The sequence below is a fragment of the Mycolicibacterium hippocampi genome (assembly GCF_010723735.1).
Lineage (GTDB): Bacteria > Actinomycetota > Actinomycetes > Mycobacteriales > Mycobacteriaceae > Mycobacterium > Mycobacterium hippocampi.
On the sequence record NZ_BLLB01000002.1, the window covers coordinates 1,421,847 to 1,477,392 of the forward strand.

Sequence of the window (55,546 nt, forward strand, 5' to 3'; positions counted from 1 at the left end):
CACGTAGACCAGCAGGGCGATCCCCAACGCGAGCGGGATGGCACGGGGGATGGTTCTGGCGGGATCACGCACCTCCTCGCCGAGGGTGGCGATGCGGGCGTAGCCCGCGAACGCGAAGAACAGCAGTCCCGCCGCCTGGAGCACGCCGTAGCCGGTGACGTCGGGTCCGACGGCCAGCCTGGCAGGGTCTGCGCCGCCGAAACCGAGGACGACGACCACCACCGTGGCCAGCACCGCCAGCACGACAGCCACGATGACCCGGGTGAGCAGGGCGGAACGCTGGATGCCGGCGTACCCGAACGCCGTCAGCGCGACCACCGAGGCGACCGCCACCGCGGGTGCGTACGCCGGCCACACGTAGTACCCCACGGTCAACGCCATCGCCGCACAGGACGCGGTCTTGCCCACCACGAAGCTCCACCCCGCGGTGTGACCCCAGAACGGGCCGAGACGCTCGCGGCCGTAGACGTAGGTGCCCCCGGACTCCGGGTAGCGCGCCGCCAGCCGGGCCGAGGACATCGCGTTGCAGAACGCCACCACCGCGGCGATCGCCAGCCCGACCAGCAGGCCGGTCCCTGCCGAGGCGGCGGCTGGTGCGAGCGCGACGAAGATCCCCGCTCCGATCATCGACCCGAGGCCGAGGATCACGGTGTCGAACGTCCCGAGTCGCCGCTGCAGTTGCGGCCCGTGCGACGAGGTCACCGGGCAAGGTTAGTCGCCCTCCCCTAAGTGAACGGCGATTCCCGGGCGGGCCGCGGACTCCGATATCGTGAGCGCCATGGCGCGCACCGCCGGTGATCACGGCATCCGACGTCGGCCGAAGGATCGTAAGGCGCAGATCGCGCGCGCGTCGGCCGAGGCGTTCAGCGAACTGGGTTATCACGGCGTCAGCATGGAGACAATCGCCTCACGGGTCGGGATCTCGGCCGCGGCGCTGTATCGCCACTACTCGAGCAAGTACGAGCTCTTTCGCGGTGCGGTGCTGAACCTGGGTCAGCAACTGGTGGACGGCACCGCGGAGATCGACGTCGACGGCGCGCCACCGCAGCAGGTGCTCGACGGTCTGGTGTCGGCGCTGATCGAGACGGCGATGGCGAACCGGGCTGCCGGGGGTCTGTATCGGTGGGAGGCCCGCTACCTGCACGACGACGACCAGGCCCTGCTGCTCGACCAGCTCCGCACGGTGCATCACCGGATCCACCGACCGCTGGCGGCGCTTCGTCCAGAGCTGACGCCCCGCCAGCTCTCGACACTGTCGACGGCGGTGCTCTCGGTGATCGGCAGCATCGTCGACCACCGGGCCAAGCTGCCGGCGGCCCAGGTGCAGGTTCTGCTGACACAGCTCGTCGGGAAGCTGCTCGCCACAGACCTTCCCGACGCAGGGGCACAGCACGAACCCCATCCGTCGTTGAGCCGCGGCACGTCTTCACCGGCCAAATACGAAGCGCTGCTGACCGAGTCGATGAGGCTGTTCAACCTCAGAGGCTATCGCGACACCAGCATGGACGACATAGCCTCAGCGGTGGGCATCCCGACTTCCGGCATCTACAAGTACTTTTCGGGCAAGAGCGACATCCTCGCCGCCGCCTTCCGTCGCGCCTCGGACCGGTTGTCCGCTGAGCTGGCGGAGATCGTGGCCACCGTCGGCGACCCCGAGGAAGCGCTCGCGACGGTGATCGATGCGTACGTGACGCGGTCGTTCAGCCAACCCGAACTCGAAACTGTCTACTACAGCGAGCGGCTCAACTTGACGGCAGCCGACCAGCGGATCCTGCGGGATCTTCAGCGGTCGACAGTGCAGACATGGGTCGAGCTGGTGGTCGCCGTGCGGCCGGAATGGACTGCGGGCCAGGCGCGTTTCGCGGTGCACGCCGCCATGTCGCTGGTGATCGACCTCGGCCGGCTGGTGCGCTACTCGAACTCGACCGAAGTCAGGACGACGGTGCAACGGCTGGTGGACATGACGCTGCTGGGCCGTTACCGGTTGCGAACGACGTTGCCTGCCATGTAGAGCAGGTAACCGATCATGGCGGCGACGGCGAACTTGCGGGTCTGTGGTGCCGCCAGACCCAGTCCGACAGCGGTCTCGATGCCACCGTCGATGTACACGTGCCGACGGGTGTCGGTGGGGAACGCCGACTCGGTGAGCCCCTCGAAGAGCTGCGGAGCGACGAAGTGCGCCAGTCCGGTGACAGCCAGCGCCAGCCCGCCAATGGTCGCCACACGCGAATTCTCTTTCGGCACTGTTACTCCTAGTTGATCTGGTAGTCGGTCAGCGGGAATTCGCCGGCCTCTTTGATCGCCCTGCGGGTGGACATCGGCCGCAGCAGGCTGGGCTCACCGCTGGGGTTGAAGTAGTACGACCGTGCCGATGCGCAGTCGGCGTTGAGGAACATCGACTCGCCGAGCAGCTCGGTCATCCGATTCAGGTACCGGCTGTTGGCTTCCTCGGTCACCTCGAACGTGCTGGCGCCGCGGTGCTGCATCTCTGCGAACAGCCGCTCCATGTGCCGCATCTGGTACTCCATCGTGTTGAAGAAGTTCAACCCGAGGAAGGCGTACGGACTGGCCAGCGACAGGTAGTTGGGGAACAGCGGCATCGAGATGCCCTGGTAGGCCTGGAATCTGGTGTCGCGCCACCACTTCCCGAGGTTACGCCCGTTGCGTCCGATGACCTCGATGGCCGGGAAGTTGGCCTCCCACAGGTCGAAGCCGGTGGCCAGCACCAGGGTGTCGACAACGGTCTTGGTGCCGTCGTTGGCGACGATGCCGTCCGCTTCCATCCTGGCGATCCCGGTGTCCTGCAGGTGCACGTGGGGTTTGGTGAAGGTGCGGTAGTAGCTGTTGGAGAACGTGGGCCGCTTGCAGCCGAAGTCGTAATCCGGGGTGAGCTTGGCCCGGAGCTTCTTGTCGCGGATCGTCGCCCACCGCATCGTCTTGGAAAGGTCAGCGGCGGCGACGTTGAACCGCCCCCGTGTCCGCCAGTAGTGCACGACACCCACCGAGACCACCCATTCGTAGATGGAGTCGGTCACGGCCCGGATGATGCGCTGGGTCAGCGGCACCCGGGAGAAGAGTCGCTTGGCGCGCTCGGAGAAGTGCAGGTCGAACTTGGGCACCACGAAGATCGGGGTTCGCTGGTAGACCGTGAGGTCGGCGGCCTTCTTCGCCAACTCCGGGATGAGCTGCACGGCGGTGGCGCCGGTGCCGATGATCCCGATGCGATCCCCGGCCGGGTCGTAGGAGTCATCCCACGCGGTGGTGTGGATGATGCGGCCGTCGAACTCCGTGATCCCCGGGATGTCGGGGACGTGCGGCTGCGACAGGAAGCCGGTGGCGGTGATCAGGTAGCGGGTGGACAGTGTCTGGCCGTCGGCCAGGGCCACCCGCCAGAGCGTGGCCTCCTCGTCCCACCGCGCGCCCTCGACGGTGGTCCTGAACCGCATGTGGCGGCGCACGTCGTACTTGTCGGCGACGTCGTCCGCGTACTGCTTGATCTCGTTTCCGGTTGCGAACAGCCGCGACCAGTTCGGATTCGGCTCGAAAAAGTACGAGTACGTGGTGGTGGGAACGTCGACGGCCAGGCCCGGGTAGTGGTTGACGTACCACGTCCCGCCCAGGTCGTCCTCGCGGTCCAGGATCACGAAGTTCTCGTAGCCCATCCGCTTCAGCTGAATCGCGGCACCGATGCCGGCAAAGCCGGCACCCACGATGACCGCGTCAAAGCGCTCCGAAGTCATGGATAAACGGTACCCGAGGTATCAGCCCTTCAACGAACCGGTCCGCGGCGGGTCGAGGGTTGCAATGCAGGTCACAGCCCGATCGCCGTCCTCCCAGGTCTCGGCCGAAGGGTAGAGCACGTAGAGCTGCACTCCGTCGTCGGTCGTCGACGTGGGTGCGTACACGGCCAGCTCGGGGGCACATTTCTCGGCGTAGGTGTCGATGGCCTCCGTGCCGGGGAAGTCCCCGCCGGGCACCGTCAGCAGAGCAAACACCTCGCCGGCATGCGGCTGGTCGCAGCCGACGGTCTGGAGCCGGGTCACGTTGTCACCCTGGGGTATCTCGGCCAGGCACTCACCGACCTCCAGGTCGGTGGCCGTCACGTTGCCCTCACTGGTCACCACCATGAAGATCACGGCGCCGGTCCCGATGATCATCACCAGCGCGAGCACGATGCCGCCCAGCACCCACCATTTCGTATTCTTCCGGCGCGGGGGTGGCGGAGGTGGATACCAGCCGGGCTGGCCGCCCTGATAGGGCAGGGGCGGAGGGGGCGGCGCGGTCACCGTCTGACGATAGCTCAGCCGAGCAGGCCCAGTGCGGCATCGACGGCCAGAGCAGGCACATCGAGCTTCTTGGAACCGAGGTCGTGCCGGGCGCCGGTGATCTCGAGGATCCGGGTCTCGGCGGCGACCAGCGCGGCGGCCGGGCGTAGTTCGGTGATGCTGCCGAACGGGTCCGCGGTGCCGTGGGTGAACACCGTCGGCACGGCGATCCGCGGCAGGTGCTCGGTACGCGCGCGTTCCGGCTTTCCGGGCGGATGCAGAGGGTACGAGAACAGGGTGAGCACGTCGAGGTCGAGGCCGTCGTCGGCGACGGCCATCGAGGTGAGGCGTCCGCCGTAGGAGTGCCCGCCGGCGATCACCGGTCCGTCCACGAAATCGCGCACCGCGGCCACCGCATCGAGGATTCCCGCGCGGTCGGCGGCCGACGAGCCCGACGGGGGACCTTTCGGGCGGCGCCGCCGGTAGGGCAGGTTGTAGCGCACCGCCAGCCAGCCTCGGCGTGCCCATTGCTCGCAGATCGCCTGCAGAAGAGGTGACTCCCTGCTACCCCCGGCGCCGTGTGTCAGGGCGACCGCGCCCACGGCAGTGCCGGCGGGCTCGTGCACGATGCCGGCGATCTGGTCCATCAGCCGAGCCGGAAGAGTGCGGAGACCGGTCCGTGGCCGTGGCCCAGCGGGTATGCGGCGCGAAGACATTCGGTCACCCAGCGCTTCCCGAACGCGACCGCGTCGGGAACCGGGTAACCGTGCGCGAGGGCGCTGGCGGTCGCGGCCGCCAATGTGTCGCCGGCGCCATGGTCGTGTCCGGTGTCGATCCGGGGAGAATCGAACTCGTGGAAGTCGGTGCCGTCGAACAACAGGTCGGGGCTGTGGGCCGAGGACCGCATGTGGCCACCCTTGACCAGCGCCCACTGCGGGCCGAGGGCGTGCAGTTCCCGGGCCGCTGCGCGCTGGCTGTCGTCGTCGACGACCTCGATGCCGGTGAGCAGGCGCACCTCGTCGAGGTTGGGAGTGACCAGCGTGGCGATCGGAAAAAGCTTGTCCTTCAATGAGTTCAGCGCACTCGGATGGAGCAACGGGTCACCGTGCATGGAGGCACACACCGGGTCCACGACCAGCGGTGCGCCTGTGTCGAGTGACCGCCAGGTCTCGGCGACGGTGTCGATGATCTCTGAGGACGCCAGCATGCCGGTCTTGGCGGCCTGGACGCCGATGTCGGTGGCCACCTCGGTGATCTGGCCGGCGATGACGTCGACAGGTATCTCGTGGAAGCCCTTGACGCCCAACGAGTTCTGCACCGTCACCGCCGTGACCGCCACCAGGCCGTGGATGCCGAGAAGCGCGAAGGTCCGCATGTCGGCCTGGATGCCCGCGCCGCCGCCGGAGTCCGAACCGGCGATCGTCATGACGCGCAGTGGCGTCTGACCCGGGGGGCTCAGCGGCAGGAACGTCACGTCGTCACCACCGGCAGGTAGACCCTGCCTCCCGCCTCGGTGAACTCCCGCGACTTGTCGGCCATCGCGTCCCGCACGTCCTGGGTGATCCGCATCGAGCAGAACTTGGGGCCGCACATCGAGCAGAAGTGGGCGGTCTTGGCCGGCGCCGCGGGCAGCGTCTCGTCGTGGAACTCACGCGCGGTGTCGGGATCCAGCGACAGCGCGAACTGGTCCTGCCAACGGAATTCGAACCGGGCGTGGGAGAGCGCGTCGTCGCGAAGCTGCGCGTGCGGGTGCCCCTTGGCCAGGTCGGCCGAATGGGCGGCGATCTTGTAGGCGATCACCCCGTCCTTGACGTCCTTGCGGTTCGGCAGGCCCAGATGTTCCTTGGGCGTGACGTAGCACAGCATCGCGGTGCCCGCCTGGGCGATGATCGCGGCACCGATGGCCGAGGTGATGTGGTCGTATCCCGGTGCGATGTCGGTGGCCAGCGGCCCGAGGGTGTAGAAGGGCGCTTCCTCGCACAGCTCTTCCTCGAGCCGGACGTTCTCGACGATCTTGTGCATCGGGACATGCCCCGGGCCTTCGATCATCACCTGGACGCCGCGGGATTTCGCGATCTTGGTCAGCTCGCCGAGGGTCTCGAGCTCGGCGAACTGGGCGGCGTCGTTGGCGTCGGCGATCGAACCGGGGCGCAGCCCGTCGCCGAGGGAGAACGTCACGTCGTAGCGGGCCAGGATGTCGCAGAGCTCTTCGAAGTTGGTGTACAGGAACGACTCCTGGTGATGCGCCAGGCACCACGCCGCCATGATCGAGCCGCCGCGTGACACGATCCCGGTGACCCGGTCGACGGTGAGCGGGATGTGGCGCATCAGCACCCCCGCGTGCACGGTCATGTAGTCCACGCCCTGCTCACACTGTTCGATCACCGTGTCGCGGTACAACTCCCACGTCAGCTCGGCGGGGTCGCCGTTGGTCTTCTCCAGCGTCTGGTAGAGCGGAACCGTGCCGACGGGCACCGGCGAGTTGCGCAGTATCCACTCCCGCGTGAGGTGGATGTCGCGACCGGTGGACAGATCCATGATGGTGTCGGCGCCCCACCGGGTGGCCCACACCATCTTGTCGACCTCCTCGGCGACAGAAGAGGAGACGGCCGAATTACCGATGTTGGCATTGATTTTCACGGCGAACGCCTTGCCGATGATCATCGGTTCGGCTTCGGGATGGTTGTGGTTGGCCGGGATGACGGCACGCCCCCGGGCCACCTCGTCACGCACGAGTTCGACCGGCACCCCCTCCCGCTCGGCGATGAAGGCCATCTCGGCGGTGACCTCGCCGGCCCGGGCCCGCTGAAGCTGCGTGCCGCGGTCGCGCACCACGCCGGGCCGGGCGGGCAGGCCGGCTGTCAGGTCGATGACCGCGCTGTCGTCGGTGTAGGGACCCGAGGTGTCGTAGAGGTCCAGATGCTCACCGTTGGTGAGGTTGACCCTGCGAAACGGCACCCTGGCCGAGGGCAGTCCGTCGGGGGACCGGTAGATCTTCGTGCTGTCCGCGATGGGACCGGTGGTGACGGACGGATCGACAGAAATATCAGGCATGAGCGCTTCTCCCTACGCCGGCATTACCCGGTCAGGTTCGTACGGTCGACGGGCCTACCCGTCCTCTCAGCGCGCTTGTGTGCGTGCTCCCGCGTGTGGACGGTGCCACGCTAGCGCAGCGACCGCGCTTAGGGAACCCTGCGGTGTCATCCCGCCGATCTCCCTGGGGCGATCGGGCCGCTAACGCAACAGCGCGCCGCGTAGAAAGAAGCGCTCCAGCTGCCGGGTGATGATGGCGCCGACGGGAAGCTGCGCGGCAATCACCAGATTGTCGTCAGCGACTTCCTCGGCCCATGCCGGCGGCCACCCACCGTCGCTGAGGCTGGTGTGGAAGGCCAGGACGACGTCGTCGCGGGTCATCTCCGACTCCACGACCATCGCCGTCGTCGTCGCCCGATGCGATGCCGCGCCGGCGAATCCGCGTCCACAGCCGCAGGGGCTGTCCGGGTTGCGACGGTCCCGATCGCACGGTTCCTGAATCCACACCAACTCGTGCTCCACGCAGTGGTGATAGTCGTCGGGATCGGTGCCCTGCGTAAGGCCGGTAGCCACAAGAATTTTCATTGTGCTCCTAGAACGGTGGAGGTTCGTCAGGGTCGGTGTTGGTTTGTGGTGGCGGTTGCCAATCGGGCGGAAGTTCTTCGGGTTCGATGGGGTCGTTGACCCACCGGCAGAACGGACTGGTGCTGGGTTTGTCGCGGGTGGTGTAGCCGTGGAACAGAACCCTGGTTCGACGGAAACGATTGCGGAACCGACGGCCGTCGATTTCTCTTGCGGCCGCCCGGTTGCGGTGGCGGTGGTAGGCGTCGACCGGGCGCTGCTCAGCTAGCCGCTTCCGGGCCGCGGCTACACGCTTGCGGTCTCTTTCGGAACGCGGTCTGCTTTGGCGGAATTGGGGAAATACCTCGGCACTGCCGGGAGCGGTGCGGTAGATCTGCCCCGCCGGGGAGGTCCACACGATGGTCCCGTCGGGTAGCTGTTTGTCCTTCCAGCCGTCGAAGGTCTTGCGCCGGTGATGTTCTCGGCAGTAGCAGGCCAGGTTCCACGGCACCGTCAACCCGCCAGCGCCAGGATCGGCGTGGTTGAACGGTTCGGTGTGGTCGACGTCGCAGCGCTGAGCGGGCACCGTGCACCCCGGGAAACGGCACGTCAGATCCCGACACCGGACCCAGCGCTCCAGCGCCGCTGACGGGCGGTACCGCAATGCTTCGCGGGCACTGACCTCGGGCTGGGTCAGGATGCGACGAGCCGCGTCGCGGGCCAGCTCACGGACCATCTCCGCGTCGATCACCCCGAAACCGGCCAGATACCCCGGCGCCTCACTGTTCCCGGCCACGGTGGCTTCGGTCGCGATCACATTGATCACCGGCTTGACCCTCGCCGCCGGCTGGGCGGGTGCATCCTCGGCGCGGGAGGGGCAGTCGGGGCTGTCACATCGACAGGTCAGCCCCACCCCGTCCACCAGGGCATCTACCGCATCGGCGCGGCGCTGCTCGAGAGTTCGTGGATCACCCGTGCACACCTGCTTGGCGACCTCGGAGAGCCGTCGGTCGAATGCTGCTGCCGCCGCGGCGGGCAGCTTGGCGCGGACCTGCGCCGTTCCATCCGGGCCGGCGGTCACGTGGACGTGCCGTTGATCGAAGGCCACCACCCGACGCTGCTTGGCCGCCTCTGCGTCGATGGTGTTGATCTTGGCGTCGACGGCGTTTATCACCCGCACGCGCGACCAGCACTGCCAATCGGATATCTGCTCGGCCAGCACGGCATCGAGCACCGCGCACTTGTCCTCGTCAACGAGCGCGGTACGGGCGAGGATGATCTCCACGATGTGCCAGTCCACGTGACCGGCCGCCAACAGCGCCCCGACCGCGGGAAGCCGGCAATCCAGCGTCTCGGCTTGCCCGACCAGATGGCGCGCCCTGGCAGCCGACATGTTCATCGCTGCCGACACTTCGGCGGTGGTACGGGCGAATCCGGCGATCATCGATGCGGCGTCAGCATCGATCTGCAACGCTTCTTCGATGCGCTGACCCAGCAACTGCGCCACTGCCGCGAGCTTGCGGGCCATCTGCATCGACTCCTGCCGATGCGCATCACCGACCACCGCGAGGAGCTCCGCCGGAGATCGATCATCGAACATGCATTCGATTCTAGGTCGGTGCACTGACAGGACGGCCACGCCGACCCGGTGCCGGCGTCGTGGGTTCAGGGGTCGACGAGGTCCACCAGGACGGGGGCGTGATCGCTGGGCTGTTTGCCTTTGCGTTCGGCGCGCACGATCTCGGCATGGGTGACCCGCTCGGCCAGCGTGGGCGAGCCCAGGATGAAGTCGATGCGCATGCCGCGGTTCTTCGGGAACCGCAGCTGGGTGTAGTCCCAGTAGGTGAATACGGCGGGCCCCGGCGTGAACGGCCGCACCACGTCGCTGAACCCGGCGTCGACGATCGCACCGAAGGCCGCACGCTCGGCCTCGGTGATGTGGGTGCTGCCCCGGTAGAACTCGACGTCCCAGACGTCGTCGTCGGTCGGGGCGATGTTCCAGTCACCGACCAGGGCGATCGGCGCCGACGGATCGTCGGCCAGCCACGATGCCGCCGTTTCCCGAAGTGCGGCAAGCCATTGCAGCTTGTAGACGTAGTGCGCGGAGTCGACGGTGCGACCGTTGGGGATGTAGAGACTCCAGACCCGCACCCCGCCGCAGGTGGCGCCCAGTGCCCTGGCCTCGGCGGCGGCTTCCACGTCGGGCTTGTCACTCCACGTCGGCTGGCCGTCGAAGCCCACCGCGACGTCGTCGATACCGATCCGGGAGGCGATGGCCACGCCGTTCCACTGGTTGAAGCCGCAGTGCACCACGTCGTAGCCCAGCGCGGCGAACGGCATGGTGGGGAACTGCTCGTCGGAGCACTTGGTCTCCTGCATCGCCAGCACGTCGACATCGGCACGGGCCAGCCAGTCGGTGACCCGATCGACCCGGGTGCGGATGGAGTTGACGTTCCAGGTGGCCAGGCGCATGGGTGAACCCTACGAGGGCGGTCTTTCCAGAAGATCCTCGGCGCGGACATAACGCGAACGGTGGTGCACCACGAATCCCATCGACTCGTAGAGCGCCCGCGCCGCGGTGTTGTCGGCGACCACCTGGACGTACGCCCGGGTCGCGCCGTGGTCACGGCCCCAACCCAGCAGACCCGCGCACAGCGTTCGGGCCAGGCCCTGCCGCCGGGCCTCGTCGGCCACGTGCACTGCCGACACCCCGACCCACCGGGTGCCGTCCGGCGCCTCGGTCACCACCGCGCGCCCCACCGCCGCGTCGGCGAGTTCGCCGAAAACCACCACCCCGTCGACGACTGCGGTGAGCACCTCGTCTGGGACGTCGCGCTGGTTGATCCGTCGCCAACTCCCGCTGGGACGGGCAGTAAGCGTCATCTCCGGCACGGCAACGGCATCGTCGAGATCACCTGCCATCACCAGGTTCTCGGCATCGACCGGCACTGCGTCGGGCACTCTGAACAGCCGGTCCGGTGCGGAGATCAGGGCCGGCACGCCCCGGGCGGCGTACCAGTCCGCCGCAGCGACGACCTCGGCATGCGAGGTGAAGCGCAGCGGCACGGCGGAATTAGCTCGCCGGGTGTTGCCGAGCCCGTACCGCAACAGCCACCCGCCCAGCCAGTGCTGTTCGACGCCGGGCCAGCCGAGCGCCGCGGCGTGCTCGAGATTGCGGATCCCGCCGGTGCGCACCGGGATCTCCGGCACCACCCGGACGGCCAGAACGTCGGCGGCCGCGACGTCGACGACGTCGCCGTGTCGGTTTCGCACCCGCACGGTCGTGCCGACGTCCATCAGATGGCCGACCACATCGGTGTGCGGCGGCACCGCTCCGTCCGGCAGCCGGTACCGCAGGCTGACGCGGGTGCCGGGAGCGGGCAGGTCCACCACCGCTCAGTGGCCGAACGGGTCGGGGTCTTCGCCGGGCATCCAGGACAGCCCGGGCACGCCCCAGCCGTGGGACTTCACCGCCCGTTTTGCGCTGCGGGCGTTGCGCCCGACCAGGCGGTCGAGGTAGAGGAAACCGTCGAGGTGGCCGGTCTCGTGCTGCAGCATCCGGGCGAACAGGTCCGTCCCCTCGAGCGTGATCGGCGTGCCGTCGGCATCCAGGCCCGTCACCCGGGCCCACGTCGCCCGGCCCGTCGGGAAGGATTCGCCGGGCACCGACAGGCAGCCTTCGTCGTCGTCTTCGGGGTCCGGCATCGTCTCGGGTACCTCGGAGGTCTCCAGGACCGGGTTGACGATCACCCCGCGGCGCCGCGTCACCCTGCCGCGGGCGTCCGCGCAGTCGAAGACGAAGACCCGCTTGGCGACTCCGATCTGGTTGGCTGCCAGCCCGACTCCGTTGGCAGCGTCCATGGTGTCGTACAGATCGGTGATGAGGTCGGCCAGATCGGCCGGCAACGAACCGTCGTCGGCGATGGGAACGGGTTCGGTCGCGGTGTGCAGGACGGGATCTCCCACGATGCGGATGGGTACTACGGCCATGCGGAGAGCTTAAGCGGCGACCTTGGTCCGCCGACTCGCGGCGATTGATGACGGCTTCTGTGACCAAGCCGTGATTGAATACGGGCCGAACCACAGCGATGTAATTTTCGAGCGTCGGAAGGGCCCAGAAAGCGAATGGACGGCGCGATCGCGCGGACTGAGAAGTCGGGGGACTCTGCAGACGGCACCGCCCCCGCCGATGGGCTGACCCGCCGCGAGCACGACATCCTGGCCTTCGAGCGGCAGTGGTGGAAGTACGCGGGGTCCAAAGAGGACGCCATCAAGGAACTGTTCTCGATGTCGGCCACCAGGTACTACCAGGTGCTCAACGCGCTCGTCGACCGTCCTGAAGCGTTGGCTGCGGACCCGATGCTGGTCAAAAGGCTGCGACGGCTGCGCGCCAGCCGGCAGAAGGCCCGAGCCGCCCGCCGGCTCGGGTTCGATGTCACCTGAGCTCTGTCCGGCCGGCCGGCCGGGCTGGATACAGTAGGGCCCAATGAACCAGCGAGAATCCTCGGGCCTGCCCCTGCGCGCCATGGTGATGGTGCTGCTGTTCCTCGGCGTGGTCTTCCTGCTCGTCGCGTTCCAGGCGCTGCGCAGCGACTCCGACGGTGCCGACGACTCCTCGGTCGCCACGACGACGGTCAGCACCACGCCCACCACCACACCGCCGCCCGCCGAACCCGCCAGGCCCGATGTGCGGGTGTTCAACATCTCCGAGGCCCCCGGCGTCGCCGAGGACACGGCCAACCGGCTGCGGGATGAGGGCTGGAACGTCACCGAGACCGGCAACCTGACGTTGCCGGAGACCACCGTCACCACGGTGTTCTTCAGTGATGCCCCGGGCGAGCAGCAGGCCGCCGAAGATCTCGGCCGACTGCTGGAGGCGCCGGTGGCCCCCCGGGTCCCGGAACTGATCGAGCAACCGCCAGGAGTGGTCGTGGCGGTCACCGGCTAGGCTCTTGCACATGTTCAGGACCGTCGCCGCCGTCGCCTTGTTCGCCGTGCCCGCTCTCGCGTTGACCGCCTGCAGTCCCAACGAACCCATCGCCGACACGCCCGGAACCACGCCGTCGGTCTGGACCGGTTCGCCGTCGCCGTCGGCCTCGCCCGGCGAGCAGGGCGGGGGCGCGCAGGAGGGTTCCAGCGGTGAGACGCTGACCGCCGACCTGAATCTGCCCGACGGCACCACCATCGCCACCGCCGACATCGAGTTCTCCGATGGGTACGCCACGGTCACCGTGCAGACCACTGTCGCCGGCGAGCTCGCCCCCGGCTTCCACGGACTGCACATCCATTCGATCGGCACGTGTGAGGCCGACTCCGTCGCGCCGACCGGCGGTGCTCCCGCCGACTTCGCCTCCGCCGGGGGCCATCTGCAGGTGCCGGGCCACAGCGGACACCCCGCAAGCGGAGACCTGTCCTCGCTGCAGGTACGCGAAGACGGTTCGGCGATGCTGGTGACCACCACCGACGCGTTCACCGCCGAGGAACTGCTCGGCGGCGCCGGAACCGCGATCATCATCCACGAGGACGCCGACAACTTCGCCAACATCCCGCCAGAGCGTTACCAGCAGGTCAACGGTGATCCGCCGCCGGATCAGACCACCCTGGCGACCGGCGACGCCGGAGCACGGGTGGCCTGCGGTGTCATCACGGGGTCCTGACCGCGAGGCGAGTAGCCGCATCGATTTTGTCGGGTCGGCCCGGCCGACCCTGGGCGTCGAATGGGAGTTCGCGCTCGTCGACGCCGAGACCCGTGACCTGAGCAACGAAGCCGCCACCGTGATCGCCGAGCTGGGCGAGAACCCGCATGTGCACAAGGAACTGCTGCGCAACACCGTCGAGATCGTCACGGGCATCTGTGACAACGTCGGCGAGGCGATGGACGATCTGGCCTCGACGCTGCGTCCGGTGCGCACCGTCGTCCGGGAACGCGGCATGGAGTTGTTCTGCGCGGGCACCCACCCGTTCGCGAACTGGTCGGCGCAGAAGCTCACCGACAACCCACGCTACGCAGAGCTGATCAAACGCACCCAGTGGTGGGGTCGGCAGATGCTGATCTGGGGTGTGCACGTCCACGTGGGGGTGTCCTCGGCGCACAAGGTGATGCCGATAGTCACCTCGATGCTCAACCACTATCCGCACCTGCTCGCACTGTCGGCGTCGTCTCCGTTCTGGGAGGGCGAGGACACCGGTTATGCAAGCAACCGCGCCATGATGTTCCAGCAGCTGCCGACCGCCGGTCTGCCCTTCCACTTCCAGGAGTGGCGCGAGTTCGAACGTTTCGTCGGTGACCAGAAGAAGACCGGCATCATCGACCACATGAACGAGATCCGTTGGGATGTGCGGCCTTCCCCACATCTGGGGACCATCGAGGTCCGGATCTTCGACGGGGTGTCGAACCTTCGCGAGCTTTCGGCGTTGGTCGCATTGACGCACTGCCTGATCGTCGACCTGGACCGGCGCCTCGACGCCGGGGAGGCGCTGCCGGTGATGCCCCCGTGGCATGTCCAGGAGAACAAGTGGCGAGCGGCCCGCTATGGGCTCGACGCCATCATCATCCGCGACGCCGACAGCAACGAGCGGCTCGTCACCGAGGATCTGGACAACCTGCTGGAACGGCTTGTGCCGGTGGCGGAATCGCTGTCGTGCGGCGACGAGCTCGCCCGGGTCGCCGACATCTACCGCGTCGGTGCGTCCTATCAGCGGCAGCGCCGGGTGGCCGAGGAACACGACGGTGACCTGCGTACCGTCGTGGACGCGCTGGTCGCCGAACTGGTGGTGTGACGTGCCGACGCTGCCGATGTTCCCGCTCGAGGTGGCGATGCTGCCCGGCGAGGAGCTGCCGCTGCGGATCTTCGAGCCGAGGTACGCGGCACTGGTGCAAACCTGCCTGGCTGCAGACGCTCCCGCGTTCGGGGTGGTGCTGATCGAAGCAGGCCGGGAGGTCGGCGGCGGGGACAGCAGAAGCGACGTCGGTGCGCTGGCCCACATCACCGAGCACGCCGACCTGGGTGCGGGCCGCTACCGACTGAAATGTGTCATCGGGGAGCGGTTTCGGGTGCTGGAGTGGCAGCCCGACAATCCGTACCCCCAGGCGGCGGTCGAGTTGTGGCCGGACGCGCCCGGCGATCCCGTCGACGTGGCCGCGATCCGCGACATCGAGGACCGGATGGTGGGATTGTTCGAGCGCATCGCCGCGGTGCGCGGCGTACAGGTCAATGCGCGCGACATCGTGCTCGGCGCCGACGAATCCGGTGACGCCGCGAAGTGGTTGTACGCCTTGGCCACCCGGCTCCCGATCGGTCAGGCCGACAAGTACGCGGTGCTTGCGGCCCCGACTGCCGCCGAGCGGGTGGTGGCACTTTCCGAGGCGGTGGACACCGTCATCGCGATGGTGGAGTTCCAGCTGTCGGAGTGAGGGTTTCTCAACCCAGCCGGCCCTCGATGAAGCCGCCCGCGGTGGAGGGCAACCGGCCGCTGTGGCCGGTTTCGCGGTGATAGCGCCTCGTCAGCGCGCGGGCGTCGAAGGCGGTGATCTCCCATCCGCGGCAACACAGCGCGTTGCCGATGTCGTCCACAGTCGGCTCGCCGGCGTCCACGGCGATCCGGCTGCCCCGCGTGCTGAGCAGCGAGATCTGGTCGAACAACGGGTTCCACGCGCCGTCGGGCAGCGCGGGCAGCACTCCCTCCACCGCCCACACCGTCGGCTCGCGAGGGTCGAAACCGCCCGCGCGCAACGACTCCGACCAGTCCACATCCGCGGCCACCGGGACCGGAACGTATTCGATCCCGGTCTTCTCGCCCGCCGCACGCATGGTCTCGCTCTTGTACGCCAGCACGTGCGGCCGGTCGACCTCGTAGATGACCGTGTCGGCCAGCCAGGGCAGGCGCCACGGCCGGGTGTCCAGACCCGCCGCGAGGATCACGACCTGCGTCAGGCCCCCGGCGCCGGCGGCGACGAGGAACTCGTCGAACCACTTCGTGCGCGCGGCGAGCGCCGCCGACAACTCCGGATCACAGTCCGCGTCGCGCCCGGCGACACCCAGTCCGGCCAACAGCGCCTCGGCGTAAGGGTCGGCGATCAACGGACGGCGGGAAGCCGACTCCGTTGCCCTGACCTTCGCGGCGTCCACCGCATCCAGACACGGGCCTTCGCGGACGGGTGCGTCACTGCCTCGGGGAATCACTGTCGCCGGGTTCCCCGTCGGGGCCGAAATCATGCAGTTCGTCGGCGGTCATCAGATCATCGCGGATGTTCTGCTCTCGGTAGGCCAGTTGGCCGACCCGGTTGGCGATCACCGGCGCGGTGATCAGCGTGAACATCCCGGTCAGGATCAACATGCCGACGTCGGGGTGGCCCCGCAGCCGGATCGCCGCACCCGCGAGCACCAGCAGCAGGCCGAGAACCTGGGGCTTGGTCGCCGCATGCATCCTCGACAAGGTGTCCGGGAACCGCAGCACTCCGATCGCGGCCGTCAGCGCCAACGCCGACCCGCTGAGGATCAGCACCGCGGTGAGGACGTCGAGCACGTTCATCGTGGTGCTCGACTCTTCGCGCAAGCGCTCATCGTGAAGGCCCCTTGTCGGCCGGGTTCGCCACGTCCGGTACCCGGAACCTCGCCACGCTGACCGAGCCGACGAACGTGATCAGCGCCAGCGCGGTCAGGCTGTAGGTGGCGGTGGTGTCCAGGCTGAAAGCCGCCCAGGTGCCGATCGCGCAGAGCGTGACCGCCACAAGCGCGTCCAGCGCCACCAGCCGGTCCAAGGTGGTCGGACCCAGCAGCATCCGGAACATCGTCAGGAAAGCTGCGGCCGTCAGCATTGCCGCGGCGATCACCCAGACTGTGCTCATGGGCTGTCCACCTCCTTCTGCGGCGACGGCCGCCAATCGGCATCGCGTTCGAACGTCGCCACCAGCATCTTCTGCAGATCGTCGACCTGTCTGTGGAACCGCTGCACCTCACGATCCGATCCCACGTCGAGGACGTGGACGTAGATCATCCGGCGCGCCTGGTCGATCTCCAGCACGATGTTGCCGGGCGTGAGGTTCAGGATGTTCACCGCCAACGCCAGCACCAGATCTGACTTGACCGCCAGGTGGGCCCGCAACACCGCCGACAGCGGCGGTTTGGGGCTGAGCGCCAGCACCGCGACCTGTATCGACGAAACCAGCAGCGAGTACGCGACCGACCCGATCAGCCGCACCAGCGACAGCGGGTGCAGCCGTCCTTCCACGGGGACCGGCGGCAACGGCAGCCACAGTGTGATGATCAGCGCGATCGCCAGCCCCGACAGGATGTTGGCCGCAGAGATGTTGCCCCACAGCAGGACCCACACCAGGATCAGCCAGACCATCAGCCAGAGCCGCAGCGCGAGCCACCTCGTCTGCCGACCGCTCTTCGCGCTGACACTCATCGCGGCTCTCCCAGCACCGCAGTGATGTACTGGCTGCGATCGAGAACCTGGTCGGCGGCGCGCTCGCTGTAGGCGAAGATCGGGCCGGCCAGCACGGTGAGTGCCAGACCCACCGCGATCAATGCCCCGGTCGGCACCAGCATGCCGACGGGCATCCGGCCGACGTCGTCACGGTCGGCGAGTTCGATGTCCATCGCTTCATCGGTGTTGTCCACCAGCGCCGTCGGCCTGGCCGCCGAGAGGTGCCCCTCGGGCGCGTCCTCACGGGACCGCCAGAACGCCTTGGTCCACACCCGGGTCACCACGTACAGCGTCAGCAGGCTGGTGATGACGCTGCCGGCCACCAGGACCCAGGCGAGCACCGACCCCACCTGCGCGCCCGCCTCCAACAGGGCCACCTTTCCGATGAAGCCCGAGAACGGCGGGATACCACCGAGATTGAGCGCGGGCACGACGAAGACGAAGGCCAGCAGGGGGCTGGCCGCTGCCAGACCGCCGAGACGTTCCAGGGCCGACGCGCCCGCCTGCCGCTCGATCAAACCGACCACCAGGAACAGTGTCGTCTGCACCAGGATGTGGTGCGCCACGTAGTAGATGGCGCCCGACATCCCCAGCTCGGTGGACAGCGCAATGCCGAAGATCATGTAGCCGATGTGGCTTACCAGCGTGAACGACAGCAACCGCTTGATGTCGCTCTGGGCGATGGCGCCGAAGATGCCGACCACCATCGTCAGCAGTCCCGCCACCAGTAGTACCCGGTCCATCCCGCCGCCCGGGAACAGCAGCGAATGCGCGCGGATGATGGCGTAGATACCGACTTTGGTGAGCAGGCCGGCGAACACGGCGGTGACCGGGGCGGGCGCGGTGGGGTAGGAGTCCGGCAGCCACGCAGACAGCGGGAACACCGCCGCCTTGATGCCGAACGCGACCAGCAGCACCGCGAACAACGCGGTGCGGGTGCCGTCCGAGACATCGGCCAGCCGCACCGACAGCTCCGCCAGGTTGAGGGTTCCGGTGGCGGCGTAGACGAGCGCGATGCCGAGCAGGAAGATCATCGAGGAGACCATCGACACCATCACGTAGGTGATGCCGGCCCGCACCCGCTCCCTGCTGCCGCCGATCGTCAGCAGCACATAACTCGCGGCGAGCAGCACCTCGAATCCGACGAAGAGGTTGAACAGGTCGCCGGCCAGGAAGGCCATGCACACACCGGCCGAGAGCACGAGGTAGGTGGGCAGGAAGATCGACACCGGTTGACGGTCGTCACCGTCACGGATGCCCTGTCCGATGGCGTAGACCACCACGGCGAGCAGCACGATCGACGACACGACCAGCATCAGCGCCGACAGCCGGTCGACGACCAGCGTGATCCCGAGCGGGCCCATGCCGGGTTCGGTCGGGCCCCAGCCTCCGACCTGCAACGCGATCGTTCCGTCCCGGTCGGCGAGGCGCAGCAGCGCAGTCGACGCAACGAGCACCACCGACAGCGCGAACACCGCGATGACCCGCTGGAGTCGGGGCTTGCGGCCGGCGAACAGCGTCATCGCCGCGGCGAGCATCGGCACCAGCACGGGCAACGGGGTGAGCATCGGGGCCAGGTCGCTGTGCAACGCAACGGCGATCATCGCGACCCCTCGTAACCCGGAAGTGCGTCGAGTTCGTCCGGCAGGTCGGTGTCGCGGCTGCGATCGGGCTCGAACCGTCGCTCCAGCTCGTCGGCCGACTCGTTGCCGGACCGCTGCGACACCCTGGTGTCCTCCGGGTCGTTGGTCACTTCCTCGGCGGTGTTGAGGCGGAACGAACGGTACGTCAACGCCAGCACGAACGCCGCGACGCCCATCGTGATCACGATCGCGGTCAGGATCAGGGCCTGCGCCAGCGGATCCGCGGTCGTCGTCTCCCCCGAGCCCGCACTCGTGCGGTCGCGGATCGGCGGGTTACCCGACCGGCCGCCTGCCGACAGGATCAGCAGGTTGACCGCGTTGCTGATCAGCAGCAGCCCCAGCAGCATCCGGGTCAGGTGCCGTTCCAGCAGCAGGTACACGCCTGCGCTGGTCAGTCCCCCGATGATGATCAGCGGGATGAGGTAGGCGGTCATCGCGAGCGCACCGCCGCTCGTTGATTTTCGGCGATCTCCTCGTCGATGCGCGCCCCGAGGCTGCGCAGCACGTCGAGCACCAGACCGACCACGATCAGATACACCCCTAGGTCGAAGAACAGCGCGGTGACGAACTTGACGGTGCCCAGCACCGGCACGTCGATCTCGATCAGCGCCGACGACAACGCCGGCGCCCCGAACAGCAGCGAGGCGGTCGCGGTGCCGGCGGCCAGCGTCAGCCCCGCCCCGAGGATCTTCCCCGCGTCGAGCGGCAGCGTCTCGCCGAGCTCGTAGCGGCCACCGGCGAGGTAGCGCAGCACCAGCGCCAACCCGGCCATCAGCCCACCGGCGAAGCCGCCGCCCGGGGTGTTGTGGCCGGCGAAGAAGAAGTACGCCGACAGCACCATCATCACCGGGAAGATGAGCCGCGTCGCGACCTCGAGAACCAGCGAGCGGTTGCGCGGGTCACGCAGGCCGCTGCCGCGCAGCCAGGTGATCTCCCCGGCAGCCGGGCTGTTTCTCGAGACCGCCGCGAACTGGCCGATGTCGGGCTGACCGGCGTCGGCCACCCGGGGCGCGGCGCCGAAGCGCCGGTTGCGGAACACCAGCGATGCGACGCCCGTCGCGGCGACCAGCAGCACCGCGATCTCGCCCATGGTGTCCCAGGCACGGATGTCGACGAGCAGCACGTTGACGGTGTTGGAACCGTGACCGCGCAGGTAGGCGGCGTCGGGCAGGAGTTCGGCGATCGGTCTGCCGGAACGGGCCGCCATGGCGAACGCCGCCAGACAGGTGACCGTCGCCCCCACCGACAGCGCAAGAACCGCACGCGGCAGGCGGAATCGTTTGATGTCGGCGCCGCCCGTCTCGGCGGGCAGGTTGCGCAGCACCAGCACGAACACCACCAGGGTCAGCGTCTCCACCAGGAACTGCGTCAGCGCCAGGTCGGGGGCGCCGTGAAACGCGAAGATCGCCCCGCACCCGTATCCGGTCACACCCACCAGCAGCACCGCTGCCAGGCGGTTGCGCATCACGGTCGCGGCCAGCGCGGCGGCCAGCATCAGCAGTCCCACCACCACCTGCGGCGGGGAGTCCCACAGTTGCAGATCCGGCCGGTCACGGGCGCCCAGCGCCAGCACGGTGATCGGTACCAGGACGAGCGTCGCCAGGATCACCGACTGCGTCGCCGGGATGGAGCCCCGCTGGGTGACCGCCGTCAGCCGGACCGACATCACGTCGGCGGCCCGCAGGACCCGGTCGTAGACGCGGTCGGCGTTGACCAGCGGGAGGAACTCCAGCCGGGTCCGGCGCCACCGGCCGCGGCCGACGTAGAGCACGGTGCCGGCCGTCAGCACCAACACCGACAGCGCGAGCGGGATTCCGAAGCCGTGCCACAGCGCCAGGTGGTAATCGGCGACGTAGCCGGTTGGGTTGGGGACGGTGTTGGCGTAACCCTCCAGCGCGTGGCCCAGTCCGGCCGGCCACAGACCGAAGAGCAGGCCGGCGAAGGCCAGCACGCCCGGCGGGATCATGAACGCGATCTCGGGCCGGTGCATCTCCGCCACCCGGACACTCGGCTTCGGCAGCCCCTTGCGGCCGAACGCGCCGAACAGGAACCGCAGACTGTAGGCGGTGGTCAGGACCGAGCCGACGACGATGCCCGCGAGCACGAACGGCGCCGCGCCACCCAGCGTCGGGCTGTGCAGCACCGTCTCCAGGTCGGCTTCCTTGGCGACGAACCCGAAGAAGGGCGGTATCGCCGCCATGCTGGCGGTGGCGCCGGTGGCGATGATCAGCAGCGGTCTGGAGCGGTCGCCGAGCCAGGCGAGCCTGCGGATGTCACGGGTGCCGGTGGCGTGGTCGATGATGCCCACCACCATGAACAAAGACGCCTTGAACATGGCGTGGGCGCACAGCATCGCCAGACCGGCCAGCATCATCTCGCTGCCGCCGGCCCCGACCATGACGACGATCAGCCCGAGTTGGCTGACGGTGCCGAACGCCAGGACCAGCTTCAGGTCGTATTCGCGGATGGCGCGCCAGCCGGCCACCAGCATCGTCAGCAGGCCCAGCGTGAGGATGGTCGGTCGCCAGACCGGGGCGTCGGCGAATCCCGGCGTCATCCTTGCGATCAGGTAGGCGCCCGCCTTCACCATCGCGGCCGCGTGCAGGTACGCGCTGACCGGTGTGGGGGCGGCCATGGCGCCAGGCAGCCAGAAGTGCATCGGCACGATCGCCGACTTCGACAGCGCACCGACGAGGATCAGCACCAACGCCACCGACGCGGCCGTCCCGGTCGGCGGGTCGGCGATCAGCTCGGACAACAGGTAGGTGCCCGTCATGTTGCCGAGCACGATGATGCCGACGAGCATCGCCAGCCCGCCGAACGTCGTCACCAGAAGTGCCTGCGTCGCGGCCCGACGGCTGGTCGCCCGTTCGGCGTAGTGGCCGACCAGCAGGAACGACAGCACCGTCGTGATTTCCCAGAACACGTAGAGCACAAGCATGTTGTCGCTGGTGACCAGGCCGAACATGGCGCCGGAGAACGCGACGAGCTCGGCGGCGAAACTGGGGAGCCGCTTCTCGTTCTTGCCGTCGTGGTGCTGGAAGTAGTCGGCGCAGTAGAACAGGACCAGCGCACCGATGCCGAGCACCAGCACGCTCATGATCGCGGCGAGCGCGTCGAACCGCAGCGTGATGTCCATGGACAACTCGGGCACCCACGACACGTTCACGGTGCGTCCCGGACCGGGGGCGGGCCAGTTCAGCGCCACCCAGACCAGCGAACCGAGCGGCACCAGCGCCAGCGGATAGAAGGCCGCCCGTCCCCAACGGTGCACCAGCAACGGCGCCAACAGAGTGGCGACCGCGTGGGCGGCGAGGATGGCGAGCATGGCTCCGTCTCGTCGGGTTCGGCAACGCTGTCGGGCGGTCGGTGCCGTCGGGCAGGTGGACAGGCAGTGGGCGACGAAGGCCGTCGGCCGGACTGACTCTGGAGTCGCCCCAGTCTACTGGCTCGTGCCGGCCGTCCCGGCCGCGTCAGTCCCCGGACGTCGCGGTGCCCTGCACCATTGCCCTGATGCGTCCCTCGACGGCCGCCCCGGAGATGAACAGCAGCTCGTCGCCGGCCCGCAGCACGTCGTCGGGTTTCGGCACGATCAGGCGGTTGCCCCGCATCAGCGTGACGAGTGCGCTGTCGTTCGGCAACGCGAGATCGCGCACCCGCTGACCCACCAGACCGCTGTCGGTAGGCAGCGTCAGCTTCGCGACGTTCGCCGGACCCTGCCCCACGCCGGTCCGGGTGCCTTTACCCAGATCCATCAGACGGACCAGATGGCCGACGTCGATCGCGCCCTCCACCGCGGCGACCAACGCCATCGGGGTGGACACCGCCACGTCCACACCCCACGCCTCGGTGAACAGCCAGTCGTTGCGGGACTCGTTGATCCGCGCGACCACCCTGTCGATCCCGAACTCGGACTTGGCGAGCAACGCCATCGCGAGGTTGGACTTGTCGTCACCGGTGGCGGCGATGGCGACGTCGCAGATGTGGATCTCGGCCTCCTCCAGCGACGACAGCTCGCACGCATCGGCAAGGAACCACTCGGCGTCCGGTACCAGTGCCGGGGTGTAGCGGGTGAACTCCTTCTCGATGAGCAGCACCCGGTGGCCGTAATCGATGAGTTCGCGCGCCACGGATCGTCCGACCGCGCCGGCGCCGGCAATCGCGATCCGCAACGGCGTCTCCTCACCACCGCAACCGAACAGGTGCGGTCCTGATTTACTTGCACCGACCACCACCCCAGCTCGGCAAGTGAGGTTCGGTTGAGCCTGCACCAGCTCTACGTGGCGCTGTTCGTCGGTGGCCTCGTGCTGCTGGCGAGCATCGTCGCGACGAGGCTTGCCAGCGGTGTCGGCCTGCCCAGCCTATTGCTGTTCCTCGGGTTCGGTGTGCTCCTCGGTGAGGGCGGGCTCGGCCTGCAGTTCGACAGCGCGCAACTCGCCCAGGATCTCGGGACCGCCGCACTGGGCATCATCCTGGTGGAAGGTGGCCTGACCACTCGGTTCAGCGACATCCGCAGGGTGCTCGCTCCCGCCGGGGTGCTCGCGACGGTCGGTGTCGGGGTGAGCAGCCTGGTGACCGCAGCGGCGGTGCACTGGCTTCTCGGCATGGACTGGCAGCTGGCGCTGCTGCTCGGGGCGATCGTCTCCAGCACCGATGCCGCGGCGGTGTTCTCGGTGCTGCGCGTGGTCCCGCTGCCGCGACGGGTGGGCGGCCTGCTCGAGGCCGAGTCGGGGTTCAACGACGCGCCCGCCGTCATCCTGGTGTTGCTGTTCAGCACCATCCCGCTGGACCTGGACCCGGTCGTGATCGCGGCGACCCTGCTCTACCAGCTGGTTATCGGCGCGGTGATCGGCCTGGCGTGCGGATTCCTCGGCGCGATGGCACTGCGGCGGATCGCGCTGCCGGCCGCCGGCTTGTACCCGCTCGCGACGTTCGGCCTGGGCATGCTGGCGTTCGCGGCAGCCGGCTCGGCGCAGGCGAGCGCATTCCTGGCGGCCTACCTGGCCAGCGTGGTCCTCGCCAACTCCGGTCTGCCGCACCGCTCGGCGACCCGGTCCTTCGCCGAGGGATCGGGCTGGCTGGCCCAGATCGGGGTGTTCGTCATCCTGGGGCTGCTGGTGTCACCGGACGAACTGCTCGACGAGTTGGTGCCCGCCGTCGTCGCGGGGCTGGTGCTGCTGCTGCTCGCCCGGCCCATCTCGGTGGTCGTATCGCTCCTCGGTTTCCGCGTGCCGTGGCGTGAGCAGGCCTTCATCTCCTGGGCGGGGCTGCGCGGTGCGGTGCCCATCGTGCTGGCGACCTATCCGATCGTGGAGGGAGTCGCCGGCAGCGGCAGGCTGCTCAACATCGTGTTCATCCTGGTCGTGGTGTTCACCTTGGTGCAGGGCCCGAGTCTGCAGTGGGTGGCCCGACAGCTCGACCTGGTGCCGCGCGACACCACCCGCGAGATCCAGGTCGACGCCGCGCCGCTGGACGTGCTGGGAGCAGACCTGCTGACCATGACGGTGCTGCCGGGCTCGCGGCTGCACAACGTCACGGTGCTGGAGTTGCGGCTGCCCGATCCGAGTGTCATCACGCTGGTGGTTCGGGCGGGCCACTCGTTCGTGCCGCAGCCCATCGACCGCCTGCAGGTCGGCGACGAACTGTTGATCGTGACCACCAGCGCCACCCGGGAGTCGGCGGAGCGGCGGCTGCGTGCGGTGAGCAGGCGGGGCAAGCTCGCGCACTGGTTCGACGAGTACGGCGAACCGGGCTAGCCCCTATCCGCCGGAACGGTATTCCAGCAGGCCCGCACGCGCATTTTCGCTGCTGGAATACCATTCCGGCGTCAGACGCGTGCAGCCGACGGGCAGCGCGAACTTGACCGGAACCGCGTGCGCGACGACGCCGATGCCCGCCCCGAGGATCGGCCAGATCGGCCAGAAGTACCAGGCGCCGGCGGTCAGCCCGACGACCAGCCACACGGTGAGCACGACGACCACCATCGCCAGATACGCCGCGAGGTGGAACGCGACACCGCGGCGAGCGGCCGCGCGACGGGCAGCCCGGCGACGGGGATCGCTGCGCCGCAACTGCGCCAGCGGTAGGTCCGACGTCAGATGGCGCAGTTCCGGGGTGGTCTGCGCGGCGAATGCCGCCTGCAGGCGCTTCTCGTATTCACCCATGTCCAGATATCCCTGGGCCAGGGCCTGCCCGAGCAGCGTCGCGACGGACTCCCGGTCGTGGTCGCCGGCGCGCAGGCCGGTGGTGACGGATTCGCGGAGATCCATGGGCATACTCCCTCGAGATCTTGACATTGACTAGTTCGACTATGCCGTCAGTAACTAGCCACTGTCAAGATCTATTTCGATCGCGTTGAGACGGAATCGTTGGCGCAAAAGCGTGAGTGCGTCGCGCCGCCCGCGCAGTCTCAATGCAGCGTGAAGCTAGTGGGCGTCGGCGAAGTCCCGCAGCGCGTTGACCTGTGCGGGGTCCAGCGACGGCCGCACCGCCGCACGGGCTGCGGCGACGTCGGCGGCGGTGACGTCGGCCGCGTCGATGGACCGTCGCATCGCCGTCAGCGCCGCCTCGCGCAGCAGTGCCACGCAGTCGGCGGCGCTGTAGCCGTCCAGGTCGCGGGCCAGGGTGTCGAGGTCGACGGCTTCGGGGCCTTCAGAGGCGAGCGGAACCGATTTACCCGCCGTGCGCAGAATCTGGCTGCGGGCCTCGGCATCGGGAGGCTCGACGAACACCAGCTTCTCCAGGCGACCCGGCCGCAGCAGGGCCGGATCGATGAGGTCCGGGCGGTTCGTCGCCCCGAGCACGACGACGTCGTTGAGCGGTTCGATGCCGTCGAGTTCGGTGAGCATCGCCGCCACCACCCGGTCGGTGACGCCCGAGTCGAAGCTCTGTCCGCGACGCGGCGCCAGCGCGTCGATCTCGTCGAGGAAGATCAGCGACGGGGCGGAATCCCTGGCCCGGCGGAACAGTTCGCGCACCGCCTTCTCCGACGATCCGACCCACTTGTCCATCAGCTCAGCGCCTTTGACCGCGTGCACGCTGAGCCGGCCCGAGCTGGCGAGTGCCCGCACCACGTAGGTCTTCCCGCAGCCGGGAGGGCCGTAGAGCAACACGCCCCGCGGTGGCTGTACACCGAGGCGCTCGAACGTCTCGGGGTGCTGCAGCGGCCACAGCACCGCTTCGGTGAGTGCCTGCTTGGTCTCGACCATGTCGCCGACGTCGTCGAGCGTCACCGACCCGACGGAGACCTCTTCGGTCGCCGACCGTGACAGTGGTCGGATGACGCCCAGTGCCCCGGTCAGGTCCGCCTGCTTCAACGCAGGCGCCTCGCCGTTCTCGCTGGCCCGCGCGGCGGCCCGCAGCGCCGCCTCACGCACCAGGGCGGCCAGGTCGGCCACCACGAAACCCGGTGTGCGCTCGCCGATTTCGTCCAGATCGAGGTCGCCGGTGGGAACGTCGCGAAGCAACACCTCGAGCAACTGCCTACGCACCGCGCCGTCGGGCAGGCTGAGGCCGAGTTCTCGGTCGCAGAGATCGGGTGCCCGCAGGCGGGGGTCGACGTTGTCGGGGACCGCCGAGGTGGCGACGAACGCGACACCCCTGGTCGCGATCGCCGAGCGCAGTTCGGTGAGGACCAGGGTGGCGACCGGATCGGCGGGTACCGGCAGCAGGGCGTCGATGTCGGTGATCAGCAGGACGCCGCCCCCGTCACGCACCGCCTGCGCCGCCGATGCCACGTTGTCGAGTCGGTCCTCGGCGCGCAGCGACCCCACCTCCGGACCGTCGAGTTCGACCAGCCGTCTGCCGGTGCAGACCGTACGAACCATGGTGGCCTTGCCGACGCCTGCCGGACCCGACACCAGGACACCGAGATTGGCTGTGGCGCCGAGCTTTTCCAGAAGCTCGGGCTCGTCGAGCGCGAGCTTGAGCCATTCGGTGAGCCGGCCGGCCGGCACGTGGGCGCCCTTGAGGTCGTCGAACCCGATCGCCGGGGGCTCCTCGGTGACGACGTGTCCGGCGGTGGCGTCGGGGGCCGACGGGGTGCCCTGCGCATCGAGGGAACCCCAACCGACCAATGAATTGGGCTGCACGCTCACAGGTCCGGCCGGATCCACCCCGGTGACCGTCAGCAGCTCCGAGGTCCACGTGATGCCCACCGACGACGCCAGCGCCGCGCTGGCCTGGGAGCTCGAGGTGCCGGGCCCGAGGTCACGCGGCAGCAGCGACACGGTGTCCCCGACCGTCATCACCTTGCCCAGCAGCGCCTGCCGCAGGGTCGCCCCGGCGATCGACTGGGTGGCCAGCCGCGACCCGCTCAGCGTGACGGTGCGGGCGCCGTACACCGTGACCGGAGCGATGAGCACCGAGGTGTCCTCCCGCAGACCGGCGTTGGACAAAGTCACGTCGTCGAGCAGTGCGGTGCCGGTCGGCGTGCCGGCCGGGGCCACCCCGACCACCGCGGCCGTGGTGCGCGCACCTGTCAGCGACACCGCATCCCACTCGCGGATGCCCAGTGCGGCGATGGCCTCGGGATGCAGCCGAACCACGCCGCGTCGGTTGTCCAGCGCCGAGTTGTTCAACCGGGCCGTCAGTGTGAGGTGCGCTCCCGGCGGGCGGGCCGGTGAGGTGTCGAGCTCGGACATGTCAGCCCCTCGGTGGCCGGCGCAGGCCGAGTCGCATCATCGACCGGCGATGCGGCTGGGCCCGGCGAAAGGCCCGCCGCGCGGCGCGCTGCTGTCGTGGTTTGTCATCCCACACCTCGGGGTGTTGCGACAGGAATCGCCGGGTGCGGATGGCGAACGGGATGTGGATGACGTAGGCCGCGATGATCAACAGGATCACGATGTAGCCGTAGAGGATTGCCGCCGCCACACCGATGGCCAGCAGGGCCAGCAGCGGCGCGACCATGTTGGGCGGGACCGAGAACGTGTGGATCTTTCGCATCGGCAGCGTGCTGACGGCCAACAGCGAGACGGTGATCATCCAGATCACCACGGCCGGCTCCGAGGTCCACCAGCCGTCGCCGAACTGCATCTTCGCGGCCAGCGGCCCGATCGCCCCGATCGCCCCTGCGGGTGCGGGCATTCCGACGAAGTACTTCTTCTCGTAGTCGGGTTGTTCGATGCTGAGCATCGCGTTGAACCGGGCCAGCCGCAACACGATGCACACCGCGTAGAGCAGCACCACGATCCAGCCGATTCGGGACGTGGACAGCAGAGTGCCGTAGACGATGAACGCCGGTGCCACGCCGAAGTTCACCGCATCGGCCAGCGAGTCGAGTTCCTCACCCATCCGTGACGTCGCGTTGAGCGCACGGGCGATCCGGCCGTCGAGGGCATCGAGGATGGCGGCGATCGCCAGGAACGCCATCGCCTCGGTCGGCCGGTCGTCGAGCGCGAACTTGACAGCACTGAGCCCGAGGCAGATCGCGGCGACCGTCATCGCGCTGGGCAGGATGCGGACGCTCATGACCGGCGCCTTCATCCGGCGCGTGCGGGGTTTGATCATGGCAACTCGGCCAGCACGGTCTCGCCGGCCAGCGCCCGCTGGCCGACCTCGACGAGGATGTCGGACCCGGCAGGCAGGTAGGTGTCCAGCCGGGAGCCGTAGCGGATCAGGCCGTAGGTGTCACCGATGGCGATCTTGTCGCCGGGCTTGACGCCACAGACGATGCGGCGGGCCAGCAGCCCGGCGATCTGCACGGCGACGACCTCGGCCCCCCCGGGCGAGCGGATCAGGATGCTGTTGCGCTCGTTGTCGGAACTGGCGGCGGCCAGGTCGGCGGAGACGAACAGCCCGGGGCGGTGCGCGACGGTGACGACCTCCCCGCCGATCGGGGCCCGCTGCACATGGGCGTCCAACAGCGACAGGAAGATGCTGATGCGCGGCAACGGTGTTGCGGCCAGCCCGAGTTCGCTCGGCGGTATCTCCTCGTCGACCACGCAGATCAGCCCGTCGGCGGGCGCGACGACCAGGCCGGGCCGGGTCGGTGGCTGCCGTGGCGGGTGCCGGAAGAACGCGGCGTTGGCGGCGGCAGAGGTGAGGCCGGCGCGGCGCAGCCAGCGGTTCCGGCGCCCCACGAGCGCGACCGCCAGGCTCACACCGACGAACGGTAGACCCTCTGGGTGCATCGGCGGGACCGAAGATCGAATCAGGGCCGCCAGTCGCGCGGGGCCTGTCTTGAGGTCGGGGCGTCTGGCCATCGTGCAGCGATTCTACGGGTCCCCCCGCGACGCGCTCGCGTGCGGCAATGACTGACCTGCTAGCGCAGGTCCCACACCTGGACACGCTCGCCGGCAGCCACCTCGCCGGTGCCCTCGTCGAGTTCGAGCAGGCAGTTCGCCGACGCCAGCCATCGCAGGTGATGTGATGCCGGCGGGCCGTAGCTGGTCACCGCATCGCCGTCGAGCACCCCGCGGCGGAACTGGCGTTTGCCGCGGGGAGAGGTGAGGTCCTCGCTGAGCACGGCCGTGCGGCGCGGTCGGTCGGGGTCGGGCAAACCCATCGCGGCGCGCAGCGCCGGCCGGATGAACACCTCGAACGACACCAGGGCGCTGACCGGATTGCCGGGCAGCGTGATGATGGGGGTGTCGTCCACGCGGCCGGCACCCTGCGGCATACCCGGTTGCATCGCGACCTTGACGAACTCGACCGTGCCGGACAATGCATCCTTGACCACCTCGTAGGCGCCGGCGCTGACGCCGCCGGTGGTGATGACGAGGTCGACGTGCCCTGCGGCGGTGTGGCGGCGCAGGGTTTCGCGGAACGTGTCGACGTCGTCGCCGGTCATCGGCGATGCCACCACCTCACCGCCCGCGTCACGCACCGCGGCCGCCAGCATCACCGCATTGGACTCGTAGATCTGACCAGGCTGCAGCGGGGTGCCCGGCGCCACCAGCTCGGTGCCGGTCGACAGCACCAGCACCCGCTGGCGCGGCACCACCATCAGATCGGCCAGGCCGAGCGCGGCGGCCAGACCCAGCACCGCCGGTGTGACGACCTGACCGGCCCGCAGCACGGTGGTGCCGGCGGTGACGTCCTCGCCCGCGCGGCGGATGTGCTGCCCGGGCCGGACGCCGGCGCGGATCGTCACCGTGTCCACGGCGCCGTCGGTGGCCTCGACGGGCACCACGCCCGTCGCCCCCCACGGCAGCGGCGCACCGGTCATGATCCGGTGGGCGACGCCCGATGAGATCGTCGGGATGTCGGTGCGGCCTGCGGGGATGTCCTCGGCCACCGGAAGCCGCACCGGGGTGTCGTCGGTCGCGGCGGCGACGTCCTCGACGAGGACCGCGTATCCGTCCATCGCCGAGTTGTCGAAGCCGGGCAGCGACAGCGGGGCGACGACGTCGTCGGCCAGAACCAAGCCGAGCGTCTGCGCGACCGGAAGTGACACCGGCCGTCGTGCGGCGATCAGGCCGGCGACCACCTGCCGATGCTCGTCGACGGAGCGCATCAGACCGCGAACTTCACGCCGGTCAACTCCTCGGAGACCGCCCACAGCCGCTGCTGCACCTCGACGTCGTGGGACTTGCGGTTGGACTGCACCAGCACCGGATGACCGACCAGCTCCCGGAAACCCGACGGACCGTAGTACTGGCCGCCCTGCACGTCGGGCGCGGTGGCCGCCCGCAGGGTCCCCAGCGCACCGACGGCCGGGCTGTTGGTGACCAGACCGGCCAGCTTGGTGAACCCCGGCAATCCGGTCCCGGGGATGTGGCGCATCAGCTCGGTGTTGGAGATCCCGGGATGGGCGGCGACGGCGATGGTCGGTGCGCCCTTGGCGGCCAGCCGGCGCTGCAGCTCGTAGGTGAACATCACGTTGGCGAGCTTGGACTGCCCGTACGCGGCGACGCGGTTGTAGCTGCGCTCCCACTGCAGGTCGTCGAAATGGATACCGCCCTGGATGTTGTGGGCGATGCTGGCGACGACCACCACCCGCGAGCCGTCGACGACGAGCAGGTTGTCGAGCAGCAGCCCGGTGAGTGCGAAATGGCCGAGATGGTTGGTGCCGAACTGAAGTTCGAACCCGTCGCTGGTGGTCTGCTTCGGGGGGTACATCACCCCGGCGTTGTTGATCAGCAGGTCGATTCGCGGATACGACGCACGCAGTGCGTCGGCGGCGCCTCGGACACTGGCCAGCGATGACAGGTCCAGCTCGACCAGCGCGACGTCCGCCCCGGGATGGTCGGCCTCGATGCGTCGGACCGCCTCTTCGCCCTTGGCCTGGTTGCGCACCGCGAGCACCACGCGGGCCCCCTTGCCGGCCAGCACGGCGGCGGCTTCATAGCCGATGCCGGAGTTGGCGCCGGTGACCACGGCCACCCGGCCGGATTGATCGGGCACGTCGGCTGCAGTCCATTTGGCGCTCATGGCATCAACATACTTGCGCCGATAGGCCATGCTCGACTCATGTACCTGGTTGATCCGGCACACCGGCCGAGCCGCAAAGCGCCGCTGGTGTGGGCGATCGGGGCGGCCATCCCGTGGCTGTTCCTGGTGGTGGCGCAGACGGTGTGGTTCGTCTGGGATGGGTCAGACGGGTCAGACGGGCGATACGGCTGGCTGCATCTGCTGGTCGCGGTCGCCACCGTGCTCGGCATCGTGGTGTTCGTGGTCGTGGTGCCGGTGTGGCGCTACCGCGTGCACCGCTGGGACGTCGACCCGACCGCGGTGTACACCCGGTCGGGCTGGCTGGTGCAGGAGCGTAGGGTCGCGCCGATCTCGCGAGTGCAGACCGTCGACACCTACCGGGGTCCGCTGGACCGGGTCTTCGGGCTGGCGAACGTCACGGTGACGACGGCGTCGTCGGCCGGTGCGGTGCGGATCGTGGCCCTGGACTCCGAGGTCGCCGACCGAGTGGTCGCCCAGCTCACCGACATCGCCGCCCTCGGCGCCGAGGACGCCACATGACCCAACCGGCCACGCAGGACTGGCACCGGCTGAGCCCACGCATGCTTCTGGTGCACCCGGTGCACGAGGTGCTGCGCCAGCTCCCGGTGCTGATCGGCGCGCTGGTGCTCGGGTCGACGACCGGCAACCCGTTGTGGACGCTGCTGGGCGTCGGCCTGGTCGTCGGTTACGGCCTGGCCCGATGGTTCACCACCACCTACCGCATCGGCGCCGATGAGGTGCAGCTGCGCACCGGGGTTCTGCAACGCAAGGTGCTCTCGGTGCCCCGCAACAGGATTCGTTCCGTGTCGACCGATGCCCGGCTGCTGCACCGGCTGCTCGGGCTCACGGTGCTGCAGGTGAGCACCGGTCAACAGGCCGTGGGGGAGACGTCGTTCGCGCTGGACGCGATGCCTGCCCGTGACGTGCCCGGCCTGCGGGCCGTTCTGCTGGCCGACTCGCTGGCGCCGGTGCGGGAGGACCCCGCGCACCCTGCCGCGCCGGGGCGGGTGCTGGCCCGCTGGCAGCCGTCGTGGCTGCGCTACAGCCCGCTGACCTTGACCGGCCTGGTGATGATCGTGGCCGCACTCGGTGTCATCTCCCAGACCGGAGTGCTTGGCGCCATGCAGGATTCGTCGGCCGTCCGGGCCGGTGTGACCGCCGCCGAGAGCGTCGGCCTGCTGGTCGTCGTCTCCGTCGGTGTGCTGGTGGTGCTGGCAGCGTCGGTGGCGTTGTCGGTGGCGCAGTCACTGGTGACCTATGCCAACCTGGAACTGCGGCGCGACGCCGACATCCTGCATCTGTCGCACGGCTTGTTGCGGGTGCGCGAGCACACCTTCGACATGCGCCGGCTGCGGGGCGGCACGCTCCGGGAACCCTTGCTGGTGCGGCTGTTCGGCGGCGCCCGCCTGGATGCGGTGATGACCGGCGTCGCCGGTGCGGGGGAGGCGTCGCAGCTGCTGCCGGCGTGCCCGAAGTCCACCGCCGAGGCGGTGCTGACCGACCTGATCGCCCGCCCCGACGCGGTCAGCGGCACCGTGACCGCGCACGGGCCCGCGGCCACCCGGAGGCGCTGGACCAGGGCGATGAGCTTGCCTGTCCTGGTGGGCTGCGGGCTGGCCGCGGCCGCGGCGACTGTCGGTGTCTCCCTCTGGGTGTGGCCTGTACTGGCGGTGCTGACGGCGTTCAGCGTGTTCCTGGCCGCGGACCGTTCCCGGTCGCTGGGGCACCGGGTGGGCGATGGCTGGTTGGTGGCCCGGGCCGGCAGTCTGCAACGGCGCCGCGATTGTGTGGCCGCGGCGGGCATCGTGGGGTGGACCGTGCGCCAGACGCTGCTGCAGCGCCGCGCCGGGGTGGCCACGCTGATCGCGGCGACGGCGGCCGGGGTCAAGCGCTACGAGGTCGTCGACGTGCCGGCTGAGCTGGCCTGGTCGATCGCGGTGACGACGTCACCCTGGCTGGGCGCCACCGAGTGGGCCCGCTGACGGGTCTCCGGTTGCGCTCTGAGTGTCGGCGTTTACTGTCGCAACATGGCTATCGGTGGAGTGCTCTTCGACATCGATGGCGTGCTGGTGACCTCATGGGAGCCCATCCCCGGTGCGGCCGAGACCCTTCGCACGCTGGCCGACAACCAGGTCGCCTGCGCATATCTGACCAACACCACCACCCGCACCCGGGCCCAGATCGCCGACCTGCTGACCGAGGCGGGGATGAGTGTCAGGGCCGACGAGGTGATCACCGCGGCGGTGCTGACCGCCGACTACGTGCGCAGCCGCTACCCCGACGCCCGGTGTTTTCTGGTCAACAGCGGGCAGATCGCCGAGGACATGCCCGGCATCGACATCGTGTACTCGACCGAGTTCAGCGGGCAGCGCGCACCGGAAGCCCCCGATGTGGTGCTGCTCGGTGGGGCCGGACCCGAGTACAGCCACCTCACGCTGTCGTGGGTCTACGACTGGATGGCCCAGGGGGTGCCGGTGGTCGCGATGCATCGCAGCACCTCGTGGACCACCGCCGACGGTCTGCGTGTCGACACCGGCATGTACCTGATCGGGATGGAGGAGACCTCCGGGCGCAAGGTCACGGCGGTGGGTAAGCCGGCGCCCGAGGGATTCCTGTCGGCGGCGGGCCGGCTGGGGGTGGACCCCGACGAGATGTACATGATCGGCGACGACCTCAACAACGACGTGCTGGCCGCCCAGGTGGTCGGGATGACCGGAGTGTTGGTGCGTACCGGCAAGTTCCGTCAGGACACACTGGACCGTTGGGCCGCAGATGAATTCGCCATGCAACCCAACCACGTGATCGATTCCGTCGCTGATCTGCCGGACCTGCTGGACCTGTAGCGAATCGCCCTATTGTCGTCGCATGAGCACCGACGCCCACCGCTCTCGAGCGCCACGTTTCGGACTGACCGTCGGCCTGCCGCGCAGCGGTGAGCAGTTTCGCACGTTCGCCCGCACCGTCGAAACGGCCGGTTTCGACGTTTTGACCTTCGCCGACCACCTGGTGCCCTCGGCCGCACCGTTCAGCGGTGCAGCAGCCGCGGCGGCCGTGACAGAACGCCTCCATGTTGGGACCCTGGTGCTCAACAACGATTTCTGGTGTTCGGGGTCAGCTACTGGACGGTGTTCGACGAGTGGGCCGGCCGGCCGTCGGCACTGCCCGACATGGCGAAGGTGATCGCCCTGCTGCGATGAGTTCCGGCGCGCTGCCCGGTCCGTACTGCATGACAGAAACCATGAATGTGAGCACCACCATCGACGCGCCCGCCGGAAAGGTGTTCGCGGTGCTGGCCGAACCCGCCAACCACGCAGCGATCGACGGCACCGGCTGGGTGCGAGAGTCGCTCGACGGAAAGCCGCTGACCGGGACCGGGCAGATCTTCCGGATCGCGATGTACCACGACAACCATCCCGACGGGCACTACGAAATGGCGAACAAGGTCCTCGCGTTCGAGCCGGACCGCGCCATCGGGTGGGAGCCCGGCCAGGCCGGAGCGGACGGCATCATCGAATTCGGCGGCTGGACATGGCATTACGATCTGGAGCCGGTCGGCCCGCAGCAGACCCGGGTCACGCTCGTCTACGACTGGTCCGCCGTTCCGGCGGCGCTGCGCGAGCACATCGAGTTCCCGCCGTTCCCGAGGACACACCTGGAGAACTCGTTGGCGAACCTGGAGAAGCTCGCGATCGGCTAGCCGCCCGCGCGGGCAGTGAGCCCACGCACGGCCTCGATGCGGGCCTTGAGCTGATCGCTGGTCGCCGCGGCGATCGGCGGGCCGCCGCAGATCCGCCGTAGCTCGTTGTGGATCCAGCCGTGGGGCTTCCCGGTGCGGTGGTGGGCCAGCGACACCAGGGTGTTGAGCTCACGGCGCAGCTCACGCAGCTGCCCGTGCGTCGAGGGCCGCGGCACCACACCGTCTGCGGTGCGTTTGGTGAGTTGCTCTTCCTGCCTGCGCCGCAACAGATCCCGCATCGATGCCGCGTCGAGCAGCCCCGGGATGCCAAGGAAGTCGGCTTCCTCGTCGCTGCCCGCCGGGGTCGCCGTCCCGAAGGACGACCCGTCGAAGATCACCTGGTCGAGTTCGGCGTCGGCGCCCAGATACTCGATCTTGCGGTCCTGGTCGTCGGGCTCGTCGCGCTTCTGCTCGGCCAGCTCCGCGTCCAGCGGGTCCTCGAGCGTCTCCCGGTGCGGCTTGCCCAGCACGTGGTTGCGCTGCGCCTCCAACTCGCTGGCGAGCAATAGAAGGTTGGGCACCGACGGCAGGAAGATGCTCGCCGTCTCACCGGCGCGTCGTGATCGCACGAAGCGGCCGATCGCCTGGGCGAAGAACAGCGGCGTCGAGGCGCTGGTGGCGTACACGCCGACCGACAGCCGCGGTACGTCGACGCCTTCGGACACCATGCGCACCGCGACCAGCCAGCGCGTGCTGCCCTCGGCGAACTGCGAGATGCGGTCCGAGGAACCCTTGTCGTCGGACAACACGACCGTGGCCGGTTCTCCGGTGATCTTCAGCAGCAGCTCGGCGTAGGCCCGCGCCGCGGTCTGGTCGGAGGCGATGATCATGCCGCCGGCGTCGGGCACGTGTTGACGCTTCTGTTGCAGCCGCCGGTCGGCAGCGGCGATCACGGCGGGCATCCACTCGCCGGCCGGATTGAGCGCCGTGCGCCACGCACGCGCGGTCTGTTCGACGGTCAGCGGTTCACCCAGGCGTGCCGCATGTTCTTCACCGGCGCTGTCGCGCCAGCGGGCCTCTCCGGAGTAGGCCAGGAAGACCACCGGCCGCACCACGCCGTCGGCCAGCGCGTCGGCGTAGCCGTAGCTGTGGTCGGCCATGGAGTGTTTGAGGCCGGCGCTGTCCTCTTCGTAGGTGACGAACGGGATCGCGCTGTCGTCGCTGCGGAAGGGGGTGCCGGTCAGCGCGAGCCGGCGGGTCGCGTCGTCGAAGGCCTCACGGATGGCGTCGCCCCAGCTCTTGGCGTCCCCGCCGTGGTGGATCTCGTCGAAGACGACCAGCGTCTTGCGGTTCTCGGTGCGCACCCGGTGGCGGGTGGGGTGGCTGGCGACCTGGGCGTAGGTGACGACGACGCCGTGGTACTCCGAGGAGGTCTGCGAGTTGGAGTTGGAGAACTTCGGGTCCAGCGCGAGGCCCTGGCGCGCGGCGGCCTGCGCCCACTGGATCTTCAGGTGCTCGGTGGGCACGACGACCGTGACGGTTTCGACGGTGCCCTCGGCGAGCAGCTCGGCGACGATGCGCAACGCGAAGGTGGTCTTACCGGATCCCGGGGTCGCGACGGCCAGGAAATCGCGCGGCTTGGCGGTCAGGTATTTGACCAGCGCGCGCCGCTGCCAGCCCCGCAATGCCTGGGTGTCGGGCGCTACGTCAGCCCGCACCCATGACTCCTCCCACTCGCCGGCCCGTCGCCGACGGGTTGACCGGAATGCAGTCTAGGGCAGGCGGTTCCGCAGCCGCATCTTGGTCGGCGTGTCAGGACCGCGTGTCTTGTGGCCGGGCTAGACGAAGTGGTTGTCGTTCTTGATGAACCACTCCCGGCGCTCCTCGTCGGTCAGCTCGCTCAGCTGCGCCAACCCCTCGAAGTAGTGTTCGCGAGGTGCTCCGGGTGCGAACAGCATCAGCAGCGACGCCGGCTCGTCGGCCACGTTGCGGAACCCGTGGATGCCGCCGGGCGGGACGTAGAGGAAATCTCCGGCGTGCCCGTCGGCCCAGTCGGTGCCGTCGTAGAGCGTGACGGTGCCGGACAGCACGTAGAACGCCTCCGACATGCCCCGGTGGAAATGTGGTCCCGGCCCGCCACCTTTGGGCGCGATGTGCACCCGGTACAGGCCGTAGTCGCCACCGGTCTGTTCCTGGTTGGCCAGATAGTGGTATTGGACCAGCCCGAAGGCGTCGTAGTCGGGCGGCTGGTCCCCGCGGCGAACCCACGCGCTGACTTCGGGTTCGTCCGCGGTGTAGCGGGCCGGGGGATAAGGCGGGACCACAAGGGACACCCACCGGAGTCTGCCCCGGCTAGACCGGGAAAGCCACCTTCGTCAGCTCCTCGGAGACAGCCCACAACCGGCGCTGCAGGTCGAGGTCGTAGGACTGCGCGCTCGAGGCGACGACCACCGGGTTGCCGCGCTGCTGCGCGATGCCGTCCGGTCCGTAGTACTGGCCTCCGAGCACGCCCGGGTCGGTGGCGGCGCGCAACGTCGGCAGGGCACCCATCGCCGGGCTGTGGGCGAAGAGCGGGGCGACGACGCCGAACGCGCCCTGCACCGGCTTCGGCAGGTTGCGCGCGAGCTCGGTGGGCGACGTGCCGGGGTGCGCGGCGACGGCGACGGTCTTGCCGCGGGGTGCCAGCCGGCGCTCCAGCTCGTAGGTGAACAGCAGGTTGGCCAGCTTGGACTGGGTGTAGGCGCCCATCCGGTTGTAGCTACGTTCCCACTGCAGGTCGTCCCAGTGGATGGCACCGCCCATCTTGTGCCCGTTGCTGCTGACCGTCACCACCCGGGCGCCTTCCACATCAAGCAGCTTCTCCAGTAGCTGACCCGTCAGCGCGAAGTGGCCCAGGTGGTTGGTGCCGAACTGCAGCTCGAAACCGTCTGCGGTGGTTCCTTTGGGGGTGGTCATCACCCCGGCGTTGTTGATCAGCAGGTCGATCTTGTCGAAGCGCGACTTGAGCGCGTCGGCGCCGGCGCTGATGGAGGCCAGCGACGTGAGGTCGAGTTCCTGCACGTCGACAGTCCCGGACATCTGCGCGGCAGCCTGCTTGCCCTTGTCGGTGTTGCGGACGGCGATGACGACGTGGGCGCCGCGGGCGGCCAGAGCCTTGGCGGTTTCGAAGCCGAGCCCGGTGTTGGCGCCGGTGATCACGGCGGTGCGGCCGGTCTGGTCGGGGATGTCGGCGGTGGTCCAGTCGGTCATGTGGGGCGCTCCTCGAGGCATCGGTAAGGTGAAGCGGGGCGGACGCCCCGGTTGGTTGCCACTATACGGAACGATTGCCCCGTTTACTGGAGGTGCGCTGTGGGCGAAATCGACCGCCCGCGCACTCGGGCGCTGCGGGTGGATGCTGCCCGCAACCGGGCGCGGGTCCTCGAGGTCGCCTACGAGGCCTTCGCGGCCGACGGTCTCGCCGTACCGATCGACGAGATCGCCCGCCGCGCCGGTGTCGGCGCGGGCACGGTGTACCGGCATTTCCCGACCAAGGAGGCGTTGTTCGGCGCGGTCTTCTCCGACCGGGTGCGACGGATCGTCGACCACGCGCACGGTCTGCTCGCCGACGAGGGGCCGGCAACGGCGCTGCTCGCGTTCCTGCGCGACATGGTCCGAAACGGCGCCACCGACCACGGGCTCGTGGATGCGCTCGCGGGATACGGGATCGACCTCGAGACCGCAGCACCCGGGGCGGAAGCGGCGTTTCTCGACGTGCTCGGTGAGCTGCTGACCGCGGCCCAGCAGGCCGGCTCCGTGAGGCCCGACATCGGCGTGGCCGAGATCAAGGCGCTGCTGCTGGTGTGCAAGACGGCGCAGCTCTATGGCGATCAGGTTTCGAACAGGGTCGCGTCCGTCATCGAAGACGGCCTCCGGACGTCCGGAACGCGCGGCTGATCTTGCACTCACCCTGGTCGAGTGCTAAGAATGCAGTTGGCACTCGCGACCGGCGAGTGCTAGGTCGGGACGGTGAGGCTCGGGGCCGCACCTAGCGGGGCACACCCAAGCCGTCCGTCGCGGGCACTGCGCCCGACCAGCAAGACGTGCATCCCCGATCCGGAGGAAACACTTCGCAATGGCCAAGACAATTGCGTATGACGAAGAGGCACGCCGCGGCCTCGAGCGGGGACTCAACGCCCTCGCCGACGCGGTAAAGGTGACGTTGGGGCCCAAGGGTCGCAACGTCGTCCTCGAGAAGAAGTGGGGCGCCCCCACGATCACCAACGACGGCGTGTCCATCGCCAAGGAGATCGAGCTCGAGGACCCGTACGAGAAGATCGGCGCAGAGCTGGTCAAGGAAGTCGCCAAGAAGACCGACGACGTCGCAGGCGACGGCACCACCACCGCCACCGTGCTGGCTCAGGCGCTCGTTCGCGAGGGCCTGCGCAACGTCGCCGCGGGTGCCAACCCGCTCGGCCTCAAGCGCGGCATCGAGAAGGCCGTCGAGGCTGTCACCCAGACGCTGCTGAAGTCGGCCAAGGAGGTCGAGACCAAGGAGCAGATCGCTGCCACCGCCGCGATCTCCGCCGGTGACACCCAGATCGGCGAGCTGATCGCCGAGGCGATGGACAAGGTCGGCAACGAGGGCGTCATCACCGTCGAGGAGTCCAACACCTTCGGCCTGCAGCTCGAGCTCACCGAGGGTATGCGCTTCGACAAGGGATACATCTCGGGTTACTTCGTGACCGACGCCGAGCGTCAGGAAGCCGTCCTGGAGGATCCCTACATCCTGCTGGTCAGCTCGAAGGTGTCGACCGTGAAGGATCTGCTCCCGTTGCTGGAGAAGGTCATCCAGGCCGGCAAGTCGCTGTTGATCATCGCCGAGGATGTCGAGGGCGAAGCCCTTTCCACCCTGGTGGTCAACAAGATCCGTGGCACCTTCAAGTCCGTCGCCGTCAAGGCTCCGGGCTTCGGTGACCGCCGCAAGGCCATGCTGCAGGACATCGCGATCCTGACCGGTGGCCAGGTCGTCAGCGAAGAGGTCGGGCTGTCCCTGGAGACCGCCGACGTCGCGCTGCTGGGTCAGGCCCGCAAGGTCGTCGTGACCAAGGACGAGACCACCATCGTCGAGGGCGCCGGTGACTCCGACGCCATCGCCGGCCGGGTGTCTCAGATCCGTGCCGAGATCGAGAACAGCGACTCCGACTACGACCGCGAGAAGCTGCAGGAGCGCCTGGCCAAGCTGGCCGGCGGTGTTGCGGTGATCAAGGCTGGAGCTGCCACCGAGGTGGAGCTCAAGGAGCGCAAGCATCGCATCGAGGACGCGGTGCGCAACGCCAAGGCTGCCGTCGAGGAGGGCATCGTCGCCGGTGGTGGCGTGGCCCTGATTCAGTCGGCTCCTGCGCTCGACGAGCTGAAGCTGACCGGCGACGAGGCCACTGGCGCCAACATCGTCCGGGTCTCGCTGTCGGCCCCGCTCAAGCAGATCGCCCTCAACGGCGGCCTGGAGCCGGGTGTCGTCGCCGAGAAGGTCTCGAACCTGCCCGCGGGTCACGGCCTCAACGCCGCGACCGGTGAGTACGAGGACCTGCTGAAGGCCGGCGTTGCCGACCCGGTGAAGGTCACCCGCTCGGCGCTGCAGAACGCGGCGTCCATCGCGGCGCTGTTCCTCACCACCGAGGCCGTCGTCGCCGACAAGCCGGAGAAGGCCGCCGCACCTGCCGGCGACCCGACCGGTGGCATGGGCGGCATGGACTTCTAGTCCCTGTACGAAAGGCCCCGAGCTCGCTGAGCGAGCTCGGGGCTTTTTCGTGCCTCCATCGCCGACAGCGCGGTTTCATCCGCGGCTCGCCGGGGCGGGCGTATCGAACCGCACAGTCGCGGCTGTGGACAAGCGTTCTGTCTGTGGACAACCAGGTCGGTGGCGGGGAGCGGCGTCGGTGTCGGCGGCGATCGTTCCGGCATGCAGGTCGACGGCCCGTTCCGGGCAGACGAAGCCCTGGAGGCCGGGCTGTTGACGTTCCGCGAGCTCCGGCGGTTCCACGCCGGGGTTTATCCGGGGGTCTGGGCGCCGCGCGGCATCGAACTGTCCGCGGTGCAACGGGCCCGGGCGGCCTGGCTGTGGTCGCGCCGACGAGCAGTGATCGCCGGGTTGTCGGCGTCTGCACTTCACGGTGCGAAGTGGATCGAACCCGGGACACCGGCACAGCTGATCCACACCAACCGCAGGCCGCCGCCGTTGATCGACCTCCACACCGACGCTCTGGCTTCGGACGAAACCCAGCGCATCGACGGCATGACCGTCACGACCCCGGCCCGGACGGCATTCGACCTCGGCCGTCGCCTCGAACTCGTGGTCGCCGTGCAGCGCATCGACGCACTGATGAACGCCACGGACGTCAAGGCGGTCGAGGTCGAGCGGGTGGCGAGCCGTCACGCGGGCGCACGCGGATTGCGCCGGCTTGGCCGTGCTCTCGATCTGGTCGACGGCGGTGCGGAGTCGCCGTATGAGTCGCTGACTCGGCTGTTGTTGGTCCAGAACGGCTTTCCGCGTCCGCAGACCCAGATCCCGGTGTTCGACGGCAGGGGTCGGTTGTTCGCACGCCTCGACATGGGTTGGGAGCGGTATCAGGTGGGCGTGGACTTCGAGGGTGCCCAGCACTGGACGGATTCCAGACGGCGCAACTGGGATGTCGAACGGTACGCGGTGCTGCCCGAGCTGGGCTGGCATGACGTGCGGGTGACGAGCGGACTACTGCACAACAACCCGAAACGGTTGCTCGACCGCGTTGCGGTGGCTCTGGTCGCCCGCGGCTGCCCACCAACGTGGCGACAGTGAATCCTCATACGCTGGCCCGGCATGTCCCGTATGACGCCGCACTGTCGCGGGGATCCCAGTGTCGCTAGAGCGGGACGCAGTCGTCGCCGCAGCCTGACGCGGGCACAGACTCGGACGGAGCGGGCCGGTGCAGCACGGCGCCACGGGGATCGACGGTGAGGCCGTCGCCGGTGACCGTCGCCACCCCGTCGACGATCAGTGTGTAGCCACCCGGTTCGCGCGGCGGCCATACCAGGGTGACGTCGGCATGGCTGTCGGCATTGCGGCGGGTGCTGTTGCCGACCGGGCCGATGTCGAGCACGCCGTTCTGCAGCACGGGTGCGACCGCGACGGTGTGTGCCCGGTAGTCGTCACCGACTGTCACCAGATAGGAAAAAGCAAAGTCGGCCAATGCAGTCGCGAGTTGATCGAGGTCCACCTTGACGCTCATGTGTCCATCCTGCCCGATGCGTGACGGACATCTACGGCGCGACGACATCAACGCGGTGCCGTGCACATGGCAGCACATCGCCCGGGTCTACCTGGGCCTGTCCTGGGCCGCCGGGACGGCTCCGCAGGCGGAGGCCCGCCTCGCCGGGCACGCGGAACTTCGTGATTCCGGCTGGCGCCTGGAGAAGCCGATTTCATAGTGAACAGCTTCCTGCCGCCGACGGTCGCAGCCGTGCAGGGTCGCTTCGTCAGCTGCGGCGAGTACACCGAGGACTACGACGCGCTGTTGGCCGCGCTCTAGAAGCCCGGCGAACCCTGTATCCGCTCGGAGCGGCATACCGTGCGCAGACCGCACAACGCGGGGGTGACGTGGCGTCGGCGAATCAGTGGCTGCACGCGTGGTTCGCCGAGCCCGATTTTCCGATGGAAGTCTCGGATCTCGTCGTCACGGGACTGCTTCGGTTCTTCGTCGAGGTCCGGAGCCAATGGCTCGCGACCACGACCAGGTGAGCGCCCGTGAGGTTGAGTGACCCCAGCTGTTGATCCCGGCGGCGTCCCGGTCGCTGTACGGCGGCGCCAGCGGCGCGACCCGCGTCATACCGCAGGCGCGGGCCGGCGCCCCCGGACGAGCTTGCCGGGACGGGCGTCGGTGGGCGCCCCGTTCTCGGCGATCACCTCGCCGGTGACGACCGTGGCACGGTAACCTTCGGCCGTCTGGTCGAGGCGCCGTCCGCCCGCCGGGAGGTCGCCGACCACCACGGGCCGGTGCAACCGCAGCGCCGCCGCGTCGATGACGTTGAGATCGGCCTTGTAGCCCACCGCGATTCGGCCACGGTCGGCCAGGCCCGCCACCCGCGCGGGCGTCGAGGTCAGTTCGCGCACCGCCGCGGCGACCGACAGCCGACCCGTGGGCCGGTCACGCACCCAGTGGGTGAGCATGTAGGTCGGGAACGACGCGTCGCAGATCATCCCGTAGTGCGCGCCACCGTCGCCGAGTCCCAGCACGACGTCCTCACGGTGCAGCAGTTCGGCGACGGTGTCGAGTGATCCGTCGCGGAAGTTCGCGAGCGTGACCAGCAGCATCGCGTGGCCGTCGTCGTCGAGCAACAGGTCGTATGCCATCTCCAGGGGGTTGACCCCGCGGGCCCGGGCCTGGGCGCCGATGGAATCTGCCGGCGACGGCTCGTAGTTCGGGGGATCGCCCAGCGGGAACATGTAGTCCCACGCCTGTGCGGCGAACATCAGCGGATGCCCGTCGGAGGCCGGTTTGTCGTTCAGGATACGTTGGCGCACTTCGGGTTTACGTAGCTCGGCGACCAACTCGGCCAACGGCAATCCGGCGATCTCCCGAAAGGACGGGTACAGCACGAACGGGTTCCCGGAGAGCTCGAGGCCCAGCACCAACCCGATGGGACGCGGGAAGATCTGCGCACTGATCTCCCCGCCTGCGGCGTTCGCCTTCTCGACCATGTCGAGACCGTCGACGAAGAACGGGTCGCCCGCGTTGCCGATCGCCAACGTGAACGTCACCGGCAGGCCTACGTCCTCGGCGACGTCGAACACCGTCTGCAGGGCCGGACCGTAGTCTCCGGCGACCAGGTCTGGAACGAATTGGATCAAGCCGCCGCCGGCATCCTTGACGCCGCGTGCGATCGCCTCGATCTCGGCCCGGCCCGCTTCGAAACTTGGTATGGGCCGCCCACTTTCGGACTTGTGCAGCGTGAGCCGGGATGATGCGAAACCGAGCGCACCGACATCCACGGCCTCGGCGGCGAGTTTGCGCATAAGGGCCAGGTCCTCGTCGGTGGCGGGTTCGCGGTCCACACCGCGGCGACCCATCACGTACACCCGCAACGGGGAATGCGGCAGGAACGCCGCGACGTCAATGTCGCGGCGCCCCGCGTCGAGGGCGTCGAGGAACTCCGGAAACGTCTCCCACGTCCACGGCAGGCCGTCGACCATCACGACACCGGGGATGTCCTCGACACCTGCCATCAGATCGACGAGCGTGTCGTGGTCTTCGGGGCGGCACGGTGCGAAACCGACGCCGCAGTTGCCCATGACCGCGGTGGTGACGCCGTGCGCCGAGGACGGCGTCAACCGGTCCGACCAGATCGCCTGACCGTCGTAGTGGGTGTGCAGGTCGACGAACCCGGGGGTGACGAGCAGGCCGGTGGCATCGATCTCGCGGGTCCCGGTTTCGTCGACGACGCCGATCGCGGCGATGACGCCGTCGCGCACCGCGACGTCGCCGACGTACGGTTCGCCGCCGAGACCGTCGACGATGGTGCCGTGCCGGATGACGAGCTCATATGTCATACCCCGAATGTACGGTGAGCTGATGATCGACCACTTCGGAATCAACTGTGCGGACTGGGAGAAGTCGAAGTCCTTCTACGACAAGGTCCTGGGCGTGCTCGGCTACTCGCGGCAGATGGACTTCGATGTCGCCATCGGGTACGGCGCCGAGGGGCATCCGGCGTTCTGGATCGCCGACGCATCGGCGGGGGAGGCCGCCGGCCCGAACCGGGAGGTCCACATCGCGTTCGCCGCGAAGGATCCGGAATCGGTGCAGGCGTTCTACCAGACCGCGCTGACGTTCGGCGTCGAGCCGCTGCACGAACCCCGGCTGTGGCCGGAGTACCACGACAACTACTACGGCGCGTTCGTCCGCGACCCCGACGGCAACAACGTCGAAGCGGTGTTTCACGGAGGTGCTCATGTCTGACATCGACGCGGCACGGGAGCTGCTCCGTGACTCGTTCACCCGGCTGATCGAGCATTCCGACGACCTGACCGACGGGCTCACCGATGAGGTCGCGTACTACCAGCCGACACCGCAGGCCAACACGATCACGTGGTTGATCTGGCACACCGCCCGCATGCAGGACGCGCAGGTGTGCGATATCGCCGGCATCGAGCAGGTGTGGTTCCGCGACGGTTGGGTCGACCGGTTCGCCCTCGATCTGCCACGCGACGCCCACGGCTACGGGCACACCCCCGAGGAGGTCGCCAAGGTCCGCGTGCCGGCGGACCTGCTCGCCGGCTACTACCACGCGGTGCACAAGGAGTCGCTGGAGTACGTCGCCTCGGTGTCGGCCGATGAGCTCGCCAGGGTGGTCGATGACAACTGGACCCCGCCGGTGACCGCCAGTGCCCGGCTGGTGAGCATCATCGACGACGCCGCACAGCACCTCGGCCAGGCGGCCTACATCAGGGGCATCGCCAGCTGACCCGGCGGGAGGTGGCCCGGTGGTGGCCGGTGGCGGGGCTCGCGGTCATGACACTGCTGGGCCTCGCGGTCGGTAGGGGGTCCACCCCGGTGGACGACTGGTTCCAGGACCTGGGACAGACGCATCGGCCGCTCGGGTGGTTGCTGGTGTTCACCGACGGCCGGGTCACGCTCACGTTGTGGGCGATCCTGCTGGCGATCGTGGTGCTCCAGAAGCGGTGGCGGTTGGCGGCCGTCGTCGCCGTGGCACCCCCTGTCGGCGTCCTGCTGTCGCGGTTGGCAAAGCGGGTGTTCGGCCGGGAGAAGGAGGGTGCGCTGGCCTACCCCAGCGGGCACACCACCCTCGCGGTGGTGGTGTTCGCCCTGGCTGTGCTCATCGCCGGGGTGACGGTGTGGGCGGTGGTGGGGGCCGTCGTGGCGACGGTGCTCGCGGTGCTGGGCCAGGCAGTGTCCTACCACTACTTCACCGACGCGGTCGGTGCGGTGTTCCTGGGCGCCGCGGTGGTGTCCGCTGCCGCCTGGTCGGCCCGACTTGACAGGTGTCAACCCCGCTGCGACCTGGATCACACGAGTGGTTAGCATGGGGACATGACAGCGACGCCCGATGTGGAACTGCCCAACCCGTTCACCGGTACCGGCACCATCAAGAACCCGGCGGACGGTTCTGTGGCCGGCCAGGTGCGCTGGACCGATCCGACCGATGTGCCGCGGGTGGCCGCCGGCCTGCGCGCCGCGCAGAAGGAGTGGGAGGCTCGTGGGCCGAAAGGACGCGCGAAGGTGCTGGCCCGTTACGCGGTGTGGCTCGGCGAGCACCGCGACGAGATCGAAGCGCTGCTGATCAAGGAGACCGGCAAGTCCGCGGTGGACGCGGCCCAGGAAGTGCCGCTCATCATCATGATCACCTCGTACTACATCAAGACCATGGAGAAGGCGCTGGCGCCCGAGACGCGTCCCGCGTCCCTGCCGTTCCTGGCGATCAAGAAGATCACCGTGCACTACCGGCCCCGCCCGGTCGTCGCCATCGTCGCGCCGTGGAACTACCCGGTCGCCAACCTGCTGATGGACGGCATCGCCGCGCTGGCGGCCGGATGCTCGGTGTTGCTCAAGCCCTCCGAGCGCACGCCGCTGACGGCCGAATTGCTGGTGCGCGGCTGGCTGGACTCCGGCGCACCGGAGGTGATGGCGATCGTGCAGGGCGCACGCGATGCGGTCGAGGCCGTCATCGACAACTCCGACTTCATCCAGTTCACCGGATCCAGCGCCACCGGCGCCAAGGTGATGGAGCGCGCCGCGCGCCGACTCACCCCGGTCAGCCTGGAACTCGGCGGCAAGGACCCGATGATCGTGCTCGACGACGCCGACGTCGACCTGGCCGCGCACGCCGCGGTGTGGGGCGCGATGTTCAACGCCGGCCAGACGTGTGTGTCGGTGGAGCGGGTCTACGTGCTCGAGTCGGTGTACGACCAGTTCGTCGCCGCGGTGGTCCGTGACGTGAACAAGCTCAAGACCGGCGCCGGTGAGGGTTACGACTTCGGGGCACTGATCGACGAGAGTCAGGTCGCCGTGACCGAGCGGCACGTGCGGGACGCGCTGGCGGCGGGCGCCAAGGCGCTCACCGGCGGGCAGCGGCCGGCGGGTGCCGGCAGCTTCTACCCGCCGACGGTGCTCGTCGACGTCGACCACTCGATGGCGTGCATGACCGAGGAGACCTTCGGTCCCACGCTTCCGATCATGAAGGTGGCCAGCGTCGACGAGGCGATCCGGCTGGCCAACGACAGTCCGTACGGGCTGTCGGCAGCGGTGTTCTCCCGCGATCTGGAGCGTGCGAAAGCCGTTGCGGTGCAGCTGGACTGCGGCGCGGTGAACATCAACGACGTGATCTCCAACCTGATGTGCACGACGGCTCCGATGGGAGGCTGGAAGACCTCGGGGATCGGTGCGCGATTCGGCGGCGCCGATGGCCTGCGCAAGTTCTGCCGCCAGGAGGCCGTCGTCGCACCGCGCACCAACGTCGGCGCCGGCGGCAACTACTACAACAACTCGCACAAGGCGCTCCAGCGGATGAACAAGTTGATGACGAAGTTCGCGCTGATTGGACCGAAGCGCTCGGCGAAGTAGTCCACCCGGCGTTCACCGAGGCGTCACCGCGAGGTACTCCCGGCCCGATAGCTTCTGCCGGTGACCACGCTCAAGGGAACCGAGTACTACACCGTTCGCGACGACGACGATGACGATCCCGTGTTGGTGCATCAGCCGAGCGGGATCCAGGTCGACACCTGGCGCGAAGGCTATCCGTACGCCGAGCGGATGCCGCGCCCGGAATACGAGGAGCAGAAGCGGCTGCTCCAGATCGAACTGCTGAAGCTGCAGAACTGGAGCAAGGCCAACGGGCTGCGCCACGTCATCGTGTTCGAGGGCCGCGATGCTGCCGGCAAGGGCGGCACCATCAAGCGGTTCATGGAGCACCTCAACCCCCGCGGCGCACGCGTCGTCGCCCTGGAAAAGCCCACCGAACGCGAACGCACCCAGTGGTATTTCCAGCGCTACGTGCCGCACCTGCCGGCGGCCGGTGAGATCGTGATGTTCGACCGGTCCTGGTACAACCGGGCCGGGGTGGAGCGGGTGATGGGGTTCTGCACGGCAGATCAGCACGAGGAGTTCGTCCGCCAGGCGCCGCTGTTCGAACAGATGCTGGTCAACGACGGCATCAGCCTGACCAAGCTGTGGTTCTCGGTGACACAGTCCGAACAGCGCACCCGGTTCACCATCCGGCAGGTCGATCCGGTCCGGCAGTGGAAGCTCTCGCCCACCGATCTCGCGTCGTTGGACAAGTGGGACGCCTACACGGCGGCCAAGGAGGACATGTTCGCGCTGACCGACACCGACTTCGCGCCGTGGACGGTGGTCAAGAGCAACGACAAGAAGCGTGCCCGCATCAATGCCATGCGCTACCTGCTCGGTAAGTTCGACTACGACAACAAGGACCGTGAGGTGGTCGCCGAAGCCGACCCCCTGATCGTGGGACGCGCCCTGGCCGACTAGACCGCCCGGCGTCCCGGACAAGGAGGATGCCGTGCGGTTCCTGGCTGCCCTTCTGCTGTGGCTGCTGACGACCGCGGCACTGGCTGTCGCGGTGCCCGCGGTGTGGGCGCAGGTGAACGTCGTCGGGGAGAGCGGCTACGCCACCCTGGCGGCCTCCGCGGCGCAGGACCCCCGGCTGCAGGACGCGATGGCCGCCGAGCTCACCACCCAGGTGGTCTCGCTCGGCGCGGACAACGGTTTCACGCTCAACCCCGAACTGGTCCGTCAGGTCGCCGGCTCCTACACCCGCAACGATGGGTTCCCCGGTCAGTTCGCGCAGGCGAACCGGATTGCGCACCGGTGGATGTTCACCGGCGCCGTCCCCAGCGGCAACTCCACCGACCAGTGGCTGATCGACCTCGCACCCATGCTGTCGGACCCGTCGTTCGCGGCCACGCTCGGCACGTTGGATCTCCAGGTGCCCCAGACCCTCACGGTGCCCATCACCGTCGACTCACCCGAACTGCGGCCGGGCAAGCTGCGATGGCTGGCGACGTGGGGTCCGTGGGCCAGCATCGGCGCGGCCGTCATGACCGCGGTCTTCGCGTTGTTGACGTTGGCCGCCGCGCGGTCCCGGGGCAAGGCGCTCACCGCGCTGGGCGTGTCGGGCCTGTTGGTGGGTGCCGCCGGATGGGCGGGGATCGAGGTGGGCCGCCGGCACCTGGAAGGCGCGCTGAATCGCACCACCGGAGACATCCGCACCGTCGCCGAGGTCATGGTGGCCCAGGCCGAGGGCAGCCTGCACCACTGGCTCAACCTCACCCTGATGGCCGGTGGCGTCCTGGTGGTGCTCGGTGTGATCGCGTCGATGATCGGCGGGCTCGGGCGCCGGTCCGACTGAGCCTCACGCGGTGTTCTTGGCGATGAAGCGTCGCAGCAGCAGCCAGATGACGGCCAGGTTGTAGGCGACGCCTGCGAGCAGATATGGCCACCAGGTGCCGTGCGCGTCGGCGACCCAGTACGCCTTGGCCGCCCAGTACGGGGGCAGCACGCCGAAGGCGAGGTTCCACGCCGAGTCGACGAACCAGGGCAGGCAGGGTAATCCGGCGATGATGATGCCCAGCAGGCGCATCACCGCGATGCCCTGGATCTTGTTGCTCGCCACGGCCACGATGAGCAGCAGCGTCACCACCGACGACAGCCCGGCCACCATGCCGATCGGGATGAGCGCCGGTGTGAGGCCCGGCTGCAGGATCCCGCTCAACGACATCGTCGCCACCACGTACACCGTGGTGACAGCCACGACGGTGGTTGCGCGGTAGGCGAAGAAGGTCCCCAGCGACACCGGAGTGACCCTTAGCGCTGTCAGGGTGCCTGCGTCGACCTCGTCGAGGACCAGGAAGGCGCCCAGACCGCCGACGATGATGATGCTGGTCAACAGCAGGATCGCGGTGAGCACCAGCGGGTAGTGGGACACCAGGTCGAAGTCGTAGCGCCGGTCCAGGGTTTCGGTCAGCGGCGGGACGAGCACGCGGGTGCCGACGGTCCAGATCACCGGGGCGAACACCAGCATGACCAGCAGCGGATCGCGGTAGGTGCCACGGATGTCGTTGCGGCCGAAGGCAGCCCAGGCGTGAGGTGCCGGCGTCGAGGTCGCCATCACAGCACCCCCGACCGCTCGACGACGTACCGGACGAAGAGGGTTCTCGCCAGCCAGTACAGACCGGCGGCGCACACCAGGGGATATCCCAGCGCGTAGCCGATCTGCCACGGCGCGAGCGTCAGTTGATCGAACGCGGCGCCGAACAGCAGCAGCGGTCCCTGCGTGGGGATGAGGTACAGCACGGGGTTCGGCCACACTCCGGACAGATACAGCACCGGCAGCGCCAGGACCGCGAGCGGCACCGTCGTCGACAGGAACCAGTCGCTGACCGACGAGAACGGCAGCGACGAGACGAACCCGGCCAGCAGCATCACCAGCGTCCCGAGCACGACCCCGGCCACCACCGTCACCATCTCGGCACCCACGCCGTGGGTCAGCCCCACCACGACCAACGCGACGAACACCGAAACAGCCATCAGCACGGCGATTTTCACCGACAGGTACTCCCAGAACCGCAGCGGGCTGCAGATCACCGCGCCCAGCGTGCGCTCCTGCTTCTCGAAGAACACCGAGCCGCCGATGAAGAAGAACCCGATGATCGTGATGTCGCCGACGAGCACGTAGGGCTCGACGATGGGCCGCACGTGCGCCGGCATCGGCAACAGCAGCGTCAGCCACAGCAGGCCGGAGAGCACCGCGGCGTGCAGGAACCGTTGGCGCACCTGGGTGGTGGTCTCCAGCCGCAACGCGCTTGTCCACCTGCTCATACCAGGCTCCTGCCGGTGACGTCGACGAACACGTCGTCGAGGCTGGCTTCTCTGCTGTGAATGGTCTCCACGTGGTGATCGCGGAGCACGGCGTGGAATTCGTGATCGTCGGCCAGGCCGTCCATCCGGAACTCGGCGCTCTGCAGCACCCCCTGCGGATTGCGGTAGCCGACCTGCACCAGGCGGCGGCTGCGTGCGATCTTGAGCTCCGCGGGCTTGTCGAGGGCGACGATGCGGCCGTCGACGACAAACGCCACCCGGTCGCAGAGTTCGTCGGCGGTGGCCATGTCATGGGTGGTGAGAAAGATGGTGCGGCCGCGGGCCTTGAGGTCGAGGATCATGTCCTTGACCGTGCGTGCGTTGACCGGATCCAGGCCCGATGTCGGTTCGTCCAGGAACAGCAGCTCGGGGTCGTTGAGCAACGACCGGGCGAAGGTCAGCCGCATCTGCATTCCCTTGGAGTACTTCCCGACTCGGGTGTCGGCCACCCCGGCGAGTCCGACGGCGGCCAGCAGTTCCCCCGGATCCCGCACCGGGGCCTCGTACAGCGAGGCGAAGAACCGCAGGTTCTCGGCGCCGGTCAACTTCAGGTAGTGGTTGGGGAGTTCGAACGAGACCCCGATGCGCTGGTAGTAGTCGGATCCCCAGTCCAGCGGATCCTTTCCCCACACCAGCGCCTGACCGCCGTGGCCGCGCAGCAGCCCGATGAGGAGCTTCTGGGTGGTGGACTTGCCGGCTCCGCTGGGGCCGAGGAACCCGAAGATCTCGCCGGGACTCACGGTGAAATCCATGCCACGTACCGCGGGTTCGGACGTTTTCGGGTACGTGTAGGTCAGTTGTCGAACGTCGATGACGTGCGCGGTGGTGTTCATCGGCTCCGGTGCGCCCTTTCGCGGGTAGGGGTGATCCACATTTCCGACCAGACTTCCCGGAGCGCCGGAAAGGACTGTACTAGACTTTCAGAAATTATTGAAGAGCATTCTGGATGAGGAGGTTTCGTCGTTGGTCGTACCGTCCACGTCGCCGGAGTCGCAGCAGGCCGCGGAGGAACTGGCGCTCGTCCTCACCAGCCACGGGCTGCAGCGGATGACCGCGCGCGTCCTGGCGACACTGCTGTTCACCGAGCAACCCAGTGTGACCATGGCCGAGCTCGCCGAGACGTTGCAGGCCAGTGCCGGATCGATCTCGGGGGCGCTGAAGATGCTCACCTCGGTCGGACTCGCCGAACGGGTGCCGGTCCCGGGAAGCAGACGCGAGCACTTCCGGCTTCCCAGCGATGCCTGGTCGGTGCTTTTCACCAGTAAGAACGAGACGATGCGCGCGATGCTGGAAGCGGCCGACGCGGGCTTCGAGGCCACCGACGACGGTGGCCTGGCCAGGGAGCGTCTCGCCGAGATGCGGGACTTCTACGGCTTTCTGATGGCCGAGATCCCGGCGCTGCTGGACCGCTGGCACCAGCAGCGGGGCTAGCCGCTCACGGCGGTAGCAGTCCGATCTGCCGGTACACCGACCGCAGATAGCGGCGCATCTCGTCGACGTCGGGTGGGTCGGGTTGCAGCACGCGGTAGGTCACCGCGCCCACCATCATGTCGATGGCGACGTCGAAATCGACGTCCTCGGCGACAGTGCCCAGTTCGCGGGCCTGTGCGAGCAACGCCGCCGCCAGCTTGCGGCGCGGCAGGATGTAGCGCTGCCAGTAGGTGGCCATCAGCTGCGGATGGCTCACCGCCGAGCCGAACACCCGGGCCACCAGCGCGCGATACTGCACTGTGGTGACGGTGTCAGCCGCCCGGTCGATCGCGGCCTCCACCAGGGCATACGGTGACTCGGTGTCGATCGCTTCCTGGGACGCCCACCCTGCCTCGTCGACGAGCAGCGTCTCCATCGCGGCGGCGATCAGCTCTTCCTTGTTGGCCCACCGCCGGTAGATCGTCGGCTTGCCCACGCCCGCGTTCTTGGCGATCCGCTCGATGCTGGCGCCCTCGACCCCCCGCTCGATGAACAGCTCCAGTCCGGCGCGCAGAATCGCCATATCGGTGGCGCCGTCTCGGGGCCGTCCCCGGCCGGCCGGTGTCGTCACCGGGCCGTGCCGCTGGTGAAAGCCTCAGTGAGCCAACGGTTCAAACCCGAAGCCTGGCCGGTGTCGCCGCGCCACGCCAGGTGGCCGTCCGGGCGCACCAGCATCACCTCGGCGCCCTGGTGGGTCAGGATCCCGACGCGCTCGCCGAGGTGGCCGTGGGCTACCTCGACGCACCGGGCCGCCGAGGTCGCGGCGGGCCGCAGCAGCGCCCACTGCCCACCCAACTCGCAGTGCAGCGTCGTCGTGGTGTCATCGTCTCTGCCGCAAGGCATGTCGGGAATCCGGTCCCCCGGGCGGGGCTTTCGTCCGGTACCCCCCAGCGGTCCCTTGCGGTAGCTCACCCACAGCTGGGAGGCGGTGTAGGTGAGCCAGCGCTGCACAGGTGCCGGACTGAAGATGCGCGGCGCGACGTGGTCGCGCAGGAACCGGCCGACCGGGTTGCGGGCGACGTTGACCCGGGTCACCGCGCTGGTGCCGCGCAGCACCCCGGTCGCCAGCGGTCGGCGTTCGGCTTCGTAGGTGTCGACGAGTGGGTCCCCGGCCTTGTCCTGCACCACGAGCGCGAGTTTGAAGGCCAGGTTCTCGGCATCACCGATGCCGGTCAGCATGCCCTGTCCGCCGAAGGGCGCATGCGCATGCGCGGCGTCCCCGGCGATGAGCACCCGCCCGCGACGATAGGTGGTGGCCAGTCTGCGGTGCACGGTGAACACCGAGAGCCACTCGGCGTCCCCGATATGGACCCGGCGCCCGGTCCGTTCCGGGACGACCTGCCGGATTCTGTCGAGAATGTCGCTCTCGCTGGGCTTGTCGTCGTATCCGGGGTCGTAGACGAACAGCCGCCACAGATCACCCCGGCCCTCGTCGTCGGGCATCGGCATCGCGCCGACGATCCCGTCGGGGTGCACCCAGCCCGTGGTGCCGCCGCGGTCGATGTCCCAGTCCAGGTGCACATCGGCGAGCAGGAAGCGTTCGGAGAGCTTGACGCCCGGAAACTCGATGCCGGCCAGCTTGCGGGTGGTGCTCGAGGTGCCGTCGCAGCCGACGACCCAGCCCGCCCGGATCGGCGTTCCGTCCTGCAGTTCGGCCACCGCGTGGTCCTGCTCCTGGCGCAGTCCGGCCAGTCCGTTTCCCCAGTGGGGTACGGTGCCGAGTTCGGCGAGGCGGGCACGCAACGCGGCCTCCACCTTGGCCTGGGACACCACCATCGGCGGCGCCGCGGTGTGCATCTTCGGGTCGCCGAACTCCAGCGTCATCAACGGGCGGTCGCCCAGGTAGTTGGTGATGCGCATGGCTCGCAGCGACTCGTCGGGCAGGGTTCCCAACGCGCCGATGCGGCCCAGCACCTCGGACCCGCGGGCGTGTAGGAAGTTGGCCCGCGAGGTGGTCGCCGGGCCGCGGGCGCGGTCGACGACCCGCACCGACACTCCATGCAGGCGCAGCGAGCACGCCAGCGTCAGCCCCGTCGGCCCCGCACCCACCACCAGCACCTCGACCTCATCCATGCCCATATATTAACGAAACGGTTCCGTAAAGAAAAGACTCCGCCGGAACGGTGTTCCAGCAGGGCTTTTGCACGATAGAGCCTGCTGGAATACCGTTCCGGCGGCGTCAGGGGTTGATCACATGGGACGGGTCGGGCCGCCGCTCGGGAGGTGCCTGGCTGTAGTCACCCCACGGGCCGTCCCGGCGTTCGACTGCGGCCCGCACCCCCTCGGTTGCGGCGGCGTTGACGAACCGCTCGGCGTCGGGGGTGTTGCGCATCAGTCCGTCGAGGATCCCGCCGAGAGTCTGGGTCGACGCCAGCCCCATGTTCTCGTAGGCCTGGTTGACGATGAGTTTCTGCGCCTGCAACTGCGACAGCGGGATGCTCGCCAACCGGGCCGCGATCTCGGCCACGCGCTCCTCGAGCTGTTCGAAGGGCACCGACTCGTTGATGAGTTCGACTGCGGCGGCCTCCTTTCCGGTGAGCGGTTCACCGGTGAGCGAGTGCCACTTCACCTTCGCCAGGGACAGCCGGTACAGCCACATGCCGGTCAGGTAGGCGCCCCACATCCTGGCGTAGGGGGTGCCGATGACGGCGTCGTCGCTGGCGATCACCAGGTCGGCGCACAGCGCGTAGTCGCTGGCTCCGCCCACGCACCAGCCGTGCACCTGCGCGATCACCGGCTTGGAGGCCCGCCAGATCGCCATGAACTTCTGCGTGGGTCCGGTCTCCCGGGCGCTCACCATGGCGAAGTCCTTGCCCGGGTCCCACCGTCCGTCGGTGTTCATCGACTCGCCCCAGTGCTGGAATCCGCCACCGAAGTCGTATCCGCCCGAGAACGCCCGCCCGGCGCCTCGCAGCACGATGACCTTGACCGCCGGATCGCGTTCGGCGAGCCCGATCGCGGCTTCGATCTCGTCGGGCATCGGCGGGACGATGGTGTTGAGCTGCTCGGGACGGTTGAGCGTGATGGTCGCCACCGGTCCCTCGGCCTTGTAGAGCACGGTCTGGAAGTCTGTCGCCACGGTTCAGTCCTACCGCTCGGCCCCCGGTGAGTCGAGCAGATCGGTGCGCGATGGTTGACTAGAATTCAATTCTAGAATTATCTTCCAGT

At 68.6% G+C, this 55,546-nt stretch carries 60 protein-coding genes and 1 pseudogene (1 of these 61 running past the window's edge); 24 read left to right on the forward strand and 37 right to left on the reverse strand.

What is annotated here, in order from left to right; translation table 11 throughout:
- Positions 1 to 627, reverse strand: partial view of an APC family permease gene (locus G6N53_RS07865; protein ID WP_237166711.1) — the 5' portion only. Its footprint begins 540 nt before the window's first position; only the first 627 of its 1,167 coding nucleotides appear in the window; it begins with the start codon at positions 625 to 627; the stop codon falls past the left edge of the window.
- 151 nt (positions 628 to 778) lie between these two features.
- On the opposite strand from G6N53_RS07865, the gene G6N53_RS07870 reads away from it, so the two are divergent.
- A complete protein-coding gene (locus G6N53_RS07870; protein ID WP_163887968.1) occupies positions 779 to 2,011 on the forward strand; it encodes a TetR/AcrR family transcriptional regulator in 1,233 nt (410 codons plus the stop codon).
- Here the strand turns inward: G6N53_RS07870 and G6N53_RS07875 are convergent.
- The 11 genes from G6N53_RS07875 to G6N53_RS07925 form a co-directional block, all read right to left on the reverse strand.
- Positions 1,978 to 2,244 (reverse strand): DoxX-related protein, encoded by a 267-nt coding sequence (locus G6N53_RS07875; protein ID WP_163887969.1) that lies wholly within the window; start codon positions 2,242 to 2,244, stop codon positions 1,978 to 1,980. The genes G6N53_RS07870 and G6N53_RS07875 overlap by 34 nt on opposite strands.
- Before the next feature lie 8 nt (positions 2,245 to 2,252).
- Positions 2,253 to 3,740, reverse strand: a complete 1,488-nt coding sequence (locus tag G6N53_RS07880; protein ID WP_163887970.1) for a flavin-containing monooxygenase — start codon at positions 3,738 to 3,740, stop codon at positions 2,253 to 2,255.
- Between the two features lie 21 nt (positions 3,741 to 3,761).
- Complete coding sequence (locus G6N53_RS07885; protein ID WP_237166455.1) at positions 3,762 to 4,286, reverse strand: septum formation family protein; 525 nt, start codon at positions 4,284 to 4,286, stop codon at positions 3,762 to 3,764.
- A 14-nt stretch (positions 4,287 to 4,300) separates the two neighbouring features.
- Entirely contained in the window at positions 4,301 to 4,912 is a 612-nt protein-coding gene (locus tag G6N53_RS07890; protein ID WP_163887971.1) for an alpha/beta hydrolase family protein, read from the reverse strand.
- Positions 4,912 to 5,739 (reverse strand): bifunctional hydroxymethylpyrimidine kinase/phosphomethylpyrimidine kinase, encoded by an 828-nt coding sequence (gene thiD / locus G6N53_RS07895; RefSeq protein ID WP_237166456.1) that lies wholly within the window; start codon positions 5,737 to 5,739, stop codon positions 4,912 to 4,914. The genes G6N53_RS07890 and thiD overlap by 1 nt, the downstream gene beginning before the upstream one ends.
- On the reverse strand, positions 5,736 to 7,319 hold the full coding sequence (gene thiC / locus G6N53_RS07900) for a phosphomethylpyrimidine synthase ThiC (protein WP_163887972.1): 1,584 nt from the start codon (positions 7,317 to 7,319) through the stop codon (positions 5,736 to 5,738). The genes thiD and thiC overlap by 4 nt, the downstream gene beginning before the upstream one ends.
- A gap of 180 nt (positions 7,320 to 7,499) precedes the next feature.
- Positions 7,500 to 7,883: a DUF7715 family protein gene (locus tag G6N53_RS07905; protein ID WP_163887973.1), complete on the reverse strand. Its 384-nt coding sequence runs from the start codon at positions 7,881 to 7,883 to the stop codon at positions 7,500 to 7,502.
- A gap of 7 nt (positions 7,884 to 7,890) precedes the next feature.
- On the reverse strand, positions 7,891 to 9,459 hold the full coding sequence (locus tag G6N53_RS07910; protein ID WP_163887974.1) for an HNH endonuclease signature motif containing protein: 1,569 nt from the start codon (positions 9,457 to 9,459) through the stop codon (positions 7,891 to 7,893).
- 65 nt (positions 9,460 to 9,524) lie between these two features.
- Positions 9,525 to 10,331, reverse strand: coding sequence for an exodeoxyribonuclease III (locus G6N53_RS07915; protein WP_163887975.1), 807 nt, complete (start codon positions 10,329 to 10,331; stop codon positions 9,525 to 9,527).
- Between the two features lie 9 nt (positions 10,332 to 10,340).
- A complete protein-coding gene (locus G6N53_RS07920) occupies positions 10,341 to 11,252 on the reverse strand; it encodes an N-acetylglutamate synthase, CG3035 family (RefSeq protein WP_163887976.1) in 912 nt (303 codons plus the stop codon).
- A gap of 3 nt (positions 11,253 to 11,255) precedes the next feature.
- A complete protein-coding gene (locus G6N53_RS07925) occupies positions 11,256 to 11,849 on the reverse strand; it encodes a peptide deformylase (RefSeq protein WP_163887977.1) in 594 nt (197 codons plus the stop codon).
- Between the two features lie 135 nt (positions 11,850 to 11,984).
- On the opposite strand from G6N53_RS07925, the gene napA reads away from it, so the two are divergent.
- Genes napA through G6N53_RS07950 form a run of 5 tightly spaced genes read left to right on the forward strand, consistent with a single transcriptional unit; the run spans position 11,985 to position 15,273 of the window.
- On the forward strand, positions 11,985 to 12,302 hold the full coding sequence (gene napA, locus G6N53_RS07930; RefSeq protein ID WP_163887978.1) for a nucleoid-associated protein NapA: 318 nt from the start codon (positions 11,985 to 11,987) through the stop codon (positions 12,300 to 12,302).
- A 43-nt stretch (positions 12,303 to 12,345) separates the two neighbouring features.
- Positions 12,346 to 12,807 carry a LytR C-terminal domain-containing protein gene (locus G6N53_RS07935; protein WP_163887979.1) on the forward strand — a complete coding sequence of 154 codons (462 nt, stop codon included), beginning with the start codon at positions 12,346 to 12,348 and terminating at the stop codon, positions 12,805 to 12,807.
- A gap of 10 nt (positions 12,808 to 12,817) precedes the next feature.
- Positions 12,818 to 13,516, forward strand: coding sequence for a superoxide dismutase[Cu-Zn] (gene sodC, locus G6N53_RS07940; protein ID WP_163887980.1), 699 nt, complete (start codon positions 12,818 to 12,820; stop codon positions 13,514 to 13,516).
- Positions 13,497 to 14,639 (forward strand): glutamate--cysteine ligase, encoded by a 1,143-nt coding sequence (locus tag G6N53_RS07945; RefSeq protein ID WP_163887981.1) that lies wholly within the window; start codon positions 13,497 to 13,499, stop codon positions 14,637 to 14,639. Before sodC ends, G6N53_RS07945 begins: the two co-directional genes overlap by 20 nt.
- Before the next feature lies 1 nt (position 14,640).
- Positions 14,641 to 15,273, forward strand: coding sequence for an LON peptidase substrate-binding domain-containing protein (locus tag G6N53_RS07950; RefSeq protein WP_163887982.1), 633 nt, complete (start codon positions 14,641 to 14,643; stop codon positions 15,271 to 15,273).
- Between the two features lie 7 nt (positions 15,274 to 15,280).
- Here G6N53_RS07950 and G6N53_RS07955 read toward each other — a convergent pair whose 3' ends face one another.
- From G6N53_RS07955 to G6N53_RS07990, 8 genes are all read right to left on the reverse strand, one after another.
- Entirely contained in the window at positions 15,281 to 15,988 is a 708-nt protein-coding gene (locus tag G6N53_RS07955; RefSeq protein WP_163887983.1) for a class I SAM-dependent methyltransferase, read from the reverse strand.
- Between the two features lie 34 nt (positions 15,989 to 16,022).
- Complete coding sequence (gene mnhG, locus G6N53_RS07960; RefSeq protein ID WP_163895621.1) at positions 16,023 to 16,391, reverse strand: monovalent cation/H(+) antiporter subunit G; 369 nt, start codon at positions 16,389 to 16,391, stop codon at positions 16,023 to 16,025.
- Positions 16,392 to 16,419: 28 nt separating this feature from the next.
- The gene (locus G6N53_RS07965; protein WP_163887984.1) at positions 16,420 to 16,707 is read right to left on the reverse strand and encodes a monovalent cation/H+ antiporter complex subunit F; all 288 of its coding nucleotides are present in this window, start codon (positions 16,705 to 16,707) and stop codon (positions 16,420 to 16,422) included.
- Complete coding sequence (locus G6N53_RS07970; protein WP_163887985.1) at positions 16,704 to 17,270, reverse strand: Na+/H+ antiporter subunit E; 567 nt, start codon at positions 17,268 to 17,270, stop codon at positions 16,704 to 16,706. Before G6N53_RS07970 ends, G6N53_RS07965 begins: the two co-directional genes overlap by 4 nt.
- Positions 17,267 to 18,895: a Na+/H+ antiporter subunit D gene (locus G6N53_RS07975; protein WP_163887986.1), complete on the reverse strand. Its 1,629-nt coding sequence runs from the start codon at positions 18,893 to 18,895 to the stop codon at positions 17,267 to 17,269. Before G6N53_RS07975 ends, G6N53_RS07970 begins: the two co-directional genes overlap by 4 nt.
- On the reverse strand, positions 18,892 to 19,368 hold the full coding sequence (locus tag G6N53_RS07980; protein WP_163887987.1) for a Na(+)/H(+) antiporter subunit C: 477 nt from the start codon (positions 19,366 to 19,368) through the stop codon (positions 18,892 to 18,894). Before G6N53_RS07980 ends, G6N53_RS07975 begins: the two co-directional genes overlap by 4 nt.
- Positions 19,365 to 22,262, reverse strand: a complete 2,898-nt coding sequence (locus tag G6N53_RS07985; RefSeq protein ID WP_163887988.1) for a Na+/H+ antiporter subunit A — start codon at positions 22,260 to 22,262, stop codon at positions 19,365 to 19,367. Before G6N53_RS07985 ends, G6N53_RS07980 begins: the two co-directional genes overlap by 4 nt.
- A gap of 145 nt (positions 22,263 to 22,407) precedes the next feature.
- Positions 22,408 to 23,106 (reverse strand): potassium channel family protein, encoded by a 699-nt coding sequence (locus tag G6N53_RS07990; protein WP_163895623.1) that lies wholly within the window; start codon positions 23,104 to 23,106, stop codon positions 22,408 to 22,410.
- A gap of 87 nt (positions 23,107 to 23,193) precedes the next feature.
- Between G6N53_RS07990 and G6N53_RS07995 the strand changes: the two genes are divergently transcribed.
- Positions 23,194 to 24,690 carry a potassium/proton antiporter gene (locus G6N53_RS07995; protein WP_163887989.1) on the forward strand — a complete coding sequence of 499 codons (1,497 nt, stop codon included), beginning with the start codon at positions 23,194 to 23,196 and terminating at the stop codon, positions 24,688 to 24,690.
- A 3-nt stretch (positions 24,691 to 24,693) separates the two neighbouring features.
- Here G6N53_RS07995 and G6N53_RS08000 read toward each other — a convergent pair whose 3' ends face one another.
- The 6 genes from G6N53_RS08000 to G6N53_RS08025 form a co-directional block, all read right to left on the reverse strand.
- Positions 24,694 to 25,203, reverse strand: a complete 510-nt coding sequence (locus G6N53_RS08000) for a DUF1707 domain-containing protein (RefSeq protein WP_163887990.1) — start codon at positions 25,201 to 25,203, stop codon at positions 24,694 to 24,696.
- Positions 25,204 to 25,359: 156 nt separating this feature from the next.
- On the reverse strand, positions 25,360 to 27,576 hold the full coding sequence (locus tag G6N53_RS08005) for an AAA family ATPase (protein ID WP_163887991.1): 2,217 nt from the start codon (positions 27,574 to 27,576) through the stop codon (positions 25,360 to 25,362).
- A gap of 1 nt (position 27,577) precedes the next feature.
- Positions 27,578 to 28,441 (reverse strand): CDP-diacylglycerol--serine O-phosphatidyltransferase, encoded by an 864-nt coding sequence (gene pssA, locus G6N53_RS08010; protein ID WP_163887992.1) that lies wholly within the window; start codon positions 28,439 to 28,441, stop codon positions 27,578 to 27,580.
- Entirely contained in the window at positions 28,438 to 29,136 is a 699-nt protein-coding gene (locus G6N53_RS08015; RefSeq protein WP_163887993.1) for a phosphatidylserine decarboxylase, read from the reverse strand. The genes pssA and G6N53_RS08015 overlap by 4 nt, the downstream gene beginning before the upstream one ends.
- A 59-nt stretch (positions 29,137 to 29,195) precedes the next feature.
- Positions 29,196 to 30,389, reverse strand: a complete 1,194-nt coding sequence (gene moeA / locus G6N53_RS08020; protein ID WP_163887994.1) for a molybdopterin molybdotransferase MoeA — start codon at positions 30,387 to 30,389, stop codon at positions 29,196 to 29,198.
- Positions 30,389 to 31,306 (reverse strand): SDR family NAD(P)-dependent oxidoreductase, encoded by a 918-nt coding sequence (locus tag G6N53_RS08025; RefSeq protein ID WP_163887995.1) that lies wholly within the window; start codon positions 31,304 to 31,306, stop codon positions 30,389 to 30,391. Before G6N53_RS08025 ends, moeA begins: the two co-directional genes overlap by 1 nt.
- Positions 31,307 to 31,345: 39 nt before the next feature.
- Here G6N53_RS08025 and G6N53_RS08030 point away from each other — a divergent pair, with 39 nt between their 5' ends.
- The 5 genes and pseudogenes from G6N53_RS08030 to G6N53_RS08050 all read left to right on the forward strand — a co-directional run bounded on the left by G6N53_RS08030 (position 31,346) and on the right by G6N53_RS08050 (position 35,024).
- A complete protein-coding gene (locus G6N53_RS08030) occupies positions 31,346 to 31,846 on the forward strand; it encodes a PH domain-containing protein (RefSeq protein WP_163887996.1) in 501 nt (166 codons plus the stop codon).
- A complete protein-coding gene (locus tag G6N53_RS08035) occupies positions 31,843 to 33,309 on the forward strand; it encodes a PH domain-containing protein (RefSeq protein WP_163887997.1) in 1,467 nt (488 codons plus the stop codon). Before G6N53_RS08030 ends, G6N53_RS08035 begins: the two co-directional genes overlap by 4 nt.
- 45 nt (positions 33,310 to 33,354) lie before the next feature.
- Positions 33,355 to 34,170 (forward strand): HAD-IIA family hydrolase, encoded by an 816-nt coding sequence (locus G6N53_RS08040; protein ID WP_163887998.1) that lies wholly within the window; start codon positions 33,355 to 33,357, stop codon positions 34,168 to 34,170.
- 22 nt (positions 34,171 to 34,192) lie between these two features.
- A pseudogene (locus G6N53_RS08045) lies at positions 34,193 to 34,426 on the forward strand (LLM class flavin-dependent oxidoreductase); the annotation flags it as partial.
- A 94-nt stretch (positions 34,427 to 34,520) separates the two neighbouring features.
- Entirely contained in the window at positions 34,521 to 35,024 is a 504-nt protein-coding gene (locus G6N53_RS08050; protein ID WP_237166457.1) for an SRPBCC family protein, read from the forward strand.
- On the opposite strand, the gene G6N53_RS08055 is transcribed toward G6N53_RS08050, so the two are convergent.
- The 3 genes from G6N53_RS08055 to G6N53_RS08065 form a co-directional block, all read right to left on the reverse strand.
- Positions 35,021 to 36,721 (reverse strand): DEAD/DEAH box helicase, encoded by a 1,701-nt coding sequence (locus G6N53_RS08055; protein ID WP_163888000.1) that lies wholly within the window; start codon positions 36,719 to 36,721, stop codon positions 35,021 to 35,023. The genes G6N53_RS08050 and G6N53_RS08055 overlap by 4 nt on opposite strands.
- 120 nt (positions 36,722 to 36,841) lie before the next feature.
- Entirely contained in the window at positions 36,842 to 37,336 is a 495-nt protein-coding gene (locus G6N53_RS08060) for a cupin domain-containing protein (RefSeq protein WP_163888001.1), read from the reverse strand.
- A 19-nt stretch (positions 37,337 to 37,355) separates the two neighbouring features.
- Positions 37,356 to 38,252, reverse strand: a complete 897-nt coding sequence (locus G6N53_RS08065; RefSeq protein WP_163888002.1) for an SDR family NAD(P)-dependent oxidoreductase — start codon at positions 38,250 to 38,252, stop codon at positions 37,356 to 37,358.
- A 108-nt stretch (positions 38,253 to 38,360) separates the two neighbouring features.
- On the opposite strand from G6N53_RS08065, the gene G6N53_RS08070 reads away from it, so the two are divergent.
- From G6N53_RS08070 to G6N53_RS08080, 3 genes are all read left to right on the forward strand, one after another.
- Positions 38,361 to 38,936: a TetR/AcrR family transcriptional regulator gene (locus G6N53_RS08070; protein WP_371870882.1), complete on the forward strand. Its 576-nt coding sequence runs from the start codon at positions 38,361 to 38,363 to the stop codon at positions 38,934 to 38,936.
- A gap of 178 nt (positions 38,937 to 39,114) precedes the next feature.
- Positions 39,115 to 40,740 carry a chaperonin GroEL gene (gene groL, locus G6N53_RS08075; RefSeq protein WP_163888003.1) on the forward strand — a complete coding sequence of 542 codons (1,626 nt, stop codon included), beginning with the start codon at positions 39,115 to 39,117 and terminating at the stop codon, positions 40,738 to 40,740.
- Between the two features lie 201 nt (positions 40,741 to 40,941).
- Complete coding sequence (locus tag G6N53_RS08080; protein WP_163888004.1) at positions 40,942 to 41,817, forward strand: type IV toxin-antitoxin system AbiEi family antitoxin; 876 nt, start codon at positions 40,942 to 40,944, stop codon at positions 41,815 to 41,817.
- A 64-nt stretch (positions 41,818 to 41,881) separates the two neighbouring features.
- On the opposite strand, the gene G6N53_RS08085 is transcribed toward G6N53_RS08080, so the two are convergent.
- Entirely contained in the window at positions 41,882 to 42,247 is a 366-nt protein-coding gene (locus tag G6N53_RS08085) for a pyridoxamine 5'-phosphate oxidase family protein (RefSeq protein WP_163888005.1), read from the reverse strand.
- On the opposite strand from G6N53_RS08085, the gene G6N53_RS08090 reads away from it, so the two are divergent.
- Both G6N53_RS08090 and G6N53_RS08095 read left to right on the forward strand, forming a co-directional pair.
- A complete protein-coding gene (locus tag G6N53_RS08090; protein ID WP_163888006.1) occupies positions 42,246 to 42,446 on the forward strand; it encodes a hypothetical protein in 201 nt (66 codons plus the stop codon). The two genes, G6N53_RS08085 and G6N53_RS08090, sit on opposite strands and share 2 nt — an antisense overlap.
- Positions 42,447 to 42,615: 169 nt before the next feature.
- Positions 42,616 to 42,756: a hypothetical protein gene (locus tag G6N53_RS08095; RefSeq protein ID WP_163888007.1), complete on the forward strand. Its 141-nt coding sequence runs from the start codon at positions 42,616 to 42,618 to the stop codon at positions 42,754 to 42,756.
- A gap of 84 nt (positions 42,757 to 42,840) precedes the next feature.
- On the opposite strand, the gene G6N53_RS08100 is transcribed toward G6N53_RS08095, so the two are convergent.
- A complete protein-coding gene (locus G6N53_RS08100) occupies positions 42,841 to 44,565 on the reverse strand; it encodes an N-acyl-D-amino-acid deacylase family protein (protein WP_163888008.1) in 1,725 nt (574 codons plus the stop codon).
- A 22-nt stretch (positions 44,566 to 44,587) separates the two neighbouring features.
- Here G6N53_RS08100 and G6N53_RS08105 point away from each other — a divergent pair, with 22 nt between their 5' ends.
- Genes G6N53_RS08105 through G6N53_RS08130 form a run of 6 tightly spaced genes read left to right on the forward strand, consistent with a single transcriptional unit; the run spans position 44,588 to position 49,400 of the window.
- Positions 44,588 to 44,974 (forward strand): VOC family protein, encoded by a 387-nt coding sequence (locus G6N53_RS08105; RefSeq protein WP_163888009.1) that lies wholly within the window; start codon positions 44,588 to 44,590, stop codon positions 44,972 to 44,974.
- Positions 44,967 to 45,479 (forward strand): mycothiol transferase, encoded by a 513-nt coding sequence (locus G6N53_RS08110; RefSeq protein ID WP_163888010.1) that lies wholly within the window; start codon positions 44,967 to 44,969, stop codon positions 45,477 to 45,479. Before G6N53_RS08105 ends, G6N53_RS08110 begins: the two co-directional genes overlap by 8 nt.
- A 29-nt stretch (positions 45,480 to 45,508) precedes the next feature.
- On the forward strand, positions 45,509 to 46,057 hold the full coding sequence (locus G6N53_RS08115) for a phosphatase PAP2 family protein (protein ID WP_308494822.1): 549 nt from the start codon (positions 45,509 to 45,511) through the stop codon (positions 46,055 to 46,057).
- Between the two features lie 9 nt (positions 46,058 to 46,066).
- Entirely contained in the window at positions 46,067 to 47,596 is a 1,530-nt protein-coding gene (locus tag G6N53_RS08120; protein WP_163888011.1) for an aldehyde dehydrogenase family protein, read from the forward strand.
- A 60-nt stretch (positions 47,597 to 47,656) separates the two neighbouring features.
- Positions 47,657 to 48,520 (forward strand): polyphosphate kinase 2, encoded by an 864-nt coding sequence (gene ppk2 / locus G6N53_RS08125; RefSeq protein WP_163888012.1) that lies wholly within the window; start codon positions 47,657 to 47,659, stop codon positions 48,518 to 48,520.
- Between the two features lie 31 nt (positions 48,521 to 48,551).
- Positions 48,552 to 49,400: a hypothetical protein gene (locus G6N53_RS08130; RefSeq protein ID WP_163888013.1), complete on the forward strand. Its 849-nt coding sequence runs from the start codon at positions 48,552 to 48,554 to the stop codon at positions 49,398 to 49,400.
- Between the two features lie 3 nt (positions 49,401 to 49,403).
- Here G6N53_RS08130 and G6N53_RS08135 read toward each other — a convergent pair whose 3' ends face one another.
- From G6N53_RS08135 to G6N53_RS08145, 3 genes are read right to left on the reverse strand one after another with little or no spacing between them, the layout of a single operon-like run.
- Complete coding sequence (locus G6N53_RS08135) at positions 49,404 to 50,159, reverse strand: Rv2686c family ABC transporter permease subunit (protein ID WP_163888014.1); 756 nt, start codon at positions 50,157 to 50,159, stop codon at positions 49,404 to 49,406.
- Positions 50,159 to 50,869: a fluoroquinolone export ABC transporter permease subunit gene (locus G6N53_RS08140; RefSeq protein ID WP_163888015.1), complete on the reverse strand. Its 711-nt coding sequence runs from the start codon at positions 50,867 to 50,869 to the stop codon at positions 50,159 to 50,161. The genes G6N53_RS08135 and G6N53_RS08140 overlap by 1 nt, the downstream gene beginning before the upstream one ends.
- Positions 50,866 to 51,741 (reverse strand): ABC transporter ATP-binding protein, encoded by an 876-nt coding sequence (locus G6N53_RS08145; protein WP_163895631.1) that lies wholly within the window; start codon positions 51,739 to 51,741, stop codon positions 50,866 to 50,868. Before G6N53_RS08145 ends, G6N53_RS08140 begins: the two co-directional genes overlap by 4 nt.
- 130 nt (positions 51,742 to 51,871) lie before the next feature.
- Between G6N53_RS08145 and G6N53_RS08150 the strand changes: the two genes are divergently transcribed.
- Positions 51,872 to 52,339 (forward strand): GbsR/MarR family transcriptional regulator, encoded by a 468-nt coding sequence (locus G6N53_RS08150; RefSeq protein WP_264063848.1) that lies wholly within the window; start codon positions 51,872 to 51,874, stop codon positions 52,337 to 52,339.
- A 4-nt stretch (positions 52,340 to 52,343) separates the two neighbouring features.
- Here the strand turns inward: G6N53_RS08150 and G6N53_RS08155 are convergent, their stop codons facing one another.
- The 3 genes from G6N53_RS08155 to G6N53_RS08165 form a co-directional block, all read right to left on the reverse strand.
- Entirely contained in the window at positions 52,344 to 52,949 is a 606-nt protein-coding gene (locus G6N53_RS08155; RefSeq protein ID WP_237166458.1) for a TetR/AcrR family transcriptional regulator, read from the reverse strand.
- On the reverse strand, positions 52,946 to 54,451 hold the full coding sequence (locus tag G6N53_RS08160) for an FAD-dependent monooxygenase (RefSeq protein ID WP_163888016.1): 1,506 nt from the start codon (positions 54,449 to 54,451) through the stop codon (positions 52,946 to 52,948). The genes G6N53_RS08155 and G6N53_RS08160 overlap by 4 nt, the downstream gene beginning before the upstream one ends.
- A gap of 106 nt (positions 54,452 to 54,557) precedes the next feature.
- Complete coding sequence (locus G6N53_RS08165; protein WP_163888017.1) at positions 54,558 to 55,457, reverse strand: crotonase/enoyl-CoA hydratase family protein; 900 nt, start codon at positions 55,455 to 55,457, stop codon at positions 54,558 to 54,560.
- Between the last annotated feature and the right edge of the window lie 89 nt (positions 55,458 to 55,546).

Coding starts and splice junctions, on each gene's coding strand:
- G6N53_RS08120 (WP_163888011.1), top strand. CDS start 46,067: ATGACAGCGACGCCCGATGTGGAACTGCCCAACCCGTTCACCGGTACC.
- G6N53_RS07975 (WP_163887986.1), bottom strand. CDS start 18,895: ATGATCGCCGTTGCGTTGCACAGCGACCTGGCCCCGATGCTCACCCCG.
- G6N53_RS08105 (WP_163888009.1), top strand. CDS start 44,588: ATGATCGACCACTTCGGAATCAACTGTGCGGACTGGGAGAAGTCGAAG.
- sodC (WP_163887980.1), top strand. CDS start 12,818: ATGTTCAGGACCGTCGCCGCCGTCGCCTTGTTCGCCGTGCCCGCTCTC.
- thiC (WP_163887972.1), bottom strand. CDS start 7,319: ATGCCTGATATTTCTGTCGATCCGTCCGTCACCACCGGTCCCATCGCG.
- G6N53_RS08005 (WP_163887991.1), bottom strand. CDS start 27,576: ATGTCCGAGCTCGACACCTCACCGGCCCGCCCGCCGGGAGCGCACCTC.
- G6N53_RS08085 (WP_163888005.1), bottom strand. CDS start 42,247: ATGAGCGTCAAGGTGGACCTCGATCAACTCGCGACTGCATTGGCCGAC.
- mnhG (WP_163895621.1), bottom strand. CDS start 16,391: ATGAACGTGCTCGACGTCCTCACCGCGGTGCTGATCCTCAGCGGGTCG.
- G6N53_RS07915 (WP_163887975.1), bottom strand. CDS start 10,331: ATGCGCCTGGCCACCTGGAACGTCAACTCCATCCGCACCCGGGTCGAT.
- G6N53_RS08160 (WP_163888016.1), bottom strand. CDS start 54,451: ATGGATGAGGTCGAGGTGCTGGTGGTGGGTGCGGGGCCGACGGGGCTG.
- G6N53_RS07925 (WP_163887977.1), bottom strand. CDS start 11,849: ATGGCCGTAGTACCCATCCGCATCGTGGGAGATCCCGTCCTGCACACC.
- G6N53_RS07870 (WP_163887968.1), top strand. CDS start 779: ATGGCGCGCACCGCCGGTGATCACGGCATCCGACGTCGGCCGAAGGAT.
- G6N53_RS07880 (WP_163887970.1), bottom strand. CDS start 3,740: ATGACTTCGGAGCGCTTTGACGCGGTCATCGTGGGTGCCGGCTTTGCC.
- moeA (WP_163887994.1), bottom strand. CDS start 30,389: ATGCGCTCCGTCGACGAGCATCGGCAGGTGGTCGCCGGCCTGATCGCC.
- G6N53_RS08050 (WP_237166457.1), top strand. CDS start 34,521: ATGAGTTCCGGCGCGCTGCCCGGTCCGTACTGCATGACAGAAACCATG.
- G6N53_RS08090 (WP_163888006.1), top strand. CDS start 42,246: ATGTGTCCATCCTGCCCGATGCGTGACGGACATCTACGGCGCGACGAC.
- G6N53_RS08145 (WP_163895631.1), bottom strand. CDS start 51,741: ATGAACACCACCGCGCACGTCATCGACGTTCGACAACTGACCTACACG.
- G6N53_RS08030 (WP_163887996.1), top strand. CDS start 31,346: ATGTACCTGGTTGATCCGGCACACCGGCCGAGCCGCAAAGCGCCGCTG.
- G6N53_RS08015 (WP_163887993.1), bottom strand. CDS start 29,136: ATGGCCAGACGCCCCGACCTCAAGACAGGCCCCGCGCGACTGGCGGCC.
- G6N53_RS07890 (WP_163887971.1), bottom strand. CDS start 4,912: ATGGACCAGATCGCCGGCATCGTGCACGAGCCCGCCGGCACTGCCGTG.
- pssA (WP_163887992.1), bottom strand. CDS start 28,441: ATGATCAAACCCCGCACGCGCCGGATGAAGGCGCCGGTCATGAGCGTC.
- groL (WP_163888003.1), top strand. CDS start 39,115: ATGGCCAAGACAATTGCGTATGACGAAGAGGCACGCCGCGGCCTCGAG.
- G6N53_RS08035 (WP_163887997.1), top strand. CDS start 31,843: ATGACCCAACCGGCCACGCAGGACTGGCACCGGCTGAGCCCACGCATG.
- G6N53_RS08100 (WP_163888008.1), bottom strand. CDS start 44,565: ATGACATATGAGCTCGTCATCCGGCACGGCACCATCGTCGACGGTCTC.
- G6N53_RS08065 (WP_163888002.1), bottom strand. CDS start 38,252: ATGACCGACTGGACCACCGCCGACATCCCCGACCAGACCGGCCGCACC.
- G6N53_RS07980 (WP_163887987.1), bottom strand. CDS start 19,368: ATGACCGCCTACCTCATCCCGCTGATCATCATCGGGGGACTGACCAGC.
- G6N53_RS07935 (WP_163887979.1), top strand. CDS start 12,346: ATGAACCAGCGAGAATCCTCGGGCCTGCCCCTGCGCGCCATGGTGATG.
- G6N53_RS07985 (WP_163887988.1), bottom strand. CDS start 22,262: ATGCTCGCCATCCTCGCCGCCCACGCGGTCGCCACTCTGTTGGCGCCG.
- G6N53_RS08040 (WP_163887998.1), top strand. CDS start 33,355: ATGGCTATCGGTGGAGTGCTCTTCGACATCGATGGCGTGCTGGTGACC.
- G6N53_RS08140 (WP_163888015.1), bottom strand. CDS start 50,869: ATGAGCAGGTGGACAAGCGCGTTGCGGCTGGAGACCACCACCCAGGTG.
- G6N53_RS08080 (WP_163888004.1), top strand. CDS start 40,942: ATGCAGGTCGACGGCCCGTTCCGGGCAGACGAAGCCCTGGAGGCCGGG.
- G6N53_RS08000 (WP_163887990.1), bottom strand. CDS start 25,203: ATGGATCTCCGCGAATCCGTCACCACCGGCCTGCGCGCCGGCGACCAC.
- G6N53_RS07965 (WP_163887984.1), bottom strand. CDS start 16,707: ATGAGCACAGTCTGGGTGATCGCCGCGGCAATGCTGACGGCCGCAGCT.
- G6N53_RS08110 (WP_163888010.1), top strand. CDS start 44,967: ATGTCTGACATCGACGCGGCACGGGAGCTGCTCCGTGACTCGTTCACC.
- napA (WP_163887978.1), top strand. CDS start 11,985: ATGGACGGCGCGATCGCGCGGACTGAGAAGTCGGGGGACTCTGCAGAC.
- G6N53_RS07970 (WP_163887985.1), bottom strand. CDS start 17,270: ATGAGTGTCAGCGCGAAGAGCGGTCGGCAGACGAGGTGGCTCGCGCTG.
- G6N53_RS08025 (WP_163887995.1), bottom strand. CDS start 31,306: ATGAGCGCCAAATGGACTGCAGCCGACGTGCCCGATCAATCCGGCCGG.
- G6N53_RS08135 (WP_163888014.1), bottom strand. CDS start 50,159: ATGGCGACCTCGACGCCGGCACCTCACGCCTGGGCTGCCTTCGGCCGC.
- G6N53_RS07910 (WP_163887974.1), bottom strand. CDS start 9,459: ATGTTCGATGATCGATCTCCGGCGGAGCTCCTCGCGGTGGTCGGTGAT.
- G6N53_RS07905 (WP_163887973.1), bottom strand. CDS start 7,883: ATGAAAATTCTTGTGGCTACCGGCCTTACGCAGGGCACCGATCCCGAC.